The 57,451-nt window shown below is 35.8% G+C and carries 62 protein-coding genes and 1 other annotated feature (2 of these 63 only partly in view); of the genes, 51 read left to right on the top strand and 11 right to left on the bottom strand.

Features of this window, described 5'->3' with window-relative positions; translation table 11 throughout:
- From recD2 to greA, 15 genes are all read left to right on the top strand, one after another.
- A protein-coding gene (gene recD2, locus GKP30_RS08985; RefSeq protein WP_216829092.1) for an SF1B family DNA helicase RecD2 crosses the window boundary here: on the top strand, positions 1–1,883 show its 3' portion. Its footprint begins 388 nt before the window's first position; 1,883 of the gene's 2,271 nt are visible here — the last part of the coding sequence; the start codon falls outside the window, past its left edge; the stop codon is at positions 1,881–1,883.
- Between the two features lie 60 nt (positions 1,884–1,943).
- Positions 1,944–2,417, top strand: coding sequence for a PRC-barrel domain-containing protein (locus GKP30_RS08980; RefSeq protein WP_216829091.1), 474 nt, complete (start codon positions 1,944–1,946; stop codon positions 2,415–2,417).
- 18 nt (positions 2,418–2,435) lie between these two features.
- Positions 2,436–2,624 (top strand): hypothetical protein, encoded by a 189-nt coding sequence (locus GKP30_RS08975; protein ID WP_216829090.1) that lies wholly within the window; start codon positions 2,436–2,438, stop codon positions 2,622–2,624.
- Between the two features lie 23 nt (positions 2,625–2,647).
- Positions 2,648–2,830 (top strand): DUF3918 domain-containing protein, encoded by a 183-nt coding sequence (locus tag GKP30_RS08970; protein WP_216829089.1) that lies wholly within the window; start codon positions 2,648–2,650, stop codon positions 2,828–2,830.
- Between the two features lie 135 nt (positions 2,831–2,965).
- Positions 2,966–4,030, top strand: coding sequence for an AI-2E family transporter (locus GKP30_RS08965; protein ID WP_216829088.1), 1,065 nt, complete (start codon positions 2,966–2,968; stop codon positions 4,028–4,030).
- Positions 4,031–4,075: 45 nt separating this feature from the next.
- Positions 4,076–4,285 (top strand) — a binding site (T-box leader).
- Positions 4,286–4,503: 218 nt separating this feature from the next.
- Positions 4,504–7,146, top strand: coding sequence for an alanine--tRNA ligase (alaS, locus tag GKP30_RS08960; RefSeq protein WP_216829087.1), 2,643 nt, complete (start codon positions 4,504–4,506; stop codon positions 7,144–7,146).
- 86 nt (positions 7,147–7,232) lie between these two features.
- Positions 7,233–7,502 carry an IreB family regulatory phosphoprotein gene (locus GKP30_RS08955; protein WP_209122861.1) on the top strand — a complete coding sequence of 90 codons (270 nt, stop codon included), beginning with the start codon at positions 7,233–7,235 and terminating at the stop codon, positions 7,500–7,502.
- Entirely contained in the window at positions 7,502–7,921 is a 420-nt protein-coding gene (gene ruvX / locus GKP30_RS08950; RefSeq protein ID WP_216829086.1) for a Holliday junction resolvase RuvX, read from the top strand. The genes GKP30_RS08955 and ruvX overlap by 1 nt, the downstream gene beginning before the upstream one ends.
- Before the next feature lie 14 nt (positions 7,922–7,935).
- Positions 7,936–8,244, top strand: coding sequence for a DUF1292 domain-containing protein (locus GKP30_RS08945; RefSeq protein ID WP_216829085.1), 309 nt, complete (start codon positions 7,936–7,938; stop codon positions 8,242–8,244).
- A 263-nt stretch (positions 8,245–8,507) separates the two neighbouring features.
- Positions 8,508–9,671 (top strand): endolytic transglycosylase MltG, encoded by a 1,164-nt coding sequence (gene mltG, locus GKP30_RS08940; protein ID WP_216829084.1) that lies wholly within the window; start codon positions 8,508–8,510, stop codon positions 9,669–9,671.
- A 250-nt stretch (positions 9,672–9,921) separates the two neighbouring features.
- The gene (locus GKP30_RS08935) at positions 9,922–10,566 is read left to right on the top strand and encodes an O-methyltransferase (protein ID WP_216829083.1); all 645 of its coding nucleotides are present in this window, start codon (positions 9,922–9,924) and stop codon (positions 10,564–10,566) included.
- Positions 10,567–10,580: 14 nt separating this feature from the next.
- Entirely contained in the window at positions 10,581–11,513 is a 933-nt protein-coding gene (locus GKP30_RS08930) for a peptidase U32 family protein (protein ID WP_216829082.1), read from the top strand.
- 12 nt (positions 11,514–11,525) lie between these two features.
- Positions 11,526–12,803: a peptidase U32 family protein gene (locus tag GKP30_RS08925; RefSeq protein WP_216829081.1), complete on the top strand. Its 1,278-nt coding sequence runs from the start codon at positions 11,526–11,528 to the stop codon at positions 12,801–12,803.
- Entirely contained in the window at positions 12,803–13,450 is a 648-nt protein-coding gene (gene udk / locus GKP30_RS08920) for a uridine kinase (RefSeq protein WP_216829080.1), read from the top strand. The genes GKP30_RS08925 and udk overlap by 1 nt, the downstream gene beginning before the upstream one ends.
- A gap of 215 nt (positions 13,451–13,665) precedes the next feature.
- Entirely contained in the window at positions 13,666–14,142 is a 477-nt protein-coding gene (greA, locus tag GKP30_RS08915) for a transcription elongation factor GreA (RefSeq protein ID WP_216829079.1), read from the top strand.
- A 218-nt stretch (positions 14,143–14,360) separates the two neighbouring features.
- Here the strand turns inward: greA and GKP30_RS23880 are convergent, their stop codons facing one another.
- Positions 14,361–15,581 carry a L,D-transpeptidase family protein gene (locus tag GKP30_RS23880; RefSeq protein ID WP_216829078.1) on the bottom strand — a complete coding sequence of 407 codons (1,221 nt, stop codon included), beginning with the start codon at positions 15,579–15,581 and terminating at the stop codon, positions 14,361–14,363.
- Positions 15,582–15,943: 362 nt separating this feature from the next.
- On the opposite strand from GKP30_RS23880, the gene GKP30_RS08905 reads away from it, so the two are divergent.
- The 4 genes from GKP30_RS08905 (at position 15,944) to GKP30_RS08890 (ending at position 19,025) form a co-directional block, all read left to right on the top strand.
- The gene (locus GKP30_RS08905; RefSeq protein ID WP_216829077.1) at positions 15,944–16,324 is read left to right on the top strand and encodes a GntR family transcriptional regulator; all 381 of its coding nucleotides are present in this window, start codon (positions 15,944–15,946) and stop codon (positions 16,322–16,324) included.
- Positions 16,317–17,177, top strand: coding sequence for an ABC transporter ATP-binding protein (locus GKP30_RS08900; protein WP_216829076.1), 861 nt, complete (start codon positions 16,317–16,319; stop codon positions 17,175–17,177). The genes GKP30_RS08905 and GKP30_RS08900 overlap by 8 nt, the downstream gene beginning before the upstream one ends.
- Positions 17,161–18,333: an ABC-2 transporter permease gene (locus GKP30_RS08895; protein WP_216829075.1), complete on the top strand. Its 1,173-nt coding sequence runs from the start codon at positions 17,161–17,163 to the stop codon at positions 18,331–18,333. The genes GKP30_RS08900 and GKP30_RS08895 overlap by 17 nt, the downstream gene beginning before the upstream one ends.
- Positions 18,334–18,422: 89 nt before the next feature.
- Positions 18,423–19,025: a YrrS family protein gene (locus tag GKP30_RS08890; protein WP_216829074.1), complete on the top strand. Its 603-nt coding sequence runs from the start codon at positions 18,423–18,425 to the stop codon at positions 19,023–19,025.
- 75 nt (positions 19,026–19,100) lie between these two features.
- Here the strand turns inward: GKP30_RS08890 and GKP30_RS08885 are convergent, their stop codons facing one another.
- Complete coding sequence (locus GKP30_RS08885; protein WP_216829073.1) at positions 19,101–19,310, bottom strand: YrzA family protein; 210 nt, start codon at positions 19,308–19,310, stop codon at positions 19,101–19,103.
- 121 nt (positions 19,311–19,431) lie between these two features.
- Here GKP30_RS08885 and mtnN point away from each other — a divergent pair, with 121 nt between their 5' ends.
- Together mtnN and GKP30_RS08875 are read left to right on the top strand one after the other, a co-directional pair.
- Positions 19,432–20,127: a 5'-methylthioadenosine/S-adenosylhomocysteine nucleosidase gene (gene mtnN / locus GKP30_RS08880; RefSeq protein ID WP_216829072.1), complete on the top strand. Its 696-nt coding sequence runs from the start codon at positions 19,432–19,434 to the stop codon at positions 20,125–20,127.
- Between the two features lie 153 nt (positions 20,128–20,280).
- On the top strand, positions 20,281–20,532 hold the full coding sequence (locus GKP30_RS08875; protein WP_216829071.1) for a YrhC family protein: 252 nt from the start codon (positions 20,281–20,283) through the stop codon (positions 20,530–20,532).
- 109 nt (positions 20,533–20,641) lie between these two features.
- On the opposite strand, the gene GKP30_RS08870 is transcribed toward GKP30_RS08875, so the two are convergent.
- The 3 genes from GKP30_RS08870 to GKP30_RS08860 form a co-directional block, all read right to left on the bottom strand.
- Positions 20,642–21,214: a YIP1 family protein gene (locus GKP30_RS08870; protein WP_216829070.1), complete on the bottom strand. Its 573-nt coding sequence runs from the start codon at positions 21,212–21,214 to the stop codon at positions 20,642–20,644.
- A gap of 153 nt (positions 21,215–21,367) precedes the next feature.
- A complete protein-coding gene (locus GKP30_RS08865) occupies positions 21,368–23,014 on the bottom strand; it encodes a sodium:solute symporter family transporter (RefSeq protein WP_216829069.1) in 1,647 nt (548 codons plus the stop codon).
- Position 23,015: 1 nt separating this feature from the next.
- Positions 23,016–23,294, bottom strand: a complete 279-nt coding sequence (locus tag GKP30_RS08860; protein ID WP_216829068.1) for a hypothetical protein — start codon at positions 23,292–23,294, stop codon at positions 23,016–23,018.
- A 368-nt stretch (positions 23,295–23,662) separates the two neighbouring features.
- On the opposite strand from GKP30_RS08860, the gene GKP30_RS08855 reads away from it, so the two are divergent.
- A complete protein-coding gene (locus tag GKP30_RS08855; RefSeq protein ID WP_216829067.1) occupies positions 23,663–25,168 on the top strand; it encodes an MDR family MFS transporter in 1,506 nt (501 codons plus the stop codon).
- Here GKP30_RS08855 and GKP30_RS08850 read toward each other — a convergent pair.
- The 3 genes from GKP30_RS08850 to GKP30_RS08840 form a co-directional block, all read right to left on the bottom strand.
- Positions 25,165–25,794, bottom strand: coding sequence for an NUDIX hydrolase (locus GKP30_RS08850; protein ID WP_216829066.1), 630 nt, complete (start codon positions 25,792–25,794; stop codon positions 25,165–25,167). The two genes, GKP30_RS08855 and GKP30_RS08850, sit on opposite strands and share 4 nt — an antisense overlap.
- Positions 25,795–25,930: 136 nt before the next feature.
- Positions 25,931–27,919, bottom strand: coding sequence for a S9 family peptidase (locus GKP30_RS08845; protein ID WP_216829065.1), 1,989 nt, complete (start codon positions 27,917–27,919; stop codon positions 25,931–25,933).
- A 12-nt stretch (positions 27,920–27,931) separates the two neighbouring features.
- Positions 27,932–28,375, bottom strand: a complete 444-nt coding sequence (locus tag GKP30_RS08840) for an Lrp/AsnC family transcriptional regulator (RefSeq protein WP_236034981.1) — start codon at positions 28,373–28,375, stop codon at positions 27,932–27,934.
- A 224-nt stretch (positions 28,376–28,599) separates the two neighbouring features.
- Between GKP30_RS08840 and GKP30_RS08835 the strand changes: the two genes are divergently transcribed.
- The 9 genes from GKP30_RS08835 to GKP30_RS08795 all read left to right on the top strand — a co-directional run bounded on the left by GKP30_RS08835 (position 28,600) and on the right by GKP30_RS08795 (position 38,260).
- Positions 28,600–29,268, top strand: coding sequence for a response regulator (locus GKP30_RS08835; RefSeq protein ID WP_216829064.1), 669 nt, complete (start codon positions 28,600–28,602; stop codon positions 29,266–29,268).
- 96 nt (positions 29,269–29,364) lie between these two features.
- Complete coding sequence (locus GKP30_RS08830) at positions 29,365–29,697, top strand: hypothetical protein (RefSeq protein ID WP_216829063.1); 333 nt, start codon at positions 29,365–29,367, stop codon at positions 29,695–29,697.
- 312 nt (positions 29,698–30,009) lie between these two features.
- Positions 30,010–31,755 (top strand): PucR family transcriptional regulator, encoded by a 1,746-nt coding sequence (locus GKP30_RS08825; RefSeq protein ID WP_216829062.1) that lies wholly within the window; start codon positions 30,010–30,012, stop codon positions 31,753–31,755.
- Between the two features lie 577 nt (positions 31,756–32,332).
- Entirely contained in the window at positions 32,333–33,541 is a 1,209-nt protein-coding gene (locus GKP30_RS08820) for a M24 family metallopeptidase (RefSeq protein WP_216829061.1), read from the top strand.
- Positions 33,542–33,562: 21 nt separating this feature from the next.
- Positions 33,563–34,768: a cystathionine gamma-synthase family protein gene (locus tag GKP30_RS08815; RefSeq protein ID WP_236034980.1), complete on the top strand. Its 1,206-nt coding sequence runs from the start codon at positions 33,563–33,565 to the stop codon at positions 34,766–34,768.
- 24 nt (positions 34,769–34,792) lie between these two features.
- On the top strand, positions 34,793–35,830 hold the full coding sequence (locus GKP30_RS08810; protein ID WP_216829060.1) for a homoserine dehydrogenase: 1,038 nt from the start codon (positions 34,793–34,795) through the stop codon (positions 35,828–35,830).
- A 99-nt stretch (positions 35,831–35,929) separates the two neighbouring features.
- A complete protein-coding gene (locus GKP30_RS08805) occupies positions 35,930–37,363 on the top strand; it encodes an aldehyde dehydrogenase family protein (RefSeq protein WP_216829059.1) in 1,434 nt (477 codons plus the stop codon).
- 334 nt (positions 37,364–37,697) lie between these two features.
- Positions 37,698–37,985, top strand: coding sequence for a hypothetical protein (locus GKP30_RS08800; RefSeq protein WP_216829058.1), 288 nt, complete (start codon positions 37,698–37,700; stop codon positions 37,983–37,985).
- Between the two features lie 38 nt (positions 37,986–38,023).
- Positions 38,024–38,260 carry a helix-turn-helix domain-containing protein gene (locus tag GKP30_RS08795; protein WP_216829057.1) on the top strand — a complete coding sequence of 79 codons (237 nt, stop codon included), beginning with the start codon at positions 38,024–38,026 and terminating at the stop codon, positions 38,258–38,260.
- Between the two features lie 26 nt (positions 38,261–38,286).
- On the opposite strand, the gene GKP30_RS08790 is transcribed toward GKP30_RS08795, so the two are convergent.
- The 3 genes from GKP30_RS08790 to sinI form a co-directional block, all read right to left on the bottom strand.
- Positions 38,287–38,619: a helix-turn-helix domain-containing protein gene (locus GKP30_RS08790; RefSeq protein WP_216829056.1), complete on the bottom strand. Its 333-nt coding sequence runs from the start codon at positions 38,617–38,619 to the stop codon at positions 38,287–38,289.
- 82 nt (positions 38,620–38,701) lie between these two features.
- Positions 38,702–38,824, bottom strand: coding sequence for an anti-repressor SinI family protein (locus GKP30_RS08785; RefSeq protein ID WP_216829055.1), 123 nt, complete (start codon positions 38,822–38,824; stop codon positions 38,702–38,704).
- Positions 38,825–39,306: 482 nt separating this feature from the next.
- Positions 39,307–39,459: a DNA-binding anti-repressor SinI gene (sinI, locus tag GKP30_RS08780; RefSeq protein WP_216829054.1), complete on the bottom strand. Its 153-nt coding sequence runs from the start codon at positions 39,457–39,459 to the stop codon at positions 39,307–39,309.
- Positions 39,460–39,796: 337 nt separating this feature from the next.
- On the opposite strand from sinI, the gene GKP30_RS08775 reads away from it, so the two are divergent.
- From GKP30_RS08775 to GKP30_RS08680, 20 genes are all read left to right on the top strand, one after another.
- Complete coding sequence (locus GKP30_RS08775; RefSeq protein ID WP_216829053.1) at positions 39,797–40,141, top strand: helix-turn-helix domain-containing protein; 345 nt, start codon at positions 39,797–39,799, stop codon at positions 40,139–40,141.
- A 226-nt stretch (positions 40,142–40,367) separates the two neighbouring features.
- Positions 40,368–41,057 carry a YveK family protein gene (locus GKP30_RS08770; RefSeq protein ID WP_216829052.1) on the top strand — a complete coding sequence of 230 codons (690 nt, stop codon included), beginning with the start codon at positions 40,368–40,370 and terminating at the stop codon, positions 41,055–41,057.
- Positions 41,050–41,712: a CpsD/CapB family tyrosine-protein kinase gene (locus GKP30_RS08765; RefSeq protein WP_216829051.1), complete on the top strand. Its 663-nt coding sequence runs from the start codon at positions 41,050–41,052 to the stop codon at positions 41,710–41,712. Before GKP30_RS08770 ends, GKP30_RS08765 begins: the two co-directional genes overlap by 8 nt.
- A gap of 270 nt (positions 41,713–41,982) precedes the next feature.
- A complete protein-coding gene (locus GKP30_RS08760; protein WP_216829050.1) occupies positions 41,983–42,126 on the top strand; it encodes a hypothetical protein in 144 nt (47 codons plus the stop codon).
- Between the two features lie 24 nt (positions 42,127–42,150).
- The gene (locus GKP30_RS08755) at positions 42,151–43,977 is read left to right on the top strand and encodes a nucleoside-diphosphate sugar epimerase/dehydratase (protein ID WP_216829049.1); all 1,827 of its coding nucleotides are present in this window, start codon (positions 42,151–42,153) and stop codon (positions 43,975–43,977) included.
- Positions 43,978–43,991: 14 nt separating this feature from the next.
- Positions 43,992–44,870 (top strand): UTP--glucose-1-phosphate uridylyltransferase GalU, encoded by an 879-nt coding sequence (gene galU / locus GKP30_RS08750; RefSeq protein ID WP_216829048.1) that lies wholly within the window; start codon positions 43,992–43,994, stop codon positions 44,868–44,870.
- Positions 44,871–44,896: 26 nt separating this feature from the next.
- Positions 44,897–46,063 (top strand): glycosyltransferase family 4 protein, encoded by a 1,167-nt coding sequence (locus GKP30_RS08745; RefSeq protein ID WP_216829047.1) that lies wholly within the window; start codon positions 44,897–44,899, stop codon positions 46,061–46,063.
- Positions 46,026–47,093, top strand: a complete 1,068-nt coding sequence (locus tag GKP30_RS08740) for a glycosyltransferase (RefSeq protein WP_216829046.1) — start codon at positions 46,026–46,028, stop codon at positions 47,091–47,093. The genes GKP30_RS08745 and GKP30_RS08740 overlap by 38 nt, the downstream gene beginning before the upstream one ends.
- A 2-nt stretch (positions 47,094–47,095) precedes the next feature.
- Positions 47,096–48,226, top strand: a complete 1,131-nt coding sequence (locus GKP30_RS08735; RefSeq protein ID WP_328703134.1) for a glycosyltransferase family 1 protein — start codon at positions 47,096–47,098, stop codon at positions 48,224–48,226.
- Positions 48,227–48,243: 17 nt separating this feature from the next.
- Positions 48,244–49,146 carry a glycosyltransferase family A protein gene (locus GKP30_RS08730; protein ID WP_216829045.1) on the top strand — a complete coding sequence of 301 codons (903 nt, stop codon included), beginning with the start codon at positions 48,244–48,246 and terminating at the stop codon, positions 49,144–49,146.
- A gap of 43 nt (positions 49,147–49,189) precedes the next feature.
- Positions 49,190–50,257, top strand: a complete 1,068-nt coding sequence (locus tag GKP30_RS08725; RefSeq protein WP_216829044.1) for an EpsG family protein — start codon at positions 49,190–49,192, stop codon at positions 50,255–50,257.
- Between the two features lie 26 nt (positions 50,258–50,283).
- Complete coding sequence (locus tag GKP30_RS08720) at positions 50,284–50,460, top strand: hypothetical protein (RefSeq protein ID WP_216829043.1); 177 nt, start codon at positions 50,284–50,286, stop codon at positions 50,458–50,460.
- Entirely contained in the window at positions 50,457–51,053 is a 597-nt protein-coding gene (locus GKP30_RS08715; RefSeq protein WP_216829042.1) for a sugar transferase, read from the top strand. The genes GKP30_RS08720 and GKP30_RS08715 overlap by 4 nt, the downstream gene beginning before the upstream one ends.
- A 13-nt stretch (positions 51,054–51,066) precedes the next feature.
- On the top strand, positions 51,067–51,702 hold the full coding sequence (locus GKP30_RS08710; RefSeq protein ID WP_216829041.1) for an acetyltransferase: 636 nt from the start codon (positions 51,067–51,069) through the stop codon (positions 51,700–51,702).
- 49 nt (positions 51,703–51,751) lie between these two features.
- On the top strand, positions 51,752–52,879 hold the full coding sequence (locus GKP30_RS08705; protein WP_216829135.1) for an aminotransferase class I/II-fold pyridoxal phosphate-dependent enzyme: 1,128 nt from the start codon (positions 51,752–51,754) through the stop codon (positions 52,877–52,879).
- A gap of 4 nt (positions 52,880–52,883) precedes the next feature.
- Positions 52,884–53,624, top strand: a complete 741-nt coding sequence (locus GKP30_RS08700; RefSeq protein ID WP_216829040.1) for a glycosyltransferase family 32 protein — start codon at positions 52,884–52,886, stop codon at positions 53,622–53,624.
- Between the two features lie 9 nt (positions 53,625–53,633).
- Entirely contained in the window at positions 53,634–54,854 is a 1,221-nt protein-coding gene (locus GKP30_RS08695) for a glycosyltransferase (protein ID WP_216829039.1), read from the top strand.
- An 11-nt stretch (positions 54,855–54,865) separates the two neighbouring features.
- Positions 54,866–55,912 carry a glycosyltransferase family 2 protein gene (locus GKP30_RS08690; RefSeq protein ID WP_216829038.1) on the top strand — a complete coding sequence of 349 codons (1,047 nt, stop codon included), beginning with the start codon at positions 54,866–54,868 and terminating at the stop codon, positions 55,910–55,912.
- A 1-nt stretch (position 55,913) separates the two neighbouring features.
- Positions 55,914–57,077, top strand: a complete 1,164-nt coding sequence (locus GKP30_RS08685) for a polysaccharide pyruvyl transferase family protein (RefSeq protein WP_216829037.1) — start codon at positions 55,914–55,916, stop codon at positions 57,075–57,077.
- 8 nt (positions 57,078–57,085) lie between these two features.
- Positions 57,086–57,451: the start of a glycosyltransferase gene (locus tag GKP30_RS08680; RefSeq protein ID WP_216829036.1), read on the top strand. Its footprint extends 825 nt past the window's final position; only the first 366 of its 1,191 coding nucleotides appear in the window; the start codon lies at positions 57,086–57,088; the stop codon falls past the right edge of the window.

The following is a 57,451-nucleotide window of genomic DNA, read 5'->3' as shown; positions in this document are numbered from 1 at the left end:
AAGACCCGTCAGTACTTGAAAAGGTTCCAAAGCTGAACGCTGAAAAACGGACATTAATCTACGAGCAACTGGTCGAGCATCAGGGAATTGAGCAAGTTATTTTGTTTTTATCTAAATATGGCTTCGGAATTGAGCTGGCAGTAAAAATTTATCAAGTATATAAACAACAAACACTTGATATCATTCAAAATAACCCGTATCAGCTCATTCAGGATGTGGAAGGAATTGGGTTTAAAAGAGCAGACTTGCTAGGTGAAGCTATTGGGATTTCAGGAAATCATCCCGATCGAGTCCAAGCAGGTTGTATTTATTGTTTAAATGAATTAAGCAATCAGCAAGGGCATGTTTTTTTAGGTCAAGAGCATATTGTTCAAGAAGTCATCAATTTATTATCATCTACGACGAATCCTATCTCAAAAGAAGAGGTAGACAAGGCTTTAACGATGATGGACGAAGAAGGAAAAATAGTTATTGAAGAAGAGCGGATTTACTTAAAAACTTTATTTTTTGCAGAAAAAGGGTTAGTAACAAATATTAAGCGCCTCGTTAATCGTGAAGAACCATTAACTTTTGTTCAATCTGAATTTTTAACATCGCTTGGTGAATTAGAGGAAACGCTAAAGATTGAGTATGCAGAATCACAAAAAAAGGGGATCGAAACTGCACTATCCTCCCCCATCATGATTCTAACTGGGGGACCAGGTACGGGTAAGACTACGGTTATAAAAGGAATTGTAGAAATTTATGCTAAGCTCCACGGAATTTCATTAGAGCCTAGTGACTATAAGGCTGGAGATCCTTTTCCTGTATTGCTAGTTGCTCCTACAGGAAGAGCTGCAAAACGAATGGGCGAAGCAACTAATCTCCCTTCTTTAACCATTCATCGACTGTTAGGGTGGAAAGGTGGAAATGGAGGATTTGAAAAAAATGAATTTGAACAATTAGAAGGTAACCTACTCATTGTAGATGAGGTTTCAATGGTCGATATTTGGCTTGCAAATCAATTGTTCAAATCGATTCCTGACCATATGCAAGTTATATTAGTTGGAGACCAAGATCAGCTTCCTTCAGTGGGACCTGGACAAGTGTTAAGTGATCTGCTTCGATCACGTGCAATTCCTATTGTCGAACTAACCGATATTTATCGTCAGGAGGAAGGGTCTTCCATTATTAAGCTTGCTCATGAAATAAAAAATGGGACTTTGCCACAAGATTTAAAAGAAGCGAAGGATGACCGTCGTTTTTTTCCATGTCACCAAAATCAAGTGATGCAAGTTATTGAGAAGGTGTATTTAAACGCAATAAAAAAAGGTTACACACCGAAGGATATCCAAGTTTTAGCGCCAATGTATAGGGGGAATGCTGGAATTGAACGCCTAAATCTTCATTTGCAAAACCTAGTGAATCCCCCTATTGAAGGTCGAAGAGAAATTGAATTTGGAGATATTGTCTATCGAAAAGGTGATGTTGTCCTACAGCTCATCAACAATCCTGATGAACAAGTGTTTAATGGTGATCGGGGTGAAATAGTTGCAATTATCTATGCCAAGGAGAACGTTGAAAAAATGGATCAAATCGTTATTTCTTTCGAGGGCGTAGAGGTTGTTTATAATAAGAAGGACTTAAGCCAGATTACACACGCATATTGTTCTTCTATCCATAAAGCGCAAGGTAGTGAATTTCCAATCGTTATTATGCCTGTTGTAAAAGGATATTTTCGGATGTTAAGACGCAACCTAATTTACACAGGAGTAACAAGAGCCAAGCAATTTTTAATTTTATGCGGGGAACATGATGCGCTTTTCCAGGCAATTGAACAGAAGGACGAGCACATTAGAAATTCAATGCTTTGCGATAAGCTAAAGGAAGCATTGGTAACATGAAACTAGGATGAAGACTAAGAAAAAGTCAGAAACTATAACTGTTCGAGAGGAGGAGGTCCTTTGCGAACATTTTCAAGTATATGTGGTCAGTCTCTTTTTTGTGCAAAAACAGGGGAAGAGCTAGGAACCGTTAATGATTTGACTCTGAACGATAGTGGAGTGGTTACTGGTCTTGTCGTTGATAAGAAAGGATGGTTTAATCGTCACCTATTTGTTCCGATTGATGCAATTACAAGCTTCGGCCATGAAAGTTTAATGATCCAAGACTTAAATGATATTTCGCCTTATCATAAAAAGAACAATGAGCATCATTTAAAGCAAGGGAAGGAAAAGCTCGCAGGGAGACCGCTATTGACTAGCGAAGGTGAAAAACTTGGATTGGTAGAAGATGTATATTTTATGGAAGAATTGGGCACTATTGTAGGGTATGAAGTAACAGAAGGATTGATTGCTGATATTAAGGAAGGTCGTAAAGTAGTGAAGACTGATCATCCTTTAACAATCGGCAAGGATATTCTCGTTATTCAATTATAAAAAAGAGGAGACCCTATTATGCAATGTCCAAACTGTAATTGTAAAGATATCGGGAAAATAGGAACAAACCAATATTATTGTTGGAATTGCTTTGTTGAAATGACGATTACTAAAGGAAAGTTATCACTTCATCAAGTTGAAGAAGACGGCTCACTTAGTTCCTTAGATGATCTTTTTGAAGACCATGATTTGCAAATAGAAATGTAATTCCAATCTGGTGGTGATGACGTATGCGTAATTTATTGATGGCCATTGGTATAAGTGCCGCTGCTTACTCGATGAGAGACCGTCGTAACCGAAGACGAATGATGCAATGGATACGACCGATTACGAACATCGATATTCAAAACCTCGTCCCAGATAAAAGTGATTTACAGAAAATGAGAAAACGAATGATGAAAAACTTCGCTTAATATTGTATAGGGATCGATACAACCAACCTTTGTATCGGTCTCTTTTTTGGTTTTGTTAAAAGGTATCACGATATGATGTGCTTTTCTTCATAGTTTTTGAGAAGTTGTACAGTATATAACTATGGAGGAATATAAATGGAAAATGTAAAAGGGATAAAATGGATTATTAGGCTATCCATCACTATTTTAGTGTTATTATGTATATACTTTTTTTTACAAGTCTCTCCACTCTGGTTACCTGTCATCCAAGTATTATCAAGAGTGGCTATTCCGTTACTGATTGCAGCAATTATTACTTACTTACTACATCCTATTATTGAAAATGCTCATGCCTATGGGCTTCCAAGGCCTTTGGCGGTCCTAATTATCTATTTATTATTTTTTGGGGGAATAGCTTCATTAATTACCGCTGCATTCCCATATGTTGTTGAACAACTAAGGGAATTTATTGAAAATTTACCTTATATTATTCAGCAAATCCAACAATGGAGTACCATTTTTGAAAGGCAAATTTCTGCTTTGCCTGAAGGGATGCAAGCCCAATTAGCAGATTGGATGACTGGACTAGAAGCACAAGCAGAGTCTATAGGAGAAAGAATTTTAGATACTGTTGGGTCCATTTTAAGTTCATTCATTTATTTTATTGTAATTCCATTTTTAGTCTTTTATTTATTAAAAGACTACAAGTTAATTGAAAAGGTTGCATGGTATGTCACTCCAAAAAAGTGGAGGAAAGAAGGAGTCGCTTTTATACGTGACGTCGACCAATCCTTAGGGAATTATATTCGTGGTCAAATTCTTGTTTCAATGAGCGTTGGTATTATAGCGATGATCGGGTTGTGGATTATAGGAGTTCCATATCCGATTATTTTAGGGCTATTCATTGGAATGACTGATATCATTCCTTATTTTGGTGCTTTTTTAGGGGCTTTCCCTGCTATAATTGTAGCAGCGCTTCATTCATGGCAAATGCTTGTTTTCACAGTCTTACTAATTTTTATACTACAACAGATTGAAGGAAATATTTTATCACCAGTTATCGTTGGAAAATCAGTTCATTTGCATCCAATTCTCATTATGGTTGCATTATTAATAGGGGTAGAGACGGCAGGTATACTAGGGCTTGTTTTAGCCGTTCCTGTCTTATCTGTTGTTAAAGTGGTGCTACTCCATTTACGAACAAATTTACTCAATCATTGACAACTGATGTGTCGATTTTTATAATAATATTGAAATCAAAATATAATGAATACGTTGAAGGAACAAGTATGTTAAAGCCCGTTTAAAAGAGAGGCATTTCCCTAGGCTGAAAGAAATGCTAAACGAAGAGTAACAGAAAGCTACTCCTGAGTGTAGAAAAACCTACCGTTTTGCTGCGTTAAAGCATATAAAGTGATGGACTGCTGTAGTCCATAACTAGGGTGGTACCGCGTGAATATAACTCTCGTCCCTTATTTTAGGGAAGAGAGTTTTTTTTATTGGGTTCTCGCACCTCCAATTATTCGCAGCCAAACGGACACTGCCGCTTTTCTATGTCTAGCTGCAGACGCCCATTGCTCGAGGTCACTTCGGTCCAGCAGCCGTGTCCAAAAGGCAGGCGTCTTCCGCTTTTATAGGTTTATATTTACTTTTTTTGGTTACGATGATTAACGAGAATTAAGGAGGAATACATAGTGAAGAAGTTAACTTCTGCTCAAGTGCGTCAGATGTATTTAGATTTTTTTAAGGAAAAGGGTCATGATGTTGAACCGAGTGCATCGTTAGTTCCTGTCGAAGATCCATCGCTATTATGGATTAACAGTGGTGTAGCAACATTGAAAAAATATTTTGATGGGCGCGTCATACCAGAAAATCCTAGAATTACTAATGCACAAAAATCGATTCGAACAAATGATATTGAAAATGTCGGAAAAACAGCCCGTCATCATACATTCTTTGAAATGCTAGGTAATTTCTCTATCGGGGATTATTTTAAAGAAGAAGCGATTGATTTTGCATGGGAATTTCTAACGAGTGAAAAATGGATAGGCTTCGATCCAGAACGCTTATCAGTTACTGTTCATCCAGAAGATGAGGAAGCATATAACTTTTGGAAAGACAAAATTGGTATTCCAGAAGAGAGAATTATTCGACTAGAAGGAAATTTCTGGGACATTGGAGAAGGTCCAAGTGGTCCAAATACAGAAATATTCTATGACCGAGGACCAAAGTATGGGAATGATGAGAACGATCAAGAACTATACCCAGGTGGCGAGAATGAACGTTATCTCGAGGTATGGAACCTAGTATTTTCACAATTCAATCATAACCCAGATGGTACATATACACCGCTACCGAAAAAGAATATTGATACAGGTGCAGGACTTGAGAGATTAGTTTCAGTTATTCAAGATGTAGAAACGAACTTTGATACAGACCTTTTTATTCCAATCATTAGAGCAACAGAGGAGATCTCTGGCGTTAAATACGGTGAAAATAAAGAAACGGACGTTTCTTTTAAAGTAATTGCTGACCACATTCGTACAGTAACTTTTGCAGTTGGTGACGGTGCTCTTCCATCAAATGAAGGTAGAGGCTACGTTCTTCGTCGTCTTTTACGTCGAGCTGTTCGTTATGCGAAGCTTATACAAATTGAAAAGCCGTTTATGTTTGAACTCGTTCCAATTGTTGGAGAGATTATGGTTGACTTCTACCCAGAAGTAAAGGGAAAAACGGACTTTATTCAGAAAGTAATCAAGAATGAAGAAGAACGTTTCCATGAAACACTACATGAGGGTTTAACCATTCTTTCTAAAGTCATCGCGGATGCTGAGAGTAAAGGTGAAACGACAATTTCCGGTAAGGATGTATTCCGTTTATATGATACATATGGCTTCCCAGTAGATTTAACGGAAGAATACGTTGAGGAAAAAGGTCTTGTTATTGATCGCGAAGGTTTTGAACTTGAAATGGAAGGTCAAAGAGAACGTGCTCGTGCCGCTCGTCAAGAAGGCGATTCAATGCAAGTTCAAGATCGCGTTTTAGGAGAATTAAAAACTGAAAGTACATTTGTAGGTTATGAGAAGTTGACAGCAGAGGCTACTGTTGAAGTAATTATCAAAAATAAAGAACTAACTGACTTTGCAGGAGCTTCAAATGATATAGTTCAAGTTATTTTTGATGTTACACCATTTTATGCTGAAAGTGGAGGACAAGTTGCCGATAAAGGTGTTCTAACAGGTGATGGATTTACCGCTCATGTTGAAGACGTACAAAAAGCACCAAATGGTCAAAACCTACACTTCGTTAAAGTAGTAGAAGGTACTTTGAAAAAAGGTGCAAGAGTAGAAGCGGTTGTTTTAGAAACGAACCGTAATGGAATTGTGAAAAACCATACAGCAACACATTTATTACACCGTGCATTAAAAGATGTGTTGGGAGAGCATGTAAATCAAGCTGGTTCATTAGTTTCAGAAGACCGATTACGTTTTGACTTCTCACATTTTGGCCAGGTAACAAGTGAAGAGCTAACGCAAATTGAAGAAATTGTAAACCAAAAGATTTGGAGTGCCATTTCGGTTAATATTATGAGTAAGAACATTGAAGAAGCTAAGGCAATGGGAGCAATGGCTCTTTTCGGTGAAAAGTACGGTAATGTAGTTCGTGTTGTTCAAGTCGGTGATTACAGCATTGAGCTATGCGGTGGTTGTCATGTCCAAAACACAGCGGAAATCGGGCTGTTTAAAGTGATTTCTGAATCAGGAATTGGAGCTGGCGTTAGAAGGATTGAAGCAGTCACAGGTCAAGGGGCATATGAGTTTATGAATGGACAACTAGATCTATTACGTAATGCTGCTGACCTTCTAAAAGCGAAAAACCTTAAGGATGTTCCTCAACGTGTTCAAACTATGCAACAACAAATCCGTGACCTTCAACGTGAAAATGAATCTTTAAGTGCAAAGTTAGGAAATATGGAAGCGGGTAACCTCATTAATGAAGTAACAGAAATTGCTGGAACTAAAGCACTAATTAAACAAGTTCAAGCTACAGATATGGATAATTTACGAGGAATTATGGATACACTGAAAGATAAAATTACTTCAGGAGTTATCGTACTAGGTGCAGCAAGTGGAGGAAAAGTAAACATCGTTGCTGGTGTATCTAAAGACCTTGTCGAAAAAGGTTTCCATGCAGGTAAACTAGTGAAAGAAGTTGCAACTCGTTGCGGCGGCGGTGGCGGTGGCCGACCTGACATGGCGCAGGCAGGTGGTAAAGACCCTGAAAAGCTTGAAAGTGCATTAAATTATGTAGAAGAATATATAAAATCAATTTCCTAAAAAGGAAAATATAGTGTACAATTAAATCAAACTACTGTGGGTATGAATACTCACGGAAATAGGCAGTATAGAAAGAGGTGTTTGTGATGGGCTCAATGGACAATACGATGAAATTTAATATTCAAGAAGACACGGTTGATGTCGATGTCCGCGAAGTGCTGCTAACGGTTTATGAAGCCCTTGAGGAGAAAGGTTATCATCCAATTAATCAAATTGTAGGATATCTTTTATCAGGGGACCCTGCATACATTCCTAGACACAAGGATGCAAGGACAATTATCCGAAAGTTAGAGCGTGACGAATTAATTGAGGAGCTAGTAAAGTCTTATTTATCACAGCACCAAAAGGAGAAGTAATGAGAATTTTAGGCTTAGACGTAGGCACTAAAACAATTGGAATTGCTGTAAGTGATGAATTAGGATGGACTGCTCAAGGAATTGAGACACTAAGGCGCAAAGAGGATGACCCGGCAGCCGATGTCAATTACATTGTTAACCTTGCGAATGAGTATAATGTAGCAAGCATCGTTGTCGGTTTACCTAAAAATATGAACGGATCGATCGGACCAAGTGGTGAGGCATGTCAACATTTCGCAGAAGAACTAGGAGAACATGTTGAATGTCCTGTCATCCTATGGGACGAGCGCTTAACAACGGTTGCAGCTGAAAGAATGTTAATTTCTGCAGATGTTAGTCGTAAAAAGCGTAAACAAGTCATTGATAAAATGGCAGCAGTGATTATATTGCAAGGCTATTTAGATAGCAAATCAAATTAACGAAGAGGTGTAGTATGACACAAGAAGAAAGAGAACGTATCATTATCCCAGATGAAAATGGGGACGAGCATTTATTCGAGGAACTTTTTAAGTTTACTGTAGATGAAACAGGTAAGAATTACATCCTGCTCGTACCAGTAGGAGATAGTGAAGACGAAGATCTCGAGGATGATATGCAAGAAGTTATTGCTTTCCAATACGAGGATAAAGAAGGCGACGATGGAAGTGATCTCGCTTTAATGCCGATTGAAACGGATGAGGAATGGGCGATGGTTGAAGAAATGCTCAATACATTCGTTGAAGAGCAAGACGACGAAGAATAATAATTTAGAAACAGAGCCATTTGGCTCTGTTTTTTTTTTTAGGTTTTCTAATTTGTACTGTCGGTGTATTCATCAGGCTATCTCTATAAAAAAGTTTTAGTATTTTAGGATCTTAGGATCTACGAAATAAGTGAGGGAAGTAAAAACAGCTTAAACTACGTTAGATGCGGTACAATTTAGTCTCTGGAAATAAATTCTGTCTTTTTTACACGAATAATGAAATGTTTTGTAGTATAATGGTAAACGAGAAAGGGGGATATCTAGTGAGTGACCATAAAAAAGAAGAACAACTAGACAATTACGCAGAAAAAGTACGGAGGGCAAAAATCGTCCGTAAAATTGTTCTTATTTGTGTAGCCATTATTTTATTATTTTTTATTTCAGGAGTAACTTTTAGTTATTTATATATTAAATCAGCAGTAAGTGCGATGGATGCTGAAAGTACAGAAATAGTCAATGTAGAAATCCCGATTGGTTCTTCAAGTTCACAAATTGGTAGGATCCTTGAGGAAGAGGGAGTTATTAAAAGTGGTTCGTTTTTCAGGTATTATGTAAGATATAATAACGAAACTGGCTTTCAAGCAGGTAATTATGAGTTATCTAAAGCAATGACATTAGATCAAATTATCGAGGAGCTTAAAGAAGGCCGACTGATGCAAGAAGCAGACCTTGTCTTTACAATTCCAGAAGGGTTATGGTTAGAAAACGTAGCCAAGCTAATTGCTCAAAATACTGACCATGATAAACAGAAAATCATGGAAACGCTAAATGACGAAGAGTACCTAGAGGTATTAATTGACCGTTATACCGTATTGACTGACGATATTCTTAAAGAAGGTATACGTTATCCTTTAGAGGGCTATTTATTCCCAGCCCGGTACGACTTTCTAGATGAAGATGCATCGATCGAGACAATTGTTGAGTCAATGATTGAAAGAACAGATAAAATTGTAGCAAAGTATATATCAATTTATCCAGATCACCGCTATACAGTTCACGAAACCTTATCGTTGGCATCAATTATTGAGCGAGAGGCGCAAAAAGAACAAGATCGTTATACAATATCAGGTGTTTTATATAATCGTTTAGATCGGAATATGAGGTTACAGGTTGATCCAACTGTTGCATATGCGATTGGCGAACATTTATATATGACTTCTTATGCAGATTTAAGAGTGGACTCTCCATATAATACGTATATGTATGCGGGGATACCAATTGGACCAGTTGCAAATCCAGGTGAAGCTTCAATAAAGGCGGCCTTTGAACCAGAGGAAACGGAATATATTTATTTCTATGCGAGATACGGTGGAGACGTATTATACTCTACTACTTATGAGGAACATAACCGCATTGTTCAAGAGTATCGCCACGAATGGGCAGAAGCTGCAAACTCTGAAGAAAATAAAGCGGAAGAAGACGAATAATACAAATGTTTAAGCACTAGGTCTAGTTCAGTAGCCTAGTGCTTTTCACTGTAAAATAGGTTTTATTGATTATCTCGATAAATTTACGTCTAATCATTGATAAATAAGTCAACCCTTGAAATGTGTTGGTTTTATTACTTAATTAGTTAACTTTTAACAATGATCTTAATTGTCTATAGATTTCGCAGAACCGTTAGGATTATGGTAAAATAAAGCGTTATCGAGTGTGGAATACTAAGGAGGAAAAAACATGCTTCCTAATGAACATAAAATAAATGACTATATCGAATCGCTTATACCAGATCGTAATGAACTGCTTTTAGAGATGGAGGAATTTGCTAGCATCCATCACATCCCTATAATGGAATTGGTCGGTATTGAAGCGATGTTACAGTTGTTAAGAATCCAACAACCAAATTCGATTCTTGAAATTGGAACAGCGATTGGCTATTCGGCGATTCGAATGGCTGAAGCAGTTGATGGAGTAAAGGTTGTTACGATAGAGCGCGATGAGCCTAGATATAAGCAAGCTTTAAAATATATTGAAAAAGCAAAATTGACGGATAGAATTGATATCATCTTCGGCGATGCTTTAGAAGTAAGCGAACAACTTGAATTTTATCCCCAATTTGATGTATTATTTATTGATGCTGCTAAAGGACAATATGAGAAATTTTTTCAAATATACAAACCATTTGTTAGATCAGGTGGGGTAATTATTTCAGATAATGTATTATTCCGAGGCTTTGTAGCTGAAGAGAATATCGATAATAAAAATCATGCAGGCATGGCAAAAAAACTACGCCGCTACAATGAGTGGTTGATGAAGAACGAGCAGTTTACTACAACCATTTTACCAGTAGGAGATGGCATTGCCTTATCAATAAAAAAGTAAAGTAGGTGTAAGACATGGGGAAGAAACCAGAAATTCTAGTCACCCCCAATAGTGTAGAAGCGGTTGAACGATTAATAAAAGCAGGTGCAGATGCTGTTTTAATCGGAGAACAGCGCTTTGGGTTACGTTTAGCAGGGGAATTTAATAGAGAAGATATAAGAAAAGCGAAAGAGATTGCGCACGCTCATGGAGCGAAGGTCTATGTTGCCATTAATGCCATTTTGCATAATGAACACCTAAATGATGTTTCGGAATATATGAAGTTTCTTAACGATACGGATGTAGATGCCATTGTATTTGGTGATCCAGCTATCATAATGATTGCACGGGAAGTTGCTCCTAATATGAAGCTACATTGGAACCCTGAAACAACAGCAACGAACTGGTACACAGCTAACTATTGGGGTAGACAAGGTGCTACTCGAGCTGTCCTAGCAAGAGAAATTAATATGGATGCAATCGTTGAGAGCAAAGAGAATGCAGAAGTAGAAATTGAAGTGCAAGTTCACGGGATGACAAATATGTTTCAATCAAAACGTTCATTAGTCGGTAATTACTTTGAATTCCAAGGTAAAAATCTTTCTGTTGAGAAAACTAATAAAGAACGTCAAATGTTCTTATTTGATAAAGAGCGTAATGCAAAGTATCCGATCTTTGAAGATAAAAATGGTACACACATTATGAGTCCTAAAGACATCTGTATTATTGATGAACTCGAGGAAATGATTGATGCTGAAGTTGATTCGTTCAAAATTGATGGCATTCTTAAGAGTACGGAATATATGGAAACAGTGACTAAATTATATAAAGAAGCAATTGAATTGTATTTAACAGATGAAGATGCATATGCAGACAAAAAAGAAGAGTATGTTGAAAAAATTCGTGAAATCCAACCACAAAATCGTGACATTGATACAGGATTTTTCTTTAAAGAAACGGTTTATTAAGGAGGGAAAAGGATGCAAGCTATTTCAGAAGTAAATGAAACTGGAAAACGTGTCATTACAAAAAAGCCTGAATTACTAGCACCAGCAGGTAGTTTAGAAAAACTAAAAATTGCCGTCCACTATGGCGCAGACGCTGTTTTTATCGGTGGACAAGAGTTCGGACTCCGCTCAAATGCAGATAACTTCTCGAAAGAAGAAATGCGTGAAGGAGTAGAATTTGCAAATCGCAACGGTGCAAAGGTATATGTTACAACAAATATTTTTGCCCATAATGAAAATATGGATGGCTTAGAAGAATATTTAGAAGGCCTACAAGAAGTAGGTGTTACAGGAATTATTGTTGCCGATCCATTAATTATAGAAACATGTCGTCGAGTTGCACCGAATGTGGAAGTGCACTTATCGACACAACAATCTTTAAGTAACTGGTTAGCGGTTAAGTTCTGGAAAGAGCAAGGTTTAGAGCGTGTGGTACTAGCTAGAGAAGTTGGTTTAGAAGAAATGTTAGAAATGAAAAAGCACGTTGATATCGAAATTGAAACGTTTATTCACGGGGCTATGTGTATTGCATATTCAGGCCGGTGCGTGTTAAGTAACCATATGACAGCTCGTGACTCTAACCGTGGTGGCTGTTGTCAGTCCTGTCGTTGGGATTACGACCTTTTTGAACAAAAAGAGGAAAGTAAAGGATTAGTTAAAGAAATTCCTCTATTTGCAGAAAGTGATACACAATATACAATGAGTCCGAAAGACTTAAACTTACTTCAATCAATACCGCAACTCATTGAAGCAGGGATTGACAGCTTAAAAGTAGAAGGACGTATGAAATCAATTCACTATGTTGCTACAGTAACATCTGTTTATCGAAAAGTAATTGATGCTTATTGTGAGGACCCAGAAAACTTTGCTATCAAGACTGAATGGTTAGAGGAATTAGAAAAGTGTGCTAATCGCGACTTTGCGCCACAATTCTTTGAGGGTACACCAACTTATAAAGAACAAATGTATGGTATTCATCCTAAACGTACGACGTATGATTTTGCAGGTCTTGTTCTAGACTATGATGATGAGACAGGCATGGTTACATTGCAACAACGTAACCATTTTAAACCAGGAGATGAAATTGAGTTCTTCGGCCCAGAGATTGAAAACTTTGTTCAAACAGTTGGTACGATTTGGGATGAGGATGGTAATGAATTAGATGCAGCACGCCACCCACTTCAAATTATTAAAATTAAAGTAAACAAACCTGTATATCCTTGGAATATGATGCGTAAAGAGGTTAAATAATGAAACAAAAACCAATTATAATTGGTGTCGCAGGAGGAACGGGCTCTGGTAAAACCACCGTTGCAAAAGAAATATTTCACCAATTTAGTGAAAAATCTATAGTATTAATTGAACAAGATGCATATTATAAAGATCAAAGTCACTTATCCTTTGAAGATAGACTAAATACGAATTACGATCACCCGCTAGCATTTGATAATGAACTTCTAATGAAACATTTGCAAATGCTTTTAGACGGCGAGTCCATTGAAGTCCCAGTATATGACTATGCCCAGCATACGAGGTCAGATACAGTTATTCCAGTTTTTCCAAAGGATGTTATTATCCTCGAAGGAATACTCATCTTAGAAGACAAGCGTCTTCGTGATCTTATGGATATTAAAGTATTTGTTGATACAGATGCCGATATTCGAATTTTACGAAGATTAGCGAGGGACATTCAAGACAGAGGGAGAACGTTGGATTCAGTTGTTGAACAATACACAACTGTAGTAAGACCAATGCATCTACAATTTATCGAACCAACAAAGAGGTATGCAGATATTATTATTCCTGAAGGTGGACAAAATAGAGTCGCAATCGATTTAATGGCTACAAAAATTCGATCTATTGTTGAAGCCCAGTCGTTTCTAACGAAGAAACAGTAAAAACAAGAAAAAAAAGTAAAAACTTATCATATCAGCATAGCAGGATACGTTGTTTTTGTTTATACTATAAGTATCTTTAAAGAGGCTTTAAAGACCTAATGGGATAAAGAAAAGCGAGGTGATATACCTTGCTTTTCTTTTACATAGCCTTATTTTCTAAAAGAATTATTTCATAAAGTAATTTACTTTTGTTGTAGGAAAGAGGAGTGAACGTCATGGCTGAAGAAAAAACACATTATATGACCCTTGAAGGGAAACAAAAATTAGAAGAAGAATTAGAGTATTTAAAAACAGAAAAGCGTAAAGAAGTTGTAGAGCGTATCAAAATCGCTCGTAGCTTTGGAGATCTTTCAGAGAACTCTGAGTACGATTCAGCAAAAGAAGAGCAAGCATTTGTTGAAGGACGTATTTCAACTTTAGAAAAAATGATCCGTGATGCGGTAATCATTAAAGATGATCAAACAAATAGCTCTGTCGTTTCATTAGGAAAAACAGTTCGCTTCGTTGAACTTCCAGAAGGTGACGAAGAAGAATATACTATCGTTGGTAGTGCGGAATCTGATCCTTTTGAAGGCAAGATCTCTAACGACTCTCCAATGGCTCAAAGCCTTCTTGGAAAATCAGTTGGTGATAAAGTAACAGTTAATACACCTGCTGGCGAAATGGAAGTTAAAATTTTAGAAGTTAAATAAATATAAACAAAAAGAACTGTTCATATTGAGCAGTTCTTTTTTGAATGGCCCTTTCTTCTCTCAAGGCAATTCTCATAAACTTATGTTCAAAAGCTTCACGCTAAAGCGTGAAGAACCAAGCTACCGCTTGGTAACGGTCCAATAGCTATCATCATTTGGATAAGAGGTTTTCCAAATGATGTTGGTTTTTTTTGATTAGATTAAAAGGTATAAGAAGATTATTCACTAAAGATATAAACTGGTGTTTGTAGTGGAATAGTGTTGTACATCCATAAAACATCCTCGTTATGCATTCGAATACAGCCCAGACTAATGTGTTTACCTATAGAAGAAGGATCATTCGTTCCGTGAATACCGTAAATATAGTTATTTGTTCCAGGTACATTCAGGCCGAGCCAATGACTCCCTAATGGATTTCTAGGGTCACCACCAGGAATACTTTTCGGATTATACCAAGGCTTCTCAACTTTGTTTACAATCTTAAAGGTGCCTTCTGGAGTTAATGATGGAGTTTTCCCTGTAGCAACAGGAAAGGTCCTAACGATGTCAGAATTAAGGTAAACAGTTAATGTATTAGCGGTTTTATTTATTTTTATTGAATAGCCATTCAGTTGTTTAACTTCTTTTAGTAAAGTAGGATGAGGAATTTGTATTGTCATTCCAACTTTAACATCTGTTGAAGGATTAATAATATGATTATAATTAGCAAGTGCCATTAAGTTATTTGCATTACCATAATACTTAACTGTAATTTTAAAGAGAGTATCTCCGTGAACAACTTTATGGAGTGCTATGATGTCAGGGTCTGGTAGTTTTAATTTTAATCCGACTTTAAGGTCTGTAGCAGGGTTAGAAAGGTTATTCAATTTAGCTACCTTATATTGCTGCTCATCTGGATTGATATAGTATTTTTTAGTGATAGTATATAAAGTTTCGTTTGGAGCTACTTCATGAATAATGACGATATCGGTTTTCTCATCATTAATGGGTTTACTCGTTTCTTTACTAGGAGCTTCACTTTCTTTAGGTTTCGAACTGTCTTTAGGAGGCTCTTTATCTTCACTTGGGTTAGTTTCTTGTTCTTCTTCATTTAATTCTTTTTCTTGTCTTTCTTCTTCACTTACGTTGCTATCATTGTTCTCCTCCGACTCCTCTAGCGGCTCTTCATTAACTTCCTCACTCGGATCATCTGTCTCATTTTGTTCATCTGCTCGTTCGTTTTCACTTTGATCATCATCTTCTTGATCCTGTTCTTGGTCAAAGCCTCCTGTTTGTAGTTGAGGGGTTAAGCCTAAGTTTAATACAGCAGCTGTAATTCCACCTAAACTTAACGTTAATATAACTGTTAGAAGGATGAATGAAGACCATTTTTTCTTCTTTTTTTTATGTCTGACTGCACGGGGTAGGAATTCACTATGTTCTTTTGACTTTTTTGACACAATACTTCCTCTTCTCTAATAAAAATATCTTTAACGTCGTTTTACAAAAAACTAAACATTTATTCCGCAAAAATTGATAAAAACCTTCATTTTTTGACAAAAAGGTCCATGTATTTTCTAAATTGAAGCTTAAGTGCTACTTTTTGATTGCGTGATAGATATAATTAGCAAAAATGGACTATGTCTTAATCTTCATTCGACAAAAATGTCATACTTCCTACAATGTATGAAAGTAGTAACTAAAACGACATACTTTATGGAAGATAAATTTTGGCTGCTCTAAAGAGCGGCTTTTTTCCTTGTATTGGGATTTAATTGGGTATATACTGTGTATATACTTTATATACAGTAGAGGTGACAAGATGTGGATTCACCTATCCAATGAATCAAAGGAACCATTATATAAACAACTTAAAGTTCAAATTAAACAACAAATAATTGATGGAACACTAGCAGGGGACACAGAACTACCTTCGATTAGAGCACTCGCTAAAAGCATTCAAACGAGTGTAATTACTGTAAAACGGGCCTATTCAGAGCTAGAACAAGAAGAGTTTATTTATACACGTGCAGGTCGAGGAACATTTGTCAAATCAACAGATAAAAGTATCTTACAAGAAAAAGCAGAACAGCAATTCGAGGAAGAGGCTAACAAGTTATTTCATTTAGGTGGTAGCTTAGGGTTAACCTTAGATGAGATGGTCACGATTATTCATAGGTTAAAGGAGGAAAACAATGAGTAATGTTGTTAAGGTTAAAAGGGCAGTTCAGTCATATAAAGATTTTCAATTGGGCCCAATTGATTTAAACATTAAGGAAGGCTTCATAACAGCAGTGATAGGAAGAAATGGGGCTGGAAAAACAACGCTTTTAAAAGGAATATCACATGCTGAACCTTTTTTGTCTGGAGAGGTTCAGGTTGCAAATATTTCGTATGATCAAGACCGAGTGAATTTTAATGAGACTATCTGCTACGTGTCCGAAGAGATGAATATGTATAGTTACTTTACCGTTCAACAAGCAATCGATTTTGTTTCTTCTTTTTACCCTAATTGGGATATTGAACTAGAGGATAGGCTATTAAATGAATTTAAGTTACCGCCCAAAAAGCAAATTCATCATCTCTCTAAAGGCATGAAGCTTAAACTAAATATGCTCTTAGCTTTATGCTTCCATCCCAAAGTGCTTATTTTAGACGAGCCAACAGCAGGCCTAGATCCTGTAGCTAGACAAGAATTGTTAATGTTGTTACAACAGTGGATTGAAACAGGAGAAAAAACCGTTATTCTGTCCTCTCACATCACAACTGACTTTGAACAAATCGCCGATTACGTTATTTTCTTGAAAGAAGGTCAAGTTTTGCTTTATGAAGAAAAAGAGCAGTTGAAAGAGAATTATCTTTATTTCACAGTATCCCCCCAAACGAATTTACCTAAAACGGGAATTTATAGTTATCAAAAAGGTATGTATGAAACGACAGGGATTATTGATAGAGACCAAGAAGAACAGTTTGAGGCACAATATCGGCCTGCTACTCTAGATGAGATTCTATACTATGTAGTAGAAAGGGGGCCGAATCATGCAATCCTTGATTAAAAAAGATCTACTATCTTTAAAAAATATTTCCATGATATTTATACCAATAACGATATTTTTTCAACTTTTTATCACTTGGTATATTAGTAGTATGGGAGGATTTCAATATAATGATTTAAGTGGAATTATCTTTTTTATTGTGTTGTTTAATACTTTAATGAGCTACGGTCTGGTAACCCATATTTGTAACACTGAGAAGTTGAGCGGAGTCGATAAACGAATGTGGCAGTTGCCGATTCCAATAAAGGTAATAGTACTAGCTAAATTTAGTTCGGCCTTAATTATTGTCCTTAGTATTAACGCAGTTACTTTCGGGACATTATTCTTTGTTCAAACGATATTAGGGCATTCTGTCGGAATTGGGTATACAGGGGGCGCTGTGTTACTAATGAACGCATTAATTCTCTTGTTTATTAGCTCTTATCTTTTCTTTTATTTTACCTATGATGCCCAAGTGGCTAATTGGGTGGGGAGAATTTTTATTGTAGGTGCGATATTCATTCCAATGTTTATAAGTTGGCCAACGAGTAGAATATTTGGGAGACCTATCCAAACAATTGAACCACTATTAAATCAGTTCTTTTTCATTAGTACGTTATTACTACTAGTCTTTGCAATTGCCTTTTCTATTCGAAGTTATGATAACTTTTATAAGATGAACAAGAAGTTTCAAATGACAGGGGCATTTTTAAGTACGTTCGTCCTTCTCATGACAGCTGTAGTTGGATCAGCTGTTGCTTTGTCATCTCCACCACTGAATACAAAAGAAGAAATTATCGAACATATTTCTGTTGAATCGATTGAATTGCGGTATGAACAAGAAAATATAAATGGAACTAAATTTTACGGGGTTCGTTATCAGGTTGTTCTTTCTGGATCTCATCTTTCCGATCCTAAGTTACTTCACGACCTTGGTGTCAGTATTGTAATTCCAGAGGATGACCCTTTATATAGATTTTTCGGGCCTGATTTTGGAGTTGATTATGGGGGATGGTCCTATCATAGAAGTCGACCAACTTTTACAAGCTTTGGTTCTGTAGGTTCAGATGATATCAATGAGGAACAATTAAGATTAGCTATCGGTGAGAGTAGACCACAGATAGCTATTTATGAAAATTTTCAGGAAAAAGCCCCAGCCAGGCTCATAAATTACTAGTAACGTTGAAGAAATAGTAGTAAAATAACTAGGAATCTAATAAGTTGCATGGTAGTATTAGGTTTGAAATTGGGAAGGAGAGATCGTTAATGAACTACTCAACTCGATATGATCAACGTAAAAAACGCCGTTTAAACCGGTTATACAACGTAGCAATCGGGATTGTAGCTATCCTAATTATATACGTTGCTGTGCAATTATTCTTTACCTCTGGTAGCGAAGAAGTGATTGCTGATAATGAACAGGAACAACAAGAAGAACAAGATCAACAAGAGGATCAAAGTGAAGAAACTAGCCAAACTATAGAAAATGATAGAGAAATTGAATCTTCTCAAGAAGAAGTGGAAAATGAAGAAGCTAGAGAAGAAGATGAAGAAAGAACGGAAGAAGAGTTATTCGAAGGCGAATGGATGCCAATTGGTACTGTTCAAAGCGAACCATTTGAAATCAACTTTTCAAAGGACCATGTAAACTGGAAAGAAATGACGCATGCTATTCAATACGCAACAGGCTTAGGTGATGATATCATTATCTGGCGAATTGAAAACGGTGGCGATCCGATGAGCGCAGTTGGAACCGTAAGTGATCCAGCAAATAAAAATACGCCTTATCGAGTTAGGATCGAGTGGGTAACAGATCGTGGCTGGAGACCTGTAGAAGTTATCCAATTGTCTTCAAATCCATATTTATAATCCCTTAAAATAACATGTAACAATAAATGAAGGCCCCGCCCATTCTAAATGGTGTGGGGCCTTCTTAATGACTAACTATTTTTTAGCTTTAAAATGTACAACAGCTGTATAGATGGGTAAAGATGTTTTTTGATCAATGTATACATGATGTTGAATATGATGAACTTGTAGCATAAGGACTTTATTGTTATCTATTTGCTCATTAATTTTCTTTTCTAATTCTTTTAAGCTTCTTGCTTCGAAACATTCAACTTTATCTTCAATAGTATCTAAATGAATTTGCATTGTTATTTCTCCCTTTTAATCAAATTTCAGTTATAATATACCAAGAACATTGGAAATTGTATACTTTACTGCGATGTAAGGAAAAATGTTGAAGTAAATGATGGATGAAAGGAAGATTTTAATGAGAATTGGAATAATTGGTGCAATGGATGAGGAAGTAGAATTATTAAAAAGTAAATTAGACAATCGTGTGGATAAAACGATTGCAGGCTGTGAATTTCACGAAGGAAATTTAAATGGTCTTGATGTTGTTTTATTAAAATCAGGTATTGGAAAAGTAAATGCAGCAATCGGAACGACTTTACTTATTCAGCTATATAATGTTGAAAAAATTATTAATACTGGATCTGCAGGCGGCTTCCATGAAGGATTAAAAGTTGGAGATATTGTCATCTCAACAGAAGTACGCTATAACGATGTAGATGCAACGGTATTCGGCTATGAATTCGGTCAAGTCCCAAGAATGCCAGCTTTCTATTCTCCAAATCCAGAATTAGTAGAAATAGCAGAAGAGGCTGCGAATGATGTAGGAGTTCATTCAGTTAAGGGATTAATTGTTTCCGGAGATTCATTCATGAGTGACCATGCACGTGTTGAAGATATTAGGTCACGTTTTAATAACCCTTATTGTGCTGAAATGGAAGCAGGTGCAATTGCTCAAGTTTGTCACCAGTTCGACTGTCCATTTGTCATTATTCGTTCGCTATCAGATATTGCTGGGAGTGATGCGAAAGTTTCGTACGATCAGTTTTTAGAAACAGCATCCGTGAACTCTGCAAACCTCGTTTTACTTATTGTAGAACAACTTAAAAAATAACAATAAGTATTTTCAAGGTAAGTTCTCATACATAAAGGCTATACCAATTTGCTTTCAATATCCTATATATCCCTCTAGTAACAACAGTTACATCCTCTTGTTAACACTTTTCTATGCTAGAATAGAAGAGTGTTAGTAGGGAGGAATGTAAACATGGATGATAACAAGAAAATTCGTGAAATAAAGGGAAAAGTTGAAGATTACAAGCGATTTGGTTTTATCTTATTGTCCTTAAGCGTATTTATGTTTCTTGGCCTCATAATTCCGAATGATGTTCCTATGACTGGAAACTATGCAGAATATATGATGGGTGGTATCGTGTTATCTTTAGTGATGGCCTTCATATTTCACCGTAAAGCGATGCACTATCGCAATCAACTTGATAACGAAGAGTACGGACAATAATAAAATTTAAATATAAATAAAGAAGAGGATGACTTAGTTGTCATCCTCTTCTTCTGTATATACAAAGTGCCAGGCACCTTTAGCGAACTAAAGGTGCCTGGCACCATTTTTATGCTGCTGGCGGTGTAACGATGTAGTAAATGCTGATAAAGAAAATGAAGATTACGAGTACGGCTGTATATGCTTTCCATGGGACAAACTTCTGTATAATAAGTACGATCCTCACGCAAATGAAGTACATCCACGCAATTCCTAATATCACACCAACGACTGCAATGAATGGAACAGTCGCATCAAGGCTGTCAGCAATAAACCCAGGCATCGCTAGAATAGATGGTATAAGAGCACCTGCTGTAAGTCGGAATATTTGTCCGAGTAAACCAGGTCCTCCGAATCCACGAGAAGCAGCCCAAAGAAGTAGGGTTAGGGCAATTCTCGTTAAGAATACCATGATAATTCCTGCGATGATAAAAAATCCTGGTACGACAATATCTCTTAAAAATTCAGCTTCGAAGCTAGAAATATAGTCCCTATTTTGCTGAATAGAAATAAAGCCATATATAATTCCTAGAAGGATAGTAACAAGGTGACCCCATATATTCCATTTTGGTGATTTCGTTAGTTCAGATATAGCTTCGTCTTTTAGTAGGATGGTGCGAATATAAAGTATCAACCCTGTCATAAATATCCCCTCATTTTTAAATCCATTTGTTTTAAACTCGTTATTCTCTTATATGGGCAGAAGCACCCCCTAAAAGAGCGCTTCTGCCTTTCTAGTGTCTAGCCTAGCTCAAGGTCGCTTCGGTCCAGCAAACGTGTCCAAAGCTTCTCTGTATTAAAACTGCCAAGGCATTAGTGCCCAGACAAAGATGGCAATACTTACTGCAGTAATTAAAAATGCACCAAATGTGCTGTTGTAACGAGCTGGGTTAACGTCGTTCCAACCATGAATTCGTTCAATTAACTTGTGATCAGCCTTAGTAGGTAAGTTCTTTTGTAAAGCTGGGATACGATTTGTAATATATGATACTACAATTAGTAAAATAAAGCTAAGTGGTACACATAACATTGCTCCAGATAATCCCATACCATCTGTTAAGGCATGACCACTAACTACAATGTTAGGGAATACGAAAGGAGAAACGATGATGTACAGAATTCCACCAACTACAGAAGCTGCCATTGCGCCGTATCTATTCGCTTCTTTCCACCATACACCCATCATGATGAGAGGAGCATTGGTAACGCCTGCTAAACCAAAGGCCCATAGAATACTTACGGTTAAGAATTCAGGTGGATTAAATGCTAATAGTACACTGACTAAACCACCCATTGCAATTGAGATATAACCTAAACGTACTTTAGATTTACTTGTTAAGTTTGGCTTAAGTGTTGTAACAATATCTTGAGAAATTAGAGCACCGATTGCTAGTAAGTTACCACTTAAAGTAGATAGACCAGCAGAGATCGCACCAGCAATAACAAGTGCTGTTACCCATTCAGGGTTATAAACTAAGTTTAAGATAATTGTAAGCTTATCCGCATCTGCAGAAGAAATTTCTACTCCAGAAATTTGCGTGTAGTATACACCTGCAAATCCCATTGCATATGTTGCAGAGAAAACAAGACCTAAAACTAATGCAAACCATACCATTGCTTGACGTGCACTTTTTAAACTAGATGCTGTATAAATACGCATCGCCAAGTGAGGTAATCCAAGAGAACCAATTGTTAATGCAGGAATGATTGCAAAATACCATTTAGAAGAATATTGGTAGTCAAAGAAACTCGGCATTGCTTCTAACATGGCAGGAACCATATCTGCATATAAAAGTGGAGGGAAGTACCAACCAGTTCCACCCATTGCTTTCATGATAGCTCCTAGTGGAACGATAAACATTAGTGCAATAATAACCATTTGAATAGCAGCATTGTTTGTAGCTCCACTCATACCACCAATGGTTACATAACCAACAATTAAAATACCACCAACAATAAGTCCAGTAATATAAGGAATACCAAGTAACGTTTCAAATGTAACAGCAATACCGATCATTTGTCCTAGTGCGTACATGATAGATACTAAGATCATAAATAATGCTGCAATAATTGAAGCAGTAACACCATAACGTTCACGAACAAAGTGAGTAGGTGAGAAAGCACCCATACGACGTAAAGATGTTCCGTAAATAATTGTGATTAATGGAATAGCTAAAATCATTTGGATCCATAACATAACGAATGGAACTTGGAGATTTAGGATTAATCCAGTTACCCCTAAAAATGTAGCTAAACTCATGTATGTTGATGCCATTGCAAGACCATTGGTTACTGGTCCTACACCACCGCCAGCAGCATATAAGTCTTCGACGGATTTACTTGCACGGTTGGAAAAATAACTTACAGCGTAAAATAGTACGAATGTTGCGATAACTATTACAATACCAATAATAGGATTAGATAATTGCCATGTTTGCTCCATCTTAACTTACTCCTTTCTGGCTATCATTTGTCTCTTTACTTAATCGAGCATTTTCTTCATCAATTGCTTCATCGATGTGATTTCCAATTTTACCTGCAATAAGAGTTAGAATGAAAATACCGAACCAACCAATTAAAATTGGAACGATGTACATAATTGGGAATCCGAACAAGTTACCTTCTACAGGAAAAATAGAAAAGATAAAGCCGACATGCCCCGCCAGTAGGAAAATAGCTGACATAATAATGGTGAACCAAACTTCTTTTTTATACGCACTCATTAAAAATCTCCCCCTTTATTTTGTAAGTGCTTTCATTTTTTCTCAAGCTCACTAACCCATTGATGAACTGATCGAACACTCAATCTGTCTCCAAAAATACCAATCGAAAAGCTGACCGACCACTCAGTTTTTATGAAAGGTATACTCCCAAATGAAGACAAATATGAGATGATAATTCCCCCTCCCTTTCACAAGTAGAGAAAAATTAGTAAACTTAATTAGAATTTACACGAAATTTGGCATTCTTTCAAGAAGAAATCTTAAGAAAATTATATTTAATTTAAATTTTTCTGACTTTTCAGTTGGTATTATAGGAATTTAAAGGTAATAAATAGAGTTTAATTGTAATAGGAAAGAGTTGAGAGACAATGGGAAATCTTTTAAGTAGAACAACAACTAACAGACCAGTTGTATTATTCGCTATCATATTAGCAATGTTTATGGCTGCGGTAGAAGCAACTATCGTCGCCACAGCAATGCCTGGAATTGTTTCTGATCTTGGGGGCTTTAGTTTATTTACTTGGGTATTTGGAGGATATTTACTAATGCAAGTTGTATCAATCCCCATTTACGGAAAATTAGCAGATCTTTTTGGAAGAAAAATAGTTTTCACAATTGGTATTTTAATTTTTCTATTTGGATCGATATGGTGTGGGTTTGCAACATCCATGGAATGGTTAATTATTGCTAGGTTTATTCAAGGGTTAGGAGCTGGGGCTGTTCAACCGATTGCAACGACTATTGTTGGTGATATATACACGAAAGAGGAACGAGCAAGTATTCAAGGGTACTTAGCAAGTATTTGGGGAATTTCCTCCATTCTCGGACCTGTTTTAGGTGGAGTATTTGTTCAGTACCTGCACTGGTCTTGGATTTTTTGGATTAACATACCTTTTGGTTTACTAGCCATTCTATTAGTCGTTTTATTTCTAAAAGAAAGTTTTGAGAAAACCAAACCTTCTGTCGACTATTTTGGAGCAGTTTTAATATTAATTAGTGTAGGCTCGCTTATGATGGTATTAATTCAAGGTGGAGTAGAGTGGGACTGGCTTTCGCTTCCTGTACTATTATGCGTGAGCTTGTTTGGGGTCAGCTTTATCACTTTTATTTATCAAGAAAAAAGGGCACAAGAACCAATTATGTCGATGGATATATGGGGGACCCCATTAATTGTTATTGCTAACATCGCATCATTTGCATCAGGGGCGTTATTACTAGCAGTCTCATCCTTTCTTCCTACGTATGTTCAAGGTGTAATGAACCAGCCTGCTATGATTGCTGGATTTACATTAACGATGATTTCAATTGGCTGGCCGATTTCTTCAACGATAGCTGGGAAACTTTTACTTCGAATTGGCTATCGAAAGTCAGCTCTTATTGGTGGTTTTGCTTTAGTTGTGGGTTCAACGTTTTATTTAACTTTGTCGCTTGTTCAACATCCAGTTTGGGCAGGACTAGGGTCGTTTTTCATAGGAGTAGGGATGGGCTTTTCAACGACAACATTCATCGTTTCGATTCAAAGTCATGTCGATTGGAAAAAGAGGGGTGTGGCCACGGCTTCCAATATGTTTATGAGGACATTAGGAGGCGCAGTAGGAGTGGCCTTACTAGGTGGTATTCTTAATAGCCAGTTGAAAATGAAGCTTGAAGGAATGGTAGGCACATTTGACTATGAATTAGATATGGATATCGTCAATATTATTTTAAGTCCTGAACAAAGAAAACAACTTACTGAACAAGAAATTTTATTTATTCAGGATGCGCTCGCACAAGCACTATCTTATGTGTATTGGGGAATATTTATATTTGCGCTCATAAGCCTAATATTAATTTTCTTTTTACCACAAGATGAACAAGAAAAAGAGACTAATTAATGTTTTGATTTAATTAGCTCAAGTAAATGATGTAGGATACGTGCTGTTAACCCCCAAATGACATAATTTTCATAGAAATAAAAGATTTCTGGGAACGTATGGGTTCGTTTCGTATAAGCTTCTCGATTAGGTATTAGGTCAAAAGGAAAGTTTTCATCTGGTTCAAAATGGATATTCATATTATAAGTCTTCGGTGTTGTTTCTAATAAAAAGCTTAATGGAACTGTAAAGGTTTCCTCAACTTCATCTTCACTAGGTATAATATTATTTGGTGATAAAATTTGACCAACAAATGGGAAGATCGTTCCGCGAAACGGTGTTACGAGTACATCTAAAGGCGCTATAGATGTAATGTCACCTTCTGTTAGACCAAGTTCTTCACACAACTCTCGTTTCGCTGTTTCTTCTTCTGATGGATCTGTTACATCTACCTTTCCACCTGGGAAGCAAATTTCACCAGGTTGATGGGTTAATTGTTTGGAGCGGACTTCAAATAAAATATGAAGTTCATTATCTTTTTCTATGATTGGAACGAATACTGCTGATTTTAAAGCTCTTGCGTCTTTTAATACTCCCGCTTGTCTTTTCGCAAGGAGCTGCTTGATTTGATCGAGTGTTACAGACATTTCCCCCATCTCCTTAAAATGGTTTATATCTATAATAACAAAAAAGAAGCTGACTCATAAGGGTGTATGCTCATCACTTTTAATAAATAAGTGAGAGTACTTAATGTCCTAGGAGTCAGCTTTATTATTTTAGTAATTAAAGTTTTTCATTAAACCAATTGACAATATGGTTTAAACGTTCAACGCGTAGATGTGGTGGACCACTTCGTGATAGTTCATGGTTTGCTTCTGGGAAACGAACAAACATTGTATCTTTCTTTTGGTGTTTCAAAGCAATGTAAAGTTGTTCTGCTTGTTCAATAGGGCATCGGTAGTCGTTTTCACCGTGTAAAATTAATAATGGTGTTTCGACGTTTTTCACATAACGTAGTGGTGAGTGGTACCATAATTTTTCAGGATCATCCTGGAAGCAAGCACCAATCTCCCATTTCGTAAAGAAATAACCGATATCACTAACGCCATAAAAACTCGTCCAGTTTGAAATCGAACGTTGAGTGACTGCAGCTTTAAAGCGATTTGTATGTCCAACGATCCAGTTTGTCATGAAACCGCCGTAGCTTCCACCTGTTACACCTAGTCGATCTTGATCAATATAATCAAAGTTGTCTAAAGCATAATCAACTGCTGCCATTAAATCTTCATAATCTTTTCCACCATAATCGCCACGACAAGCGTTAACAAACTTCTGACCGTAACCGTGACTCCCACGAGGGTTTGTATAAAGTACAACATAGCCTTTAGCAGCTAAAAGTTGTAGTTCATGGAAGAATGAGTTTGCATACATTGCATGCGGACCGCCATGGATTTCTAGGATCATTGGGTATTTTTTACCTTCCTCAAAATCATATGGTTTCATTACCCAACCATGAACTTCCCATCCATCACTTGCTTTTGCTGTAATAGGCTCTGGAATAGATAAATGAACTTCAGAAAGGAATTTTTCATTGATATTCGTTAATCTTTGCTTCTTTTTCTCCCCAAGTACTACTTTATAAAGATCACCTGGGTTTGAAGCATCGCTAAGCCCGATGATGGCAAATGTTCTTTCTTCGTCAAAGGTGTAACCATAAACATGGCCTTCTTCAGCAAAAATGGGTGTAATTTCATTCTGTTCATCAATTGCATAAAGGCTTGTATTCCCGTTTTCGCTCGCAGAAAAATATAATGTTTTTCCGTCTGCTGACCAAACAGGACCAGGAGTTGGATGTCCAGAACGCATATCAGAAATTGCAGCATCGGTAATATGAACATCCCATGTTTCAGTAATACATTTTTTTTCTTTTGTGCTTATATCGATCGTATAAATTTGATTGATTGTAGCGCCTAAAAACTCACGCTCATTACCGAAACAAGCAATAGTTGTTCCATCTGGTGACCATGTTGGACTATTGTAAACGCCGTTATGATCTGTTAATAATGTTTGTTCTTTTGTTTCAACATTTAATAAATAAAGGTCAGAAACGATTTGAAAATCAGCATCTTCCGTTAAATTAGCTGAAAGTGCAATATATTTTCCGTCTGGAGACCATGAGCTTGGCTCGTAACTATATCTCCCAGATGTAAGTTCTGTTACTTCTTTCGTTTCAACATTTATGAGTGCAAGTTGTTGATACGTTTCATTATGAAAACCAGCACCATCTGATTTATATTTTAATCGATTAATGACAAGAGGCTCTGACTTTGTCTTTTCTTCCTTTTTCTCTTCTTGATCAAAGATGCTCTCGTTTTTATCTAGTTTTAATGACGTTTTAAAAAGCAATTGTGTTCCACAAGGGGACCAAACAGGGTGTGACGCACCATTTTTACTTTTCGTTAACTGTTGTGGTTCTCCACCTTCAGTAGACATTATCCAAATTTGTGATTTTCCTGAACGATTTGAAACAAAAGCTAGTTTTTTTCCATCTGGAGAAAAACGTGGCGAATGATCCCTTACTTTACCAAATGTCCATTGTGTGCTAGAAGACGCTTCGAAACGTTGGAAATGAAGGTGAGAACGGTATTCTTGATCTTCATCAATTGTTGTCTTTACAAATACAAATTTGCCATTGCATGGAGCGATTTGTGCTTCGCCTACATTAGAAATTTTAAATAAATCTTCACTTGTAATTGGTCTTTTGTTTGGCATTATGTATCCCCCTTAATAAATTTCAAACGTGTTTTTATTAACTTCTAGTTGAATCATTACATTCGACTTACTAATGCCAGGTATAGCATTTAGGTCTTTTAAAAACAACGTCAAATCATCATATGTTTTAACATTTACTTGCATGAGTATTTGGTATTCACCTGTGATCAAAGAAAGGTGTCGAACTTCTTTAGAAGACATTACACTTTCCATAACATCAGCTAATTTTTGTGATTCTACTCCTAGTTGTATGATCGCAGAAACTTTTAGACCAAGAGATATCGGGTTAACGACGCCTACTACATCTAATATTCCTTCATCTACAAGCGTTCTATAACGGGTGCGAACCGTTTTTTCTGTAACCTCTAATTGACTCGCAATTTCTGTAAAAGACATTCTTCCATCTTTTGAAAGAAGTCGGAGAATGCTTTTATCCAGGTGATCAATATCTCTCAATATGGATTACCTCCTTTTGGTCATAAAACAAAATAGTAGGTCTAATTTAGTAATCTCTTAGCAAGTATATTCCTAAAACAAGAATGATTTTTTAAGTCAATGACTCAAATTAGGACTAGCTAAAGTATATAAAAAATATTCTTAAAACTCAAATGTTTTACTATTTTTCTGGAAAATCCATCGTATAATAAACATCAAGAGATATTGAGCAGGGGTGAAAAAAGTTGACCATCATAAAGGTACTAATTGCTGATGATCAAACATTGATGAGGGAAGGACTCAAAACGATCATTGACCTAGAAGAAGACATGGAAGTTGTAGCGACGGCTGAAGATGGACAAGAGGCAATTGAAAAAATGAATGAGTTTGAGCCAAACTTAATTCTTATGGATATTAAAATGCCTAATATGAACGGTATAGAAAGCTTAAAGAAAATAAAAAAGGTAAATTCAGAAATGAGAATTGTTATTTTAACTACGTTTGCTGAAGATGATTTTATTATTGAAGGATTGGCATGTGGAGCAGATGGCTTTTTATTAAAGGATATGAACTATGATCAATTAATTAATTCCATTCGTGAAGCAGCTAGCGGACAATTAATGCTGCCGACAGTCATTGCCTCAAAATTAGCTAAACGACTTTCTAAATTCAATTCGGTAATCGAAAATGAAATTAACGTTGATAAGTTAAAGAAATTAGGTATTCGGTTATCGGAACGGGAAAAGGAAGTGGCTGCATTAATCGTTAAAGGATTTAGCAACCGAAAGATTGCTAAACAACTTTTCATTAGTGAAGGAACAGTGAAAAATTACATTAGTGAAATTTATAGCAAGTTAGGGGTTAAAGACCGGGCACAAGCCATTGTTTATTTAAAAGAATTACAGTTAAAATAACTAAAATACTTTTCAATCTACACTAATTAACATGACATAATTTTCATGTTCTTGTTAATCCTATGATTAGGGTAGATAGAAAGGGTTGAATGACTAATGAACAAAAAGCAGCAAATGGAACAAATTGTAAATGAATTTTTGCAGCATGCAAATTCAATTTCTGGAGATTTAAAATCGAATTTAAATCAAGTCAAGGAACAGCTTCAATCAATGTCAGTGGATGATTTTGATATGAAAAGCGACCACGTTTTTTCTACTCCAGCAAGTGAACATCAATATCAGAGTGATCCACAATCTATGCTTCAATCAATGTATGGAGAAATGGAGAGAGTAGCAAGACAACAGCAGGATAATGAACAATTACAAGAAGTGATTCGTCAAATGAGATATTATTTTAATATTGAAGAAAAAGATGGATTTTTCCCGTAAGAAAACTTGACACAATCACTGTAAAAGTAATTGATCTTTTTTATAATAACCTTACAAGGTGCTCCTTAACCTAAGAGTTGGCTTCTAACTGTTCTCTCTCCAACTCCCCCTAGTGGCTATCCAGTTTATTGGATAGCTTTTTTTTGTTTAAGATAAGTTTTGATAAAAGAACTGAATGAGTTTAGAAGGAAATCGATTATTGGTGCTAGAAAAAGGGTAAGAATTAGAGAAAATACTTGTCTTTGCTAATATTTAAAAGCGAAGATTAATAATGTGGTAGTAAGAGAACTTTTCAAAGAGGAGGCAGAGCTTATGCAACTAACCATGAATGATATTATGAATTTTGATTTGTTGAATTCGGCTCGTGTCCTTTCTGGGGGAAAGTATTTAAAAGAACGTTATGTTGAGTGGGTATCAATTACCGAGAGCCCAGTTGAGAACTTTGTTCGAAAAAATGAACTTGTTTTAACGACTGGAATAGGCTGCGAACAAAATATCGATGCCTTTGAACAATACGTTCAAGATGTTGTCGATTCCGAAGCAAGTGCCTTAGCTGTTGCAACAGGGAGGTTTATATATGATATTCCAACTGAAGTCATACAGCTTGCTGAACAAGCGCAGTTCCCAATCATTGAAATTCCTTGGGAAATAAGGTTTGCAGACATTACTCATGAAGTCATGAAAGAACTAAATCGTAGGCAGCAACAAGAATTAAAAGATTCAGAAAAAGTACAACAACAGCTCATTAATATTTTATTAAATGGGGGAAATTTAGACAAAGTGGCACAATATGTCGGAAAGCATATTCACGCCCCTGTCCTTATTACAGATAAAGATGGGCAAGTCAAAGGAAGTGCTAGGCAAACGAAAGAGATTCGATTTGAGTGGGGAAAGTTAAGAGCTGATAATAAAGTTCCTCATCATACCTTTATAACTGATGATACGACACATCATCCGCTTCATCAAAAGATTCATAAACTAGATCATCCCCCATGGAAAATAGTCCAACTACCGATCATACAAGATATTCACCGTGTTCTCGGGTTTTTATTCATTATTTTACACTCTACTCACCCTCTCAAAGATGAACTTAGTCATTTTTCTATTAATCTTCTAGAACATGCTTCAACTGCGAGTGCTTTATGGTTTTTACGTGAAAACGCAATTTTAGAAACTGAATTTAAGCTGCGCGATGATTTTGTTTGTAGTATTGCCAAGGGTGACCTTACATCTTGGGAAAGAATTAGTGAGAGGGCTCGCCTGCTCGGTTACGACGTTAGTGTTCCTTACGTCTGCATTGTAGGTCATCCAGAGAATTTGCGAGCTATGTATGAAAATAGCGATCAAATCAAGCATACGAGTTACGAAAAGTGGTTACACAGTATGGTTTACTATATTGAAGAGGAAGTCATTTTTGCTAGTCAATCACTAGAAAAGCAATTATTAATGACGTATCAACTAGATGAAATCATCATTTTTCTAGAAGCAACCGTCGTTTCGAGAAAAGATAGTGTCCACTATTTTCTCGACCTTCTTGAAAGAAGACTAGGTAATCTATTACCTGGAGTCGTCATGTCTTGGGGAATTGGAAGAGTATATGACGATGAATTAAAATTTGCTAAAAGCTATCGAGATGCCCAGCAATCACTTGAAATTGGAAGACGCCAAAAAGGGCCTGGCCAAAGGATGTATTATGATGACTCCAAGGTTGAGCGGATTTTGTTGTCATTAAGTGAAAATGAAGAAGTACAACAACTTTCTGAAGCAGTTATTACCCCTTTAATTAATTATGATCAAGTTAGACAAATGGAACTTGTTCGGACATTTATTATATTTACCCAGCATCATTATAATGTTAGTAAAACCGCACGAAGCTTGTCTCTCCACCGTCAATCATTGTTATATCGCCTTCGGAAAATTGAAAAGCTAACAAAGCTCTCACTCGTCAACCCAGATGATCTATTCCTATTAAACTTAAGTATTCGAATATGGCTAGCCACGTCCGCACCAGAAGATGCTAGGCATTATATTTACTCACAGAAGTCAGTAATTGAATGAAAATAGGTGGAAACATACTCTATAGGGAGACTAATGATATGAAGGGATATAAATTACCACATTTATATCCCTTATTAATGTTTAAATTCGTATTAGGATCGCCGCCCTTTTTAAAAATAAAAGAGGCTTGATAATAGATCTATAGGCCCTATTAAGCTTTAATGCCTATTGGAGGAAAAAACTAGGAGGGTCTAGTAAAGCAAGAGAGTAGTTCGTGCCAGCTGGAGGAAAAAACCAGGAGGGTGTGGGAACGAAAGGGGAGGTTCCGTGCCCCTAAAAAATCTTTGAAATGCGTAAAGAAAGGAGTGGTATGATGTTAAATATTAGTGTCGCATTTCAAATCATCTTAATGATTTGATTTATCCACCATCATTCTTACTCCACCCCTGCTCCAACGCTCCCCGCTAATTAACCTCTTGATTTAACTTAAGCTCAATTACCTAACAAAAGTGTAATACATGTTAACTGAATATTCTTACACTTTTTACAATATCGTGAAACCTCCTAATTGCTTATGATAATAACAAATCACTAAAGTAAGGAAAATCGAAGAAAGGGGCGAAAGGAGTGGAGGAAGATGCTTCAATTTCCACATGGAGAGTATCATGAGCGTTTGCGGCGAACGAAAGAAAAAATGGTTCAAGAAGGCATTGAAGTGTTAGTCGTGACGGATCCAGCGAATATGAATTATTTATCAGGATATAATGGATGGTCATTTTATGTTCATCAAGCATTGATTGTGATTATCGACGAACCACAACCACTTTGGATTGGTAGAGAGATGGATGCAAACGCAGCGAAAGTAACGAGTTGGCTCTTTCATGAGCATATTATTCCGTACCCAGATTATTACGTGAATTCAGATACGAAGCACCCGTATGATTTTATCGGCAACATTTTAAAGGAGATTGGTCAGAGCAAAAGAGTTATCGGGCTTGAAATGGATAACTACTATTTTTCAGCAAAATGCTTCGAGCGGTTATTTAAAGGTCTTCCAAACGCGGTGTTTAAAGATAGTACGAATCTAGTAAATTGGGTACGAATTATTAAATCTGATACGGAAATCGAATATATGAAGAGAGCGGGACAAATCGCGGTACGCGCAATGGAAGTAGGAATAGATGCGATCGATGTAGGTGTGCGTGAATGCGATGTCGCTGCGAAAATTTTTGAAGCACAAATTAAGGGGACTCCAGAATTTGGTGGGGATTATCCAGCTATTGTCCCACTTATGCCAGCAGGTGAACGAACATCAACACCACATATTACGTGGAGTGATGAGACATATAAACCCAATACAACGGTATTAATTGAGTTAGCGGGCTGTTATCAAAGATACCATGCTCCCCTCGCCCGGACCGTCACAATTGGTGAACCAGAAGAAAAAGTAAAAGATCTTGCAGAAGTTGTGATTGAGGGAATGGAAGCAGCGCTTGACGTTATAAAACCAGGCATTACCTGTGAAGAAGTTGAACGCGCTTGGAGAAAATCGATTCAAAAAAGAGGCTATCAAAAGGAGTCGAGAATTGGCTATTCTGTAGGTCTAAATTATCCACCAGACTGGGGAGAGCATACAGCAAGTTTACGCCCAGGAGATCAAACGATCCTCAAGCCAAATATGACATTTCATATGATTTTGGGCATTTGGTTGGATGATTATGGTGTTGAGTTAAGTGAGTCCTTTAGAGTAACTGAAACAGGTTATGAGTTATTAGCGAGTACACCAAGGAAATTGTTTGTAAAAAATGCTGGGAAAAAATCATGGCCAGGGGGAATGGGAGCTTAATTAATTCAAGGAGGAGATCGTATGGAAAACAAAATGAAAAAAGCTAAAATGGGGACAAAAGCTGTCTGGGCAGGGGAAAAAGACTACCTCGTACATGGAGCAACTCAAGTCCCTGTCATACCGAGTGTCGCTTACAACTATGATGATATGGATGAGTGGTATGAAGTAGCGGTCGGAAGAAAAAAAGGACATATTTATGGCAGAAACACGAATCCAACCGTTCAAGCGTTTGAAGATAAGCTAAAAGAACTTGAAGAAGCAAAGGCAGCGACTAGTTTTTCAACGGGGATGGCAGCGATAAGCAATACGCTTTATACCTTTTTGCGACCAGGAGATCGTGTCGTTACGATCAAAGATACGTACGGCGGAACTAATAAAATTTTTACAGAGTTTTTACCGCAAATGGATATTGATATTACTTTTTGTGAAACAGGGAATCACGAACAGGTTGAAGCGGAAGTTGCTAAAGGCTGTAAAATCCTCTATTTAGAAACACCAACGAATCCAACTGTTAAAATTACGGATATAAAACGAATGGCAGAAGCAGGACAAAAGGCAGGAGCGATCGTCATCGTCGACAATACGTTTGCTACACCATTAAATCAACAACCATTAAAGCTTGGGGCGGATATTGTTCTTCATAGTGCGACTAAATTTCTTGGTGGTCACGCAGACGCATTAGGTGGAGTGGCTTGTAGTAATAATGCCGAGTATATCGAGAAAATTTATCACTATCGTGAAATAAACGGAGCAACAATGGATCCGTGGGCAGCATACCTCATCTTACGTGGAATGAAGACACTCGAGCTTAGAGTGCGACGACAAGAAGAAAATGCTATGAAGCTAGCAAACTATTTAAAATCAGAGGAGATGGTGGAATCCGTATTTTACCCAGGGCTCGAGGAACATCCAAACCACGAAATTGCCAAGAAGCAAATGGTTGGCTTCGGTGGTATGTTGAGCTTTGCTGTTAAGGGTGGAATCGATACAGTGAAAGAGCTTTTACCTAATCTCACATTTGCTCATCGTGCTGCAAACTTAGGAGCAGTTGAAACAACGGTCGGTCCAGCAAGAACGACAAGTCATGTCGAGTGTACTCCAGAAGAGCGCAAAGCAATGGGAATTCCAGAAGGGCTAATACGTGTATCTTGTGGTATTGAAAATGCGGAAGACATTATAAACGATTTTAAAGAAGCCTTTACGTACGTGAAAGAGGCGGTTCGCTAGCCATTTCTGAAGGAGGCTTAGGCTATGCAAAAGTTAGCATTATTAGGATTTGGCACCGTCGGCCAAGGATTAGCGGAAATTTTATTAGCTAAGCAAGACTTATTAAAGGCTGAAACAGGTTGGGAAGGTAAGATCGTGGCCATTTCGGATGTCATGAAGGGCTCGATTTATGACCCTGATGGTCTTGATATAGAGAAAGCATTGCAAATTGTAAAAAAGACGGGAACACTAGATGACTATCCTGATAATGAGCGGCTTATTCGCGATTTAGATAGCTTTGAAACGATTGAGCAAACAAACGCAGATACGATTGTTGAAGTGACATTTACTGATGTCAAAACAGGCCAGCCTGCAATTGAGCATTGTAAAACAGCGTTTGCATCAGGAAAGCATGTTGTGATGAGTAATAAAGGACCTGTTGCTCTTGCCTATAAAGAGTTATCAGAATTAGCAAAACAAAATGGAGTCCGCTGGGGGTTCGAAGGAACGGTAATGAGTGGAACCCCCGCACTAAGGATGCCACTAACAGCACTAGCGGGTAATGAAATTAAGGAAATCACAGGTATTCTTAACGGGACGACAAACTATATGTTGCTACGTATGGAGGAAGGACTTTCCTATGAAGAAGCGTTAAAAGAAGCACAGGAGCTTGGATATGCAGAAGCTGATCCAACAAGCGATGTGGAAGGTTTTGATGCTCGTTATAAAATTGTCATCCTGGCCAATACCGTAATGAATACCGTGCTTAAAGTAGATGATGTATCGTGTGATGGAATTACGCAAATTACACCTTATGATATTAAGAAAGCGAAAACACTTGGAAAACGGTGGAAGCTTATTGCTCGTGTTCGAAAAGAAGATGGCGTCGTTAAAGCATCGGTTCAACCTGAAATGATCGATGAAACGCATCCACTCGCACAAGTTCAAGGGGTATTAAATGCAGTCTCCTTTAATTGTGACTTGGCAGGAACCATTACCCTTTCAGGTCCAGGTGCAGGTCGATTGGAAACTGGCTATTCTTTACTAATTGATTTGTTGAATATTTACAGGAACCACCTTTAAATAGCATTTTAAGTAAGCTTAGTGGAAAAAAAGCTCTTCTGCTGTAAAGGTGGGGATAGCGATATACGGTTTTTATAAAAAAGAAAGGTGGGAAAGCCAATGAAAGTTCGAGTGGCACAAAGGAAAATGTTTCTCGCCGGAAAGTGGGTGGGCAGAGACAGGACAATAACAGTAACGAATCCAGAAAATAATGAAGCCATTGCTACAGTTCCAGCAGCAACAAAAGAAGATATGCTAGAAGCGGTTCAAGCAGCCAAGGGAGGCGCTGTTGCTTCAGCTAAATTGCCTGTTTTTAAACGAATCGAAATTATCCAAGGTGCGGCTGATTTCATAGAAAAACAACAAGAAGATTTTGCAGTTACGATTGCTTTAGAAGGCAGTAAAACGATACGTGAAGCGAGAAAAGAAGTAGAGCGTTGCATTCAAACCTTGCGCATTAGTGCAGAAGAATGCCGTAGATTAGAAGGAAAAACCATACCTTTTGATCAAAGTAGTGGAAATGAAAATCGATTGGGCTATTATTCTCTATTCCCAATCGGAATTATAGGGGCAATAACGCCGTTTAACGACCCTCTCAATTTAGTGGCCCATAAAATAGGTCCAGCGATTGCATCAGGCAATGCGATCATTGTAAAACCAGCAACGGTTACACCGCTAAGTGCTTTAAAGCTAGCAGAGGCGTTTTCAGAAGCTGGCTTACCAAACGGAATTTTATCCGTGATAACGGGTAGAGGTGGAGAAGTCGGTGATACTCTCGTTACCCACCCAGATGTACGAATGATTACATTTACAGGAGGTTTGGAAACAGGAACAGAGGTTGCTAAAAAAGCTGGCCTAAAAAAACTAAGTATGGAGCTAGGGTCAAATTCCCCAGTTATCGTACTTAATGATGCTGATTTGAAGCAAGCTGTAAATTCAACTGTTTCTGGAGCCTTTTGGGCAGCGGGGCAAAACTGTCTAGGTGTTCAACGCATTTATGTAGAACGTGGCGTCTACGAACCATTTACTGCACATTTTATAGAAAAAACGAAATCGTATCGAAGAGGAAGTAAGTTATTTGATAGTACCGATATGGGCCCTTTAATTAATGAAAGAGAAGCCATTCGTGTTGAAAAATTAGTAAATGAAGCGGTAAACCAAGGGGCTACAATAGAATGCGGCGGTACCCGTGATGGTGCTTATTTTGAGCCAACTGTTTTAACGAATGTACCACAGGATGCAACGATTGCCAAAGAAGAAATATTCGGTCCAGTCGTTCTGCTATTTGCAGTGGATAGTCTACAAGAAGCAATTGACCGTGCCAATGATGTCAATTATGGACTGCAAGCAGGGATTTTTACAAATCATCTCCAAGCTGCATTTGAAGCTATTCAATTATTAGATGTTGGCGGTGTGATGGTGAATGACAGTAGTGACTTCCGCATTGACAGTATGCCATTTGGCGGTGTGAAAGGATCTGGATTAGGAAGAGAGGGTGTAAAATTCTCCATTCAAGAGATGACCGAACCGAAAGTTGTTTGCTTCAATCTTTAAAGTTTGTAGACCAAAATAATATGGATGTAAGGTGATAGGCTGTCTATAAATGGTCCTATCACCTTTTTTTGGTAAAAATACATCCTTTTACCTTTTAAAAAACAGTAATGAATTAAGTAATTACCTAATTTTTATATTCCATTACTAGTTCTTAAAACAAGCACAATGTAAATAAGTTAGAAATAAGGAGAGAAAATGAGATATAACATGATTTTTTGTTCAATATAAAGAAAATAGGGGTAATAATTATGTTTACTATAACGAACAAAAGTAATAGTATATTCTTTATAAAGAACATCGGTGTTTTAGAGATATGGAAGGAGGAGGATTAAAGATGCAAACTATAGATTTAGAGTGTCCCGTTCAGGCCGAGTTAATGATACATATTATAAACGGCCAAGTCGTTAACTCGAAGAAAACGAATGTAAGAGTTATAGAATTTACAACGACATCACTGAAATTTATTACTTCTTTAATATTTCCAGTTTCAGAGAATGTAGTTTATAAAGTGACGCTAAATATGTTTGGTAGGAATATAGAAGTATATGGAATGATTTTAACATCAATAAAAGAAGATCAAAGTGATAAATTCTTTTATGAAATGAATTTTAAAGTTAATTAATGATAAATACATTAAAAAATAAAAAGGGTGAGGTATATATGAATGGGGGGAATATTAGGGAGCTGCGAAAGAAGAAAAGAATGTCTTTAGACCGTCTTTCAGAATTATCAGGGGTCTCAAAATCATATCTTAGTTACCTGGAACGTGGCTTACAAAAGAACCCAAGTATTTCGGTGCTCGAAAAAATATCTTTGGCACTAGGAGTTGAACTTCTATATTTAATCGAAGTGTTGAATGATGAACCTGAACAAGAAAAACAACCCACCTCAATATAAAAAGGTGGGCTATTTTATATAGGTATTTAATTATTATTTTTACGCCATTTATTAAATTCAAGGTACTCACGGAATTGTTCTTTAGTAACACCAGAATCCATTGCTTCTTTAACTAACTCGATCCATGCGGAATCTAGATCATATTCAGTATTGTGCCTATCTTTGCTTTCATTTAATAGTGTTTCTACACTAACACCTAGAACCGAAGAAATCTTTTCAAGAAATTGTATGGAGGGGTTGGATTGGATGTTTCTTTCTATAGAACTTAAGTAAGATTTTGCTACACCTGCGGATTCCGCTAATTCAGATAAAGACAAGCCTTTTTCTAGTCTTAATTTTTTGACTGTTTCTCCGATCATCTATATCGTATCCTCTCTCTCAACCTGTGTACTTATAAAATTATACCAGTTTTAGGCTTGTTCTGTAAATAGAACCGAGAGATCATGTTTTGGTGATTTCCGTAAAAAATTCTCTAATTTCCTCAATCGTTAATCCTAATTTTTTTGCTTCTATCATTAAAGCTGTCCATTCTTTGTCTAAAACTTCACAGGCCTTAATGTCCATTCAAATCCCCCCCTAGTTCCTGTTCAGATTTAAAATCGGTCTACCGTACGTATTTGGAATAATTTTTTAAGGTTTGATTGGTGAATAATGTGATTATCTAACTAGAAATTATTTATCTAGATACATCATATATAAAAAACAAAAAAACTTTTAGTTACTGAAGTCATATTTATAACAGATTTTCATTAAAATTCCATAAAATATAACCTGTAAAGGTGTAAACACCTAATCTATTAGTATTTTTTCTATTTTTTCTATTAAATTTTAAAGCTAAGACAATCTACATTTTGACCTATTTTGACAAAAAAACAGTAAATTCACCAAAAATTACATAGGTAAAAAGATGGTTAATATGGTGCATTATACCTATTATATTAAATGTAAAATAATAGTTTTATTTAAAAACCATGTACCCCTATAGGCTTAGATAGGGTCTATTGAGTCGAGACTATGTTCATAGACTACATTCGAACGAATTTAAACTACTGTTTAATTTCATCCTTTTGGGATTTGACTTGAGTTAAAAAAGTCTTAACTTCATTAGGTTCTAGTCCAATCTGTTTAGCTTTTTTCATAAGAAATATCCATTCTTCATCAAGGTTGCTTTTTTTAACTAATGAAAATAATTGATTCATGAACAATGCCCTCCGATTAATAATAGAAAAAGTTTGTTATTTTTGTTCATTATATAGAACTAACTTTCATATAATCAATCTAAATCAAAAAAATACCTGTAATTTATAATTTTATTTTTGTTCTATATATAGTTTGATAAAGTAGTAAAGTATATTAAAAATAGTATTATTTAACCTATAATATTATATTTAGTTCTATAAAGAGAACAAAAGGGCATTTATTACTAAAAATTCTATTTGCTATGTATTGTTCAATTTGGCAATTTGTGATATTTTTTTATTATAACTTCGTTCTTAATAAAAAACAAAAGAAACTTATGCACTGAGGTGATAGCATTTGAAACATATTGGTGAGAGGATAAAAAGTTTAAGACTAGAGCAAGGTTTGACTTTAAAAGAGTTAGGGGAAGCTATTGATTTTAATTATAGCAACTTATCAAAAATAGAACGAGGAACCCGTAAGCCAGCAATAGAGGTATTAGAAAGCCTTTCAAACTATTTTGATATTGATATTTCATATTTTTTTACTGGCGAAAGAAGAATTCATAAAAAAGATAATCCAGAGGAAAACCTATTAGTATATTTATCAGAAGAAATGAAACGACATAATATAAGTTTAGAAGAATTAAAAAAAATTATAAGAGAAATAGACCAGGTTAGAAATACATCAAAAAGTAATTAAGACAACTCTTTGTATAATATTGTTTTTCTATTGACATGTTCTTTATTAAGAACTAAAATGGCATTATACTTGATTTTCCAAACTGAACAACCGGTTCTTTTTGACTAAAAATACACCATTGTATATGGTAAATTAGAAATGGAGATGCTAAAATTGATTTTGTTGTTCTTTAAAAGAAACGAATTAAGTTATAGTCTTAAAAGTTTATGTACTGGTGGAATATGGTATGGCGAAAGAAATTAACTTAAGAGAACTATACAATATTTTAAAGAAACGTTTTTGGATTGTTATTATCATTACATTTATTGCTGGAGTTGCAGGGTACTTACAAAACTCATCTAATACGACCTTACTATATCAAACATCTAGTCGTATTATTGTTGGTGCAAATGCAGATTATATGAATACATTAAGAGTTATTATGAGAGATACGATTATAATGGAAAAGGTTGTTGAAGAATTAAATTTAAAAAAATCGCCAGAAAGTTTGGCAGGACAAATAACTGTCGAGAGTATCGACAATTCCCAAGTAGTTAGAATTACAGTTGTCGATTCTGATCCTGTTTTAGCAGCAGATATTGCGAATACTACGGCAACTATATTTAAAAATGAAATAGGAAACATCGTTAATTTTAAGGATGTCAGTTATCTATCTGAGGCTAAAATTAATCCATATCCAATTAATACTCCATCAAACAGGACTTTTCATATAGCTATTATTATGGGGCTTGTATTTGGAACTGGATTTATATTTTTACTTAACTCCTTAGATGACAAAGTGCGTTCAGATCGTGAAGTAGAAGAATTAGGGCTAACAGTTTTAGGAAGTGTATCTAAGATGAATAGAAGAAATATTAGTAAAAACAAACATAGGCATCTAGAAATAGAGTATCGAGGTGAAGATGTTAATGCTTAAGAGACTTAGAAGTACATTGAAAAAAAATAAAAAAAGAAATTTAATTACTTACACTAATCCTGAATCTATCATCACCGAAGAATTTAGAACCATACGAACAAATATTCAGTTCACTTCAGAAGAGCATAATTGTAAAGCTATTTTGATGACATCACCGTCTACAGAAGAAGGAAAATCAACCACTGTTGCAAATCTCGCAGTTTCAATGGCTCAACAAAAAGATAGAGTACTAATTATTGATGCTAATCTAAGGAATCCTCGAATTCATTCCATTTTTAAGCTCAATAACTCGATCGGTTTATCTTCTGTACTTTCCAATAAGAAGAAGTTTACGGAAGCAATTAAGGAAACGAATATTGGAAAATTGGAGGTCTTATCGAGTGGACCTATTCCTGATAATCCCGCAGAATTATTAGGGTCATATGAGTTCTCAAGACTACTTGACTTAGCGTCGCAAACATTCGATGTCATTCTAATTGATTCACCATCAGTACTAGATTATTCTGATACAAAAATACTTGCAAATCAATGTAAGAGTGTCATCTTAGTTGTTAGAAACGGAAGAAGTAAGACAGAGAAGGTTATGGAAGCGAAAAAAGTGCTGAAATTAGCTAAAGCAGATTTATTAGGTGCTATCATTAATCAAGTTTCTTAATTAATGATATATTTTTTTATTGTTTTGTTCTCTATTAAGAATAAACGTGCGTTAAAGTGAATTAAATCTGGTAATATCTCCTTACCATTATCAATGGAGGTACTCGATCATACTGTGGGTTGAATAGCCTTAGACGCGTGTCGTCAAGAGTGTGGTGTGAGGGTGGGTTAGATGCCCAAGCTTTTTTATTAAAGCTTTTTAAGTATGCGGTTTAGATTAAAACCGCATACTTAAAAAACTTTTAATAAGAAACAAAAGGAGTGTATTCCGATGATAAATACCATTGACCACCTTCCTAAATCTATTAAAAAGGCAATTAGATATATTAAACAAGATGCATCTAAGGAGGAGCTTATTGAAATTAAAAGATTAGTTGATTATGCGATTGAAAGACGATCTTTAAAAGTGGATTAAAATTCTAGCGAAAGGAGGAATTTCATGACCTACAATCAGAGGTTATCGTTATTTATTTTGATTGACTCGTGTATTGTCTTAACGGCGGTCTTTTTCAGTCGTTTTCTAGTAAGTGCAGACTTTAATGTATTAACGCTACCAATTATCGTTACTTCATTAGTCATTTTATTAAGTCATCATATTTATTCGCTTCTATTAAAGCTATATAAAAAAGCATGGGAGTACGCGAGTATAGGGGAATTGTTAATTATTTTTAAGGTCGTAACGTTCTCAATAGTAACGGCTTATTTAGTACAGCAATTTATTTTACAAGAAACGTTCGTTCGTGTCTTATTTATCACATGGCTGCTTCATATCTTATTGATCGGGAGTTCCCGTTTCTTTTGGAGAATGTTTCGTGATACGTATATGAATAAAATAGACAACAAGAAAAGAACTCTCATTATTGGGGCTGGTTCAGCAGGAACAATGGTTGCAAGACAATTGTTAAAAAGTAATGATGGAGAATTATTACCAGTTGCGTTTATTGATGATGATATCCATAAACAACACTTGGATATCTTTGGTGTTTCTGTTGTTGGGGGATCAGGTGATATTGAGTCTGTTGTTAAAGAATATCACATTGAACAGATCATCATCGCTATTCCTTCACTAAGTAAAAAAGAACTAAATAGAATATTTGAGGCTTGTGTCCAAACGAAAGCCAAAACACAAATATTACCGATGTTAGAGGACCTCGTAACTGGCAAGGTTTCAGTCAATCAATTTCGAGATGTGCAAGTAGGTGATCTATTAGGGAGGGAACAAGTACAACTCGATATTGATAAAATATCAGATTATGTGACGGATAAAGTGGTTTTAGTAACAGGTGCAGGCGGTTCAATCGGATCGGAAGTTTGTCGCCAAGTATCAAACTTTAATCCAAGGCAGTTAGTTCTTTTAGGACATGGTGAAAACAGTATTTACTCCATAGAAATGGAATTAAAAGAGACATTTAGGCATTCAAATATTGAGTTTATTACAGAGATCGCAGACATACAAGACGCTGGAAAAATGATGGAAGTAATGAGTACATATCATCCAGATGTTGTGTATCATGCAGCTGCTCATAAACATGTTCCGTTAATGGAAAGAAACCCAGCGGAAGCTATAAAAAATAATGTGATCGGGACAAGAAATGTTGCCAATGCAGCTAGTGCATATGGTGTTGATACGTTTGTGATGATCTCTACAGATAAGGCCGTTAATCCGACAAGTGTAATGGGAGCAACAAAGCGGCTAGCTGAAATGATCATTCAAGATATGGACAAGAGATCGAAGACCAACTTTGTAGCCGTACGATTTGGAAATGTATTAGGAAGCAGAGGAAGTGTTATTCCATTATTTAAAAAGCAAATTGAAAAAGGTGGGCCAGTCACGGTAACACATCCTGAAATGGTGCGTTATTTTATGACCATTCCTGAAGCATCGAGGTTAGTCATTCAAGCGGGTGCCCTTGCAAAAGGTGGAGAAATTTTTATCCTTGATATGGGAGAACCTGTTAAGATCGTAGACTTGGCCAAAAATCTAATCAAACTATCAGGTTATTCCCTTGAGGAAATTGGAATTGAATTCAAAGGAATGCGGCCAGGAGAAAAGCTCTTTGAAGAATTGTTAAAAGAAGAAGAAATAGAAGAACGTCAAGTGTACCCTAAAATCTATATTGGAAAAACAGCAGACCTCTATATAAAGGAAATTGAAGAAATCATAAATAATTTTAGCTGTTTAGATAAGGAAAGCATTAGAGATACTTTACTTCAGTTAGCAAATAAAAAAGTAGTTCAAGAACCATTAATGACCATATCAAGTTAAAAGGAGTAGATAGAATGAAAGTAAGAAAAGCGATAATTCCAGCAGCTGGCTTGGGTACACGATTTCTCCCAGCAACAAAAGCAATGCCAAAGGAGATGTTACCGATCGTCGATAAGCCGACGATACAATATATTATAGAAGAAGCGATTGAATCTGGGATCGAGGATATAATTATCGTTACTGGAAAAGGTAAGCGATCGATAGAAGATCATTTTGATCACTCGTTTGAGTTAGAACAAAACTTACTTGAAAAAGGAAAATTCGAATTATTAGATGAAGTACAAAAATCTTCAAAGCTTGTGGATATTCATTATATCCGTCAAAAAGAGCCTAAAGGTTTGGGTCACGCAATTTGGTGTGCAAGAAAATTTATCGGAAATGAACCGTTTGCTGTCCTATTAGGCGATGACATCGTGAGTGCAGATAAGCCTTGTTTACAACAGATGATGGAACAGTACGAGCGTTATAATGCTTCCATCATCGGTGTACAACATGTCACAGATGAAGAAGTATCGAGGTATGGAATTGTTGATGCGAGTCCAATTGGTGAGCGTTTCTACAATGTTAGCAATCTAGTAGAAAAACCAAAACGAGAACAAGCTCCATCTAATATGGCCATTTTAGGACGCTACATATTAAGTCCTAAAATCTTTGAGATACTCAATAATCAACAACCTGGAGCTGGTGGAGAAATTCAATTAACGGATGCAATTAGTGGTCTAAATAAACAGGAAGCGGTTTATGCGTATGACTTTGAAGGAATTCGTTATGATGTTGGTGAAAAAATGGGCTTTATTCAAACGACGATTGAGTTTGCCTTACAACGTGACGACTTAAGACATGACTTGTTAGAATACTTGTCGAAAGTAATGGAAAAGGAATTAATTAAGTAAGTTAATTAATTTAATTGGTGATTAAAATGCCTAAAAAAATTCTATTTTGCGCTACCGTAGATTATCATTTTAAAGCTTTTCATTTACCCTATATGAAATGGTTTAAAGAGCAAGGCTGGGAAGTTCATGTCGCAGCAAAAGGCGAGATCAATTTACCATATACGGATCGGAAATATAACATTCCGATTCAACGATCACCCTTTAAACTAAAAAATGTGGATGCCTTCAATGAATTAAAAGCCATAATTAACGAACATGAATATGATATCATTCATTGTCACACACCACTAGGCGGAGTACTCGCGCGATTTGCTGCAAGGAAAGCACGAAAAAAGGGAACAAAAGTCCTTTACACAGCGCATGGCTTTCATTTTTGTCAAGGAGCACCCAAACTTAATTGGTTCATCTATTATCCGATTGAAAAGCAGCTAGCTAACTATACCGATTGTCTCATTACTATTAATAAAGAAGATTATGGACTCGCTAATAGTCGGAAGTTTGGAGCTGGTCGTATCGAGCGTGTCCATGGTGTAGGTGTTGATACTAACTGTTATAAACCAATACTAGAAACTGAAAAAATCGAACGTAAAAAGTTGTTTGGATACCATCCAGATGACTTTTTAATTTTTTATGCGGCCGAATTCAACAAAAATAAAAATCAACAATTACTGATCCGCTCCCTAGCTTTAGTTCAAGACTATATGCCCAATGCAAAACTTTTATTAGCGGGTGAAGGCGCCCTTCAAGAAAGCTGTGAACAATTAGTAAAAAAGTTAGGGATAGAGCATATGGTTCAATTTCTTGGATTTAGAAAAGACATTGATACCCTCCTACCAATCTGCGATATCGCTGTTGGTTCAAGTTACAGAGAGGGATTGCCTGTCAATATTATGGAAGCAATGGCATGCGGTTTGCCGATTGTAGCGAGTAAAAACCGTGGGCATGTAGAATTAGTCGAAGATCAGGTCAATGGCTATATCGTACCGTCCCATGACTACGGCCAATTTGCAAGAAGCTTGTTAAAACTATATCAAAACGAACAACTACGCAAACAAATGGGAGTAGTGAGTAGGAATATGGTCGAAACCTATTCCTTACAACAACTCAATCTCGAACTAAGTACCATTTACACCCGCTACATGTTGGAGGAAACAAATGAAACCAAAAGTAAGTATTATCCTGCCGGTATATAATGTCGAAAGTTATTTGGAAAGGTGTTTGGGAAGTTTACTAGCACAAACGATGTCTGATTTTGAAATTATTGCGGTAAATGATGGGTCGACTGATAAAAGTCTAGATATCCTTAATGAATATGCTTCAAAAGATCAGCGGATGAAAGTGATCGATAAAGAAAATGGGGGCGTATCTTCAGCACGAAATGCGGGACTAGAAGTTGCAAAGGGAGATTACATTGGCTTTGTTGACCCTGATGATTGGGTAGACAAAGAAATGTATGAAGTAATGTATAAAACAGCGTTAATTGATCGTGCTGATATCGTAATGTGCTCGTATATGCGTGAATTTGGTAGTCACACAAAGGAAAAACAATTTAATCTTCCAGAGAAGGTGTCTTATAAAGGTCGTGAGGTTCAACAAAAGATAATGAGAAGGTTAGTTGGTCCACTAAAAGAAGAAGTGGCGAACCCAGAATTGTTAGATGCTTGGGGTACCGTATGGTCAAAGCTTTATCGAACTGAAATTATTAAGGCTAATAACCTTACATTCACAGATTTAAATGTAATTGGTACTAACGAAGATTCGTTATTTAACATTCAAGCATTCTATTATACGAAATCATTTACTTTTATTAACAAACCTTATTATCATTATTGGCGAGCGAATTCATCTTCAGTTACAACTGGTTATAAACCACAACTTATAGAAAAGTGGTTAAATTTATTTCAAATAATAGAAGAATTTTTAAAGGAAAAAAAGATGGATGATGATTTTTATGTAGCTTTAAATAATCGTATAGGTATGAATACATTAGGGCTAGGATTAAATGAGGTCAGTAAAGCGAATAAACTTTCAGCCATCGGAAAGATAAAAAATTTGAGCGAAATTTTAAATACTGGTAGAATACATCGTTCTTTTAATGACTTAGAAATGAAACATTTTCCAGTCGTGTGGAGGACGTTTTACTTTTGTGCAAAGTTAAGGTTTGCTCTAGGGTTTTATATCATGTTATCAAGTATAGAAACCCTGAGAAAGATTATTAGATAGGAGTGTTTACGCTGAAACCGATACGTATACTCCAAGTCGTGACGGTCATGAATCGTGGCGGGCTTGAAACAATGTTAATGAACTATTATCGAAAAATAGACCGCACTAAAATTCAGTTTGATTTTATGGTCCATCGAACGGAAAAAGGTCATTATGATGATGAAATATTGGCGTTAGGTGGAAAGATCTATCGAATGCCAAGAATACGTCCTGGTAATTATAACTTATATTTCAAGCAGTTGGATCAATTTTTTGGTTCACACCCTGAATATCAAGTCGTTCATTCACATATTAACGAGAATAGTAGTTTTGTGCTCCGTGCCGCAAAAAAAGCAGGAGTTCCTTGTCGAATTGCCCATAGTCACTTAAGTGACTTAGGGATTGATTTAAAACTTCCTTTTAGAGTTTACGCAAGAATGGCTATGAGAGATAATGCTAACCAATATTTTGCGTGTTCGAAACAGGCCGGTGAGTGGTTATTTGGAAAAAAAGCAACTAATTCACAGCAAGTAAAAGTGTTAAACAATGCGGTTAATGTAGAAGAGTTTAAATTCAACGAAATAACTCGAGAAAAGATTAGACAAGAACTACAAGCAGATAACAAACTCGTTATTGGTCATATTGGTAGGTTTAATAAACAAAAAAACCATGAATACTTAATTGATATTTTTAAAGCAGTTCATGATAAGCAACCAAACTCCATCCTTGTTTTAGTTGGTGAAGGGCATTTAAGGTCGCAAATTGAAAAGAAGGTTAATGATTTAAATTTGAATTCCAATGTTCGTTTTTTAGGAGTAAGGGAAGATATAGCAAATTTAATGCAAGGATTTGATTTATTTCTATTTCCATCCCTTTTTGAAGGGCTACCAGTTGTGCTTGTTGAGGCGCAGGCAGCTGGCTTAAAATGTGTTGTCTCTAGCTCAATTACTGATGAAACTAATGTGACTGGTAGAGTAGACTTTACTCCATTAAATCTATCACCAGATGAGTGGGCTGAAAAAATATTATCTTCTACTTATGAACATGTAGATACATCAGATATGCTACGAAGAAATGGATATGACACAGCAACAATGGCAGATTGGTTGACGGGCTATTATATGGGATATGCTTTTAAGGAAAAGCAAGCATAAACACGGAGGTTTAATTAATGAATGCAACATTAACGATATTTACACCTTCATTTAACCGAGCGTATTGTCTTCATTTGTGTTACGAGAGCTTGAAGAGACAAACTAGTAAAGAGTTTGTTTGGTTAATTATAGACGACGGCTCAACAGATAATACAAGAGAACTTGTGGAAAGTTGGATTTTAGAAGGGATTATTCCTATTTACTACCACTATCAAGAAAACCAAGGAATGCATGGTGCGCATAATACAGCGTATGAGTTAATTGAAACAGAACTAAATGTATGTATTGATTCCGATGATTACATGGCTGATGATGCAGTCGAAAAGATATTAACGTTTTGGAAACAATACGGAAGCAAAGATTATGCTGGAATTGTAGGGATCGATGCAACACCAGATGGGGAGATTATTGGAACAAAAATGCCAGAACATCTTAAGAAAGCAAAACTATCTGATTTGTATGGTAAATACAAAGTTAGAGGCGATAAAAAGCTTGTATACCGTTCAGAGCTTACAAGAAAATCACCGCCTTATCCATTGTTTCCTGGAGAAAAGTATTGTCCATTAAGTTATAAGTATATTCTGATCGATCAAGAGTTTCCGTTACTTGTTATGAATGAAATATTATGCCACGTCGAGTATCGTCAAGATGGTTCAAGTATGAATATTATCAAGCAATACAAGAAAAACCCTCGAGGCTTTTCTTTTTTTCGAAAAGTAGCGATGAAATACGCGCCAACCTACAAAGATAGAGTAAGAGAGTCTATACATTATGTTTCAAGTAATTTAATGGTTAAAAATTATAATTTTTTAATAGAGTCGCCATGTAAATTAACAACACTTTTGGCTACTCCGTTTGGTATTTTACTTTACTTATATATTCAAAATACAAAAAAAGCTACCGTATTAAAGAACGGATAAATTCATGTAATTAATGTCTGCTCTATGGAAAGGATTTTTATAGATGACAGTCCTTTATCTCAATCTTTCTATAGTTTACTTGTTTTCACTATTATCCAGATATTTTTCAAAACCTACTTCATTAAACCCTGCTTTAATCAAGCCACATAAGTTATTTGTGTTATTAGCGATTTCTACACTAGTGTTAGTATCAGGTCTTCGGAACAATATTGGGGATACCTACTATTACATACATTCATACCGTGAATATCCAATGACATGGGATAAAGTATTTGAAGGAAAAGATTTTGGGTTTAATATTTTACAATTATTACTTCAGCAACTATCTAGTGATCCTCAAATATTATTATTAGTAACAGCTTTCTTAACAAATACATTGATTGTTATTACCCTTTATAAATATTCAAGAATATTTGAATTAAGCTTATATGTTTATATTACATTAGGGCATTTTTTAGTATCAATGAACGGGGTAAGACAGTATCTTGCTGCAGCTATTGTATTTATTGCAACTAAATATTTATTAGAAGGTAATTTTAAAAGGTATGTACTGATCGTATTATTAGCATCTACTTTTCATCAATCTGCACTTGTGCTAATTCCAATTTATTTTATTGTGCGAAGGCCAGCTTGGTCAAAAGTGACTGTGGCTTTATTAGCGTCTTCAATCTTAATTGTACTAGGCTTCAACCAATTTATGGATCTTCTTTTCAGTGCAATTGAGGATACTCAATATGGGGGATATAGAAATTTTCAAGAAGGAGGGGCTAATACGATAAGGGTTGCTGTAACTGCAGTCCCATTAATTATCGCCTTTATGGGAAGAGATAAGCTTAAAGAGTTGTTCCCTAAATGTGATGCCATTATAAATATGTCGCTCTTAGGCTTTGTTTTCATGGTCATCTCAACGCAAAACTGGATCTTTGCCCGTTTTACTATTTATTTTGGCTTGTACCAATTAATCTTAATATCTTGGATCGTCTTACTATTTAGAGAAAAAGATCGCAAATTAGTCTATTTCGGTATTATTGTTTGTTATTTTATTTATTTCTACTTTGAACATGTTTTATCGTTAAACATCTTCTACAGAAGTGATTATATCAAACTATAAAAATCGTAAAGGATAGGTTGAGTAATATGGGTATTTCAGAAAAGTTAACGCCAGAGAAGTTAGAGACAATCTTAAAAACCGTCTATGATATTGGACAAACGCAAACGCAAATGGATGCTAAAACATTAGTCGAGGAAATAAGACAACAAATTATAGAGATGACAACCTCAACGGATGTTACTACTAAAGGAGATAAGAGATGAAGAGAACATTTGATGTATTAGTTTCATTGATCTTGTTATTCCTGTTGTTTCCAGTCATTTTTATTGTAGCTATATTAGTAAAACAGAAATTAGGCGCTCCAATCTTTTTTAAACAGCAACGCCCAGGGTTATATAGCAAGCCCTTTTATCTTTATAAGTTCAGAACGATGACAGATGAAAAAGATAGAGAAGGGAACCTCATGCCAGACAATGTGAGATTAACTTCTTTTGGAAAGTTCCTTCGTAAATGCAGCTTAGATGAATTGCCACAACTGATTAATGTACTTAAAGGAGACATAAGTTTAGTAGGCCCGAGACCGTTATTAATGGAATATGTTCCTCTCTATTCAGAACAGCAGTTAGCTCGTCATAATCTAAAACCTGGAATAACTGGATGGGCACAGGTAAATGGGCGTAATGCCATAACTTGGGAAGAAAAATTTAAATTAGACGTTTGGTATGTTGAAAACCAATCTTTTTTGCTAGATATCAAAATTCTAATCTTAACCGTTTATAAAGTATTTAAATCAGATGGAATTAATCAACAAGGCAGTGTAACCACAGAACGATTTAAGGGACAAATTACACGATGAAAGCGGGGGTCTTATGAATATCGTCATTGTTGGACAAGGCGGTCATAGTAAAGTTGTCCGGGACATTATTGAAAAATATGATCATTATGAGGTCATTGGTTATTTGGACGACAAATACAAAGACTTTGAAATTACTGGTAATATTTATACTGGTCCTGTCTCATTAGTCCATAAAATGGTTGAATACTTTAATGATATAAAATTTTTTATTGCGATTGGCAACAATAAAATAAGACAACAAATCGTTGAATACCTAAATCTTCCTGAAGAATATTATGCTTCGTTTATTCATCCAACAGCAGTTATTAGTAAAGACGTTCAAATTGGTTATGGAACTGTTATCATGGCAAACACAGTAGTTAATTCAAGTGCAGTAATTGGGAAACATTGTATTATTAATACGAATTCTGTGATCGAGCATGATAATTTGATAGGTAATTTCGTTCATGTTTCACCCAAAGCAGCTCTTACTGGAACAGTGATAGTTGAAGATGGAGTCCATATTGGAACAGGGGCTTCTATTATCCCAAACAAAAAAATAGGTGAATGGTCAATAATCGGTGCAGGTGCCACTGTCATTCACGATATTCCTGCCTACAGTATGGCGGTTGGTGTGCCTGCAAGAGTAAAAATGAAAGAGGGGGTATAATTTGAATAATTTGGAGACAAAAAAAAGAATTTTTTTATCATCACCACATATGAGTGGGAATGAGGCAAAGTATATAAGAGAAGCATTCGAAACGAATTGGATTGCCCCACTCGGACCAAATGTCGATGCTTTTGAACGAGAATTAGCGGAGTATGTAGGAGTCAATGAAGCAGTTGCCTTAAGTTCAGGTACAGCAGCTATTCATTTGGCTCTTATTTTATTGGGAGTAGATAAAGGAGATCGAGTATTCTGCTCTAGCTTAACCTTTGTTGCAAGTGCGAACCCTATACTTTATCAAGGTGCAGAACCTGTATTTATTGACTCAGAGCCAGAGACATGGAATATGTCGCCTGTTGCGTTAAAAAGAGCCTTACAAGATGCAGCAATCGAAGGAAAGCTTCCAAAAGCAATCATCGTTGTCAACTTATATGGTCAAAGTGCAAAAATGAATGAGATTGTGGCCCTATGTAATGAGTTTGGCGTTCCGATGATTGAGGATGCAGCTGAGTCGTTAGGTTCAACGTATAAAGGAAAGCCAAGTGGAACTTTTGGTGATTTTGGAATTTTTTCTTTTAATGGTAACAAAATTATCACCACATCAGGTGGGGGTATGCTCGTAACGAATGATCATGATATGGCGCAAAAGGCTCGTTTTCTTGCTACACAAGCAAGAGATCCAGCACAACATTATCAGCACAGTAAAAAAGGCTACAATTACCGAATGAGTAACATACTAGCCGGGATTGGGAGAGCTCAGCTAGAAGTACTTGATGATAGAGTACAGGCTAGACGAAAGATTTTTGAAAACTACGTTTCAGAACTAGGCTCTATTTCAGGGCTTCTTTTTATGCCTGAATTAGAAGGTACTCGATCAAATCGTTGGTTAACGGCTTTAACCATTGATGAAGAGGAAGCAGGTTTAACAGTTCAGTCAGTGTTAGATCGATTAGCTAAAGAAAATATCGAGGCACGACCTGTCTGGAAACCATTGCATATGCAGCCTCTATTCAAAGGCAGTTCATTTTATGCTTATAGTAATGAGCACAATGTAGCAAGAGAGTTGTTTAATAGGGGGATTTGCTTGCCATCTGGTTCTAGTTTATCTAAGAGTGAGCAAGAAAGAATAACTGAAGCAATAAAAACTGAAATGAAATTAAATACATTATTAAAAAGGTGAGAATATGACTGGAATAATCGAAATTCCAAAGATTATACACTACTGTTGGTTTGGGGAGAAAGAAAAACCAGAGATGGTTAAAAAATGTATTCAATCGTGGAAAATACATCTTCCTGAGTATGAAATTAAAGAATGGAATGAACAAAATTTTGATTTTCATTCCAACACTTACGCACGGGAGGCATATGAAGCCAAGAAATATGCATTTTGCAGTGATTATGTAAGAGTGCATGTACTTTATCATATAGGTGGTATATATCTAGATACTGATGTTGAGGTTTTTAAATCTTTCAATGATCTATTACATCACCATTCTTTCTGGGGTTTTGAACAAGAAAACTTTATAGCAACTAGTACGATTGGAGCTAAGAAAGGAAATCCTTTGATTAAAATTTTCTTAAATGCATACCAACATAAGAACTTTATTAACGAAGACGGTGAAACAAACCAGTTAACTAATGTTGCAATTATATCTGATTTATTAGTGAATAAAGGTTTGAAGCTAAATGGAGAGTTTCAAGAATTAGAAGGTTTTGGAACGTTTTATCCACAAACATACTTCTCACCCTATGACTATATTAACTGTAGAAAATTAGTTACAGAGAAAACCTATGCTATGCACCATTTTTATAAGAGTTGGCTTCCGTTTAATACTAGGTTAAAAGGAAACATAAAGTTACTTGCTTCAAAACTCATTGGAGGAAACAATATAGCAAGAATTAGAAAGCTAGTTTCTAAAACGTAGGAGGTTCTCATGAAAAAAATACTAATTGCCTCCTTCGACATGGAAGTTGGCGGTGTTGAGAGAAGCTTAATCAGTATGCTCGAGAACTTTGATTATGATCATTATCAAGTAGATCTCATGTTATATCGGCACCAAGGTGACTTTATGAACCTCATTCCTGTTAAAGTAAACCTTTTGCCTGAAGTGCCACAGTATACAACTTTTAGAAAATCAATTAGTGAGGTTATAAAAGATAAACAAATAACGATTGGTATGGCTAGACTCTTATCAAAATTCACTGCTGATTTAAAAGGAAAGGCCAAAAAAATGACAGAACCAGGCTATTACCAAATGCAATTAATGTGGAAATATGCCATGCCATTCCTTCCAAAAATCAGAAAAGAGTATGATGTAGCTATTAGCTACCTTTGGCCACATGATCTTGTCGCAGAAAAAGTGAAAGCCAAGCAAAAAATTGCATGGATTCACACCGATTATTCTATGGTCGAAACTGATCTATCGATTGATATGAAGGTATGGAGCAAATTTGATCATATCTTTGCTGTCTCAGATGCATGTAAAAGTTCTTTTATAAAAAAATACCCACTATTTGAAAGTAAGATAGCCGTCATGGAAAATATTATATCACCAAATTTTATAAATAGAATGGCAAATGAAGCAATATTTAACCCCATGGGTAAGGATAGAAGATTTAAAATAATTACTGTCGCTAGATTATCACACGCCAAGGGAATAGATAATGCAGTTAAAGCACTAAAGTTGCTACATGATAGAGGATATGAAGATATTGCATGGTATATTGTTGGTTATGGAGGCGATGAGGCTCTTATTAAAAAATTAATAATTAATAACCAATTAGAAAAAAGCTTCATAATGTTAGGAAAACAAACAAATCCTTATCCATTCATGAAGCAGGCTGATCTATATGTACAGCCATCTAGATATGAAGGTAAAGCAGTTACTGTAACAGAAGCAATGATATTAGCTAAGCCTATTATCATAACGAATTACTCTACGGCTCCAAGTCAAGTTCAAGATAATATTGATGGAATAATTTGCGACATGAGTATAGACGGATTAGCAGATAAAATTGAACTATTAAAAAACTGTAGTGACATTAGGGATAAAATAATTTCTAACAATAGCAAGAAAAATTTTGAAAATGAAAATGAGCTAGAGAAATTGTATTCTCTATTAGATGCCAATGAGAAAATTCACAAATTTGTTTAGGAGTGAAATGTATGGGGACAAAGATAACAGTCATTATTCCAGTTTATAATGCGGAGAAATATTTATCCCAGTGTATACAATCGCTCTTAAATCAATCATTACAAGATTGTGAATTTATCTTTATAAACGATGGGTCGACTGATAATAGTCAAAAATTAATAGAAGAGTTTAAAGCTACTGACCAACGAATAAAATTAATCAATCAAGAAAACCTAGGGGTAAGCATTGCTAGAAATATAGGATTAGAATTAGCCACTGGGGAATATGTAGGGTTTGTAGATGCAGATGACTATATTGAGTCTGATATGTATGAGCAATTATACAAAGCAACTAAGAATGGCGAATGCGATGTAATTATCACAGATTTTGAAAGTGAAATTGATGGGCAGAAAGTGATTACAACGTATCCTTTTCCAGTAAATCAAACACTCAATCGTACGTTTATTGAAGGGGAATTGTTACCGCATTTTGTAAAATCTGAAAATTTGAATTCAGCTTGTAATAAAATTTATTCCAACAAAAGGATTATCGAAAATAAAATAAGGTTTCCAGAAAAATTGGCTCTGGGAGAGGATGGCATGTTTAACATGCTTTTTTTTAATGTTGCTAGAAATATGAAGTATATCAATTATACAGGATATCATTATCGTGAAGTTAAAGGAAGTGCGACAAGAAATCTAGTTAGATATGATTATTTTTCTAGAGCATTAGAAGTGTATACAAAAGATTTACCTAGTTTTCTAATAGCAACTATTGGTAGAGAAAAGGTTCAACAGTTAAAAGCTATAAAATTTATTCATAGCGTACTCTCCTATATTTATATTTATTTTACGGCAAATGATAATTTAAGATTTAAGGAACGTTTCAACTATGTAAAGGTAATGATTCATCACCCAAAAGTGAAAGAAGCACTACCTATCTATTATAACGAATATCTCAGTGGTCTAGGGAGGTACGAAAGATTTTTATTGGAAATGATAAAAAGAAAGGCAACTTTTGCATTGTATTGTGCAACTACATATAGTAAATTACGAAATCGACGCTTTGGAGGAAGTTAATATGAAACTAATGATGTTTGCTCATGATGGTAGTTCAAATAGAGGGTGTGAAGCAATCGTACGTTCATCTACAAAACTTATAAAAGAAAAATTGAATGGGGCAAAAGTCTTTTTAGCATCAAGTAACCCATCTTCAGATAAAATAATTGACTCATTAGATAATATATTTGATGGAACAAGAACACCTATTAAGAAATATTCCTACCCTTGGTTCATATCTTCTTTTAAAGTAAAGTTCTTTGGAGATGAGAGTTATGCTTTAGGTAAAATTCATCATAAAATTATTGAACAAATAGAAGATATGGATATTTGTTTATCTATTGGGGGTGACAATTATTGTTATGGTGAACAACCTGGTTGGTATGAAGTTAATAGGAGAGTTAAGGAAAAAGGAAAAAAGTTAGTTTTGTGGGCTTGTTCGATTGGCGAAGAGGATATGTCAAATAGAAAGCTTGAAGATTTAAAATTGTTTGATCTCATACTAGCGCGTGAAACATTAACATATAACATGCTAATTGAAAAAGGTCTTACGAATGTAAAACTGTGTGCAGATCCAGCGTTTACAATGGAAAAAGAAGAATTACCATTACCAGAGGGTTGGCAAGTAGGTAACACAATAGGAGTCAACTTTAGTCCGTTAGTGATGAAAAAAAACCAAAAATCTAAAATAGCAGTTCGTGATCTTATTAAACATATATTAAAAACGACCGATTGTACAATAGCATTAACGCCACACGTAGTACAAATAGATAACAATGATTATATAGTTCTCTATCAACTTTTTGAAGAATTTCGCAAAACGGAAAGAGTAATTTTGTTACCACCAGATCTAAATGCACTTCAATATAAAGGATATATTGCAAGAATGCGTTTTTTCATAGGGGCCAGAACTCACGCTACGATTGCAGCGTATTCAAATTATGTACCAACAATGGTCTTAGGGTACAGTGTTAAATCTAAAGGTATAGCTAAGGATATCTTTGGAGAAGAAAAGTTTGTCTTAAACCTCGATGAAATTTCAGATAGTGCTAAGTTGATCTCAAATTTTGATGAAATGATTTCGCAGGAAAAAGAAATTAGCCATTTACTCCAAAGGAATATACCGAATATTAAGAAAATGTCTTATAAAGCCGTTGAAGATTTACAAGAATTAACACATAGCTGAGGTGTTATATGAAACAAAATCTTTTATTTGTGATGCCCAGCTTATCTGCTGGAGGAGGAGAAAAGAGTCTAGTTAATTTGCTATCACAAATTGATTACAATTTATACAACGTGGAATTATTATTGTTTAATAAAGAAGGATTATTTTTAAATATGTTACCACAAGAAGTTAAAATTATAGACTTACCAATACAATATGAAATCTTCTCCAAAGGTCTATTTCAATCCATAAAAAGTTTTTTCAAAAGAGGAGAAATTAGTCTCGCATTTTATAGAATAATGTTTACTCTTAAAAACAGGTTAATAAAGGATAAGAAAAATGCTGAACAGCATACTTGGCAATATCTTAATAAGTATTTTAAAACTATAGAAAAA

This window comes from Alkalihalobacterium elongatum, from assembly GCF_019024285.1.
Lineage (GTDB): Bacteria > Bacillota > Bacilli > Bacillales > Bacillaceae_F > Alkalihalobacterium > Alkalihalobacterium elongatum.
This window is presented reverse-complemented; position numbering and strand designations above follow the sequence as displayed.

What these genes read in the sequence shown, in the direction of transcription:
- GKP30_RS08975 (WP_216829090.1), top strand. Translation starts at nt 2,436, where the DNA reads ATGCAATGTCCAAACTGTAATTGTAAAGATATCGGGAAAATAGGAACA.
- GKP30_RS08970 (WP_216829089.1), top strand. Translation starts at nt 2,648, where the DNA reads ATGCGTAATTTATTGATGGCCATTGGTATAAGTGCCGCTGCTTACTCG.
- GKP30_RS08965 (WP_216829088.1), top strand. Translation starts at nt 2,966, where the DNA reads ATGGAAAATGTAAAAGGGATAAAATGGATTATTAGGCTATCCATCACT.
- GKP30_RS08955 (WP_209122861.1), top strand. Translation starts at nt 7,233, where the DNA reads ATGGGCTCAATGGACAATACGATGAAATTTAATATTCAAGAAGACACG.
- ruvX (WP_216829086.1), top strand. Translation starts at nt 7,502, where the DNA reads ATGAGAATTTTAGGCTTAGACGTAGGCACTAAAACAATTGGAATTGCT.
- GKP30_RS08945 (WP_216829085.1), top strand. Translation starts at nt 7,936, where the DNA reads ATGACACAAGAAGAAAGAGAACGTATCATTATCCCAGATGAAAATGGG.
- GKP30_RS08935 (WP_216829083.1), top strand. Translation starts at nt 9,922, where the DNA reads ATGCTTCCTAATGAACATAAAATAAATGACTATATCGAATCGCTTATA.
- GKP30_RS08930 (WP_216829082.1), top strand. Translation starts at nt 10,581, where the DNA reads ATGGGGAAGAAACCAGAAATTCTAGTCACCCCCAATAGTGTAGAAGCG.
- GKP30_RS08925 (WP_216829081.1), top strand. Translation starts at nt 11,526, where the DNA reads ATGCAAGCTATTTCAGAAGTAAATGAAACTGGAAAACGTGTCATTACA.
- udk (WP_216829080.1), top strand. Translation starts at nt 12,803, where the DNA reads ATGAAACAAAAACCAATTATAATTGGTGTCGCAGGAGGAACGGGCTCT.
- greA (WP_216829079.1), top strand. Translation starts at nt 13,666, where the DNA reads ATGGCTGAAGAAAAAACACATTATATGACCCTTGAAGGGAAACAAAAA.
- GKP30_RS08905 (WP_216829077.1), top strand. Translation starts at nt 15,944, where the DNA reads ATGTGGATTCACCTATCCAATGAATCAAAGGAACCATTATATAAACAA.
- GKP30_RS08900 (WP_216829076.1), top strand. Translation starts at nt 16,317, where the DNA reads ATGAGTAATGTTGTTAAGGTTAAAAGGGCAGTTCAGTCATATAAAGAT.
- GKP30_RS08895 (WP_216829075.1), top strand. Translation starts at nt 17,161, where the DNA reads ATGCAATCCTTGATTAAAAAAGATCTACTATCTTTAAAAAATATTTCC.
- GKP30_RS08890 (WP_216829074.1), top strand. Translation starts at nt 18,423, where the DNA reads ATGAACTACTCAACTCGATATGATCAACGTAAAAAACGCCGTTTAAAC.
- GKP30_RS08885 (WP_216829073.1), bottom strand. Translation starts at nt 19,310, where the DNA reads ATGCAAATTCATTTAGATACTATTGAAGATAAAGTTGAATGTTTCGAA.
- mtnN (WP_216829072.1), top strand. Translation starts at nt 19,432, where the DNA reads ATGAGAATTGGAATAATTGGTGCAATGGATGAGGAAGTAGAATTATTA.
- GKP30_RS08875 (WP_216829071.1), top strand. Translation starts at nt 20,281, where the DNA reads ATGGATGATAACAAGAAAATTCGTGAAATAAAGGGAAAAGTTGAAGAT.
- GKP30_RS08870 (WP_216829070.1), bottom strand. Translation starts at nt 21,214, where the DNA reads ATGACAGGGTTGATACTTTATATTCGCACCATCCTACTAAAAGACGAA.
- GKP30_RS08865 (WP_216829069.1), bottom strand. Translation starts at nt 23,014, where the DNA reads ATGGAGCAAACATGGCAATTATCTAATCCTATTATTGGTATTGTAATA.
- GKP30_RS08860 (WP_216829068.1), bottom strand. Translation starts at nt 23,294, where the DNA reads ATGAGTGCGTATAAAAAAGAAGTTTGGTTCACCATTATTATGTCAGCT.
- GKP30_RS08855 (WP_216829067.1), top strand. Translation starts at nt 23,663, where the DNA reads ATGGGAAATCTTTTAAGTAGAACAACAACTAACAGACCAGTTGTATTA.
- GKP30_RS08850 (WP_216829066.1), bottom strand. Translation starts at nt 25,794, where the DNA reads ATGTCTGTAACACTCGATCAAATCAAGCAGCTCCTTGCGAAAAGACAA.
- GKP30_RS08845 (WP_216829065.1), bottom strand. Translation starts at nt 27,919, where the DNA reads ATGCCAAACAAAAGACCAATTACAAGTGAAGATTTATTTAAAATTTCT.
- GKP30_RS08830 (WP_216829063.1), top strand. Translation starts at nt 29,365, where the DNA reads ATGAACAAAAAGCAGCAAATGGAACAAATTGTAAATGAATTTTTGCAG.
- GKP30_RS08825 (WP_216829062.1), top strand. Translation starts at nt 30,010, where the DNA reads ATGCAACTAACCATGAATGATATTATGAATTTTGATTTGTTGAATTCG.
- GKP30_RS08820 (WP_216829061.1), top strand. Translation starts at nt 32,333, where the DNA reads ATGCTTCAATTTCCACATGGAGAGTATCATGAGCGTTTGCGGCGAACG.
- GKP30_RS08815 (WP_236034980.1), top strand. Translation starts at nt 33,563, where the DNA reads ATGGAAAACAAAATGAAAAAAGCTAAAATGGGGACAAAAGCTGTCTGG.
- GKP30_RS08810 (WP_216829060.1), top strand. Translation starts at nt 34,793, where the DNA reads ATGCAAAAGTTAGCATTATTAGGATTTGGCACCGTCGGCCAAGGATTA.
- GKP30_RS08805 (WP_216829059.1), top strand. Translation starts at nt 35,930, where the DNA reads ATGAAAGTTCGAGTGGCACAAAGGAAAATGTTTCTCGCCGGAAAGTGG.
- GKP30_RS08800 (WP_216829058.1), top strand. Translation starts at nt 37,698, where the DNA reads ATGCAAACTATAGATTTAGAGTGTCCCGTTCAGGCCGAGTTAATGATA.
- GKP30_RS08795 (WP_216829057.1), top strand. Translation starts at nt 38,024, where the DNA reads ATGAATGGGGGGAATATTAGGGAGCTGCGAAAGAAGAAAAGAATGTCT.
- GKP30_RS08790 (WP_216829056.1), bottom strand. Translation starts at nt 38,619, where the DNA reads ATGATCGGAGAAACAGTCAAAAAATTAAGACTAGAAAAAGGCTTGTCT.
- GKP30_RS08785 (WP_216829055.1), bottom strand. Translation starts at nt 38,824, where the DNA reads ATGGACATTAAGGCCTGTGAAGTTTTAGACAAAGAATGGACAGCTTTA.
- sinI (WP_216829054.1), bottom strand. Translation starts at nt 39,459, where the DNA reads ATGAATCAATTATTTTCATTAGTTAAAAAAAGCAACCTTGATGAAGAA.
- GKP30_RS08770 (WP_216829052.1), top strand. Translation starts at nt 40,368, where the DNA reads ATGGCGAAAGAAATTAACTTAAGAGAACTATACAATATTTTAAAGAAA.
- GKP30_RS08765 (WP_216829051.1), top strand. Translation starts at nt 41,050, where the DNA reads ATGCTTAAGAGACTTAGAAGTACATTGAAAAAAAATAAAAAAAGAAAT.
- GKP30_RS08760 (WP_216829050.1), top strand. Translation starts at nt 41,983, where the DNA reads ATGATAAATACCATTGACCACCTTCCTAAATCTATTAAAAAGGCAATT.
- GKP30_RS08755 (WP_216829049.1), top strand. Translation starts at nt 42,151, where the DNA reads ATGACCTACAATCAGAGGTTATCGTTATTTATTTTGATTGACTCGTGT.
- galU (WP_216829048.1), top strand. Translation starts at nt 43,992, where the DNA reads ATGAAAGTAAGAAAAGCGATAATTCCAGCAGCTGGCTTGGGTACACGA.
- GKP30_RS08745 (WP_216829047.1), top strand. Translation starts at nt 44,897, where the DNA reads ATGCCTAAAAAAATTCTATTTTGCGCTACCGTAGATTATCATTTTAAA.
- GKP30_RS08740 (WP_216829046.1), top strand. Translation starts at nt 46,026, where the DNA reads ATGAAACCAAAAGTAAGTATTATCCTGCCGGTATATAATGTCGAAAGT.
- GKP30_RS08730 (WP_216829045.1), top strand. Translation starts at nt 48,244, where the DNA reads ATGAATGCAACATTAACGATATTTACACCTTCATTTAACCGAGCGTAT.
- GKP30_RS08725 (WP_216829044.1), top strand. Translation starts at nt 49,190, where the DNA reads ATGACAGTCCTTTATCTCAATCTTTCTATAGTTTACTTGTTTTCACTA.
- GKP30_RS08720 (WP_216829043.1), top strand. Translation starts at nt 50,284, where the DNA reads ATGGGTATTTCAGAAAAGTTAACGCCAGAGAAGTTAGAGACAATCTTA.
- GKP30_RS08715 (WP_216829042.1), top strand. Translation starts at nt 50,457, where the DNA reads ATGAAGAGAACATTTGATGTATTAGTTTCATTGATCTTGTTATTCCTG.
- GKP30_RS08710 (WP_216829041.1), top strand. Translation starts at nt 51,067, where the DNA reads ATGAATATCGTCATTGTTGGACAAGGCGGTCATAGTAAAGTTGTCCGG.
- GKP30_RS08705 (WP_216829135.1), top strand. Translation starts at nt 51,752, where the DNA reads ATGAGTGGGAATGAGGCAAAGTATATAAGAGAAGCATTCGAAACGAAT.
- GKP30_RS08700 (WP_216829040.1), top strand. Translation starts at nt 52,884, where the DNA reads ATGACTGGAATAATCGAAATTCCAAAGATTATACACTACTGTTGGTTT.
- GKP30_RS08695 (WP_216829039.1), top strand. Translation starts at nt 53,634, where the DNA reads ATGAAAAAAATACTAATTGCCTCCTTCGACATGGAAGTTGGCGGTGTT.
- GKP30_RS08690 (WP_216829038.1), top strand. Translation starts at nt 54,866, where the DNA reads ATGGGGACAAAGATAACAGTCATTATTCCAGTTTATAATGCGGAGAAA.
- GKP30_RS08685 (WP_216829037.1), top strand. Translation starts at nt 55,914, where the DNA reads ATGAAACTAATGATGTTTGCTCATGATGGTAGTTCAAATAGAGGGTGT.